The following is a 57,671-nucleotide window of genomic DNA, read 5'->3' on the forward strand; positions in this document are numbered from 1 at the left end:
GCATACAGGAAGACGGGCATTACAAAGGCAGCGAAAAGGGCACCCCGCAAGGCGGCGTCATTTCACCCTTGCTGGCGAATATCTATCTACACTATGTACTGGATCTTTGGTTTGAGAAGCGTGTTAAGCGAAACTGCCGAGGCTATGCCCGACTGATTCGTTATGCGGATGATTATGTTGCCTGCTTCCAAAACGAGGTAGAAGCAAAATGCTTTATGCAAGAGATGGAAGATCGTTTAAGTAAATTTCATTTAGAAGTTGCGCCAGAAAAGACCAAGCAGCTCGAATTTGGAATATTTGCGCAATCAAAAGCAAAAGCCAGAGGAGAAAGAGCCGCTACGTTTGATTTTTTGGGTTTTACCCATTATTGCTCAAGCAGTCGAAATGGAAGGTACTTTCGGATGAAACGGAAAACGATAAGCCAGCGTTTTACGGCAAAGTTGAAGGGGTATAAAGAGTGGTTGAAGGCGAATAGAGTACGCTCGACCGCAGACATCCTGAAACAAACAGCCGCAAAATTGCGAGGCCATTTTGCCTACTATGGTGTAACGGATAACTACAAAAGCATCAAAAACTTTGCTTATCAGGTATTACTCACCTTGTTGAAATGGCTAAATCGCCGAGGAAAACGAGGCTGTTATATCTGGGAGAAGTTCAATAAATTGCTTAAGTTGTTTCCATTACCCAAACCTCGAATTATGGTAAATCTATTGTCCTTTTGAAGTGAAGTGTGTTGTCGAGGAGCCGTGTGCGTAAATAGCGCAAGCACGGTTCTGAGAGGGGTGTGGTAACAATGGTAGAAGCAGGAAATCGGCCGTGTGATGGCCATCATGATCCTGATAAAGCTAGAGGAACCCATCTACTCGACCAAGTCTGTACATAATGAGTTAATGGTTTGTTGTTTAGACCCCTTCTGCTTCTTTAACAGCGAAGAGAAGTGTTGCGAATGCCCCGCAGGCAAAGTCATGTGGTTAAAGAATGAAAAAAAGACAAACAGGGTAACGACAAAATCTTTTTTGAAGGCCGCATAAGCGACTGTCGACACTGCGAATTAAAAGAGCAGTGCATGAGAAAACCGGACTCGATTCATAACATGATAATACGCACGCTGATCGCCATGGAGAGTGAAGGCGATCAGCGTAAGTCATACAATAAAAGGCAATATTGTATTTGCCCCCTTTTGGGGAAATTGTGGAATTTGATGGGCAGCAGGTTGTGGTAGAGTAGGCGACCTTATATTTAATTCGACTATTTAACCTTATTTTCTACAGGGAGAACGTGGTGAAACTTTTAAAAACAGCGGTGATTTGTATGGCGGCATTAATCTCATTTAATGCGTTGGCAAGTGATAAAACACCGTCGGCAGAAGGTGCTGTGGTTTACATCGTTTCACCAGCGAATGGTGAAGTGGTCACCTCGCCAGTGAAGGTGGTATTTGGCCTGAGCGGCATGGGTGTTGCTCCTGCGGGCACCGAAAAAAAGAATACGGGTCATCATCATCTGCTGGTTGATGGTAAAAAACTGCCGGCGATGGACAAGCGCATGGGCAAAGAGGTAAAACATTTTGGTGGTGGACAGACAGAAACCACACTGGAACTCGCCGCTGGAAAGCATACCTTGCAGCTGATTCTCGGTGACAAAGACCATGCGCCACACCAGCCGCCCGTAGTCTCCGCAGTGGTGACGATTGTAGTAAAATAACGTTTAACCGTTGTGGTGGCCGGGCAGCCTAATCGGTTGCCCGGCCTTTTTTTGAGAGTGGGAAAGCCGATGAGTGAAAATGAATAGAAGGGGCAAGTATCATATTGCCCCCTAATCCCCAGATAGAAACAGGTATGCTGCACAAGTGCTTGACTCCACAGCAAAATAAAAAATAGCCGCCGAACTTGCGGGTGCGACTAATGTGTTTATTGCTTACATGGATTGCTCGCTGTCGGTCTTGGGTCAACCGGCTCTATCTCGCCAGCGGCGACATCATAAGCTAACCAAAGGTCAGCCAACATACGTGCTTCGCTATCGGGTATTTGCGTTTGTAGTGCTTCAAGTTGATGCGTCGCATTGGCGGTCAGTGGCGACTGCGCGATAATATCCGCCGCAGGTGAGCCTAGGAGGCTGTCGGACTGAGGGTGAATCGACTGCGGAAAAGTCATCTCGGCCCATTTATCCGATCATTTTCGTTGAATATGCCCAATATTCGCCTCAAACGATCAAAAAAATGGACTCAAAATGGCTTTCCCTCGCTACGATCACCTAAGTCCGACAGCCTCCTAGGTTCAGGTTGTATGTGGCGAGGGGCAGTTGAGTTATTTTCCGGATGTTATTTTATTCAGAACCCGCATGAGCCAGCAGTTGCTGAAAAGGTACCTCTGCCAGCGCACCAAATAGTGGGTGTTTTGTGAGTTTGGCGCGGCTCAATTTGGGTGAGGTGATGCCGCATAGAAAGCGGGCTAACGTATGTGGGTCATGCAGTAGCGGTGTTTCAGTCTGTAGATTCAAGGCTTGTTGCCAGGTGTTTTTATCAATGGCGATGGCGGAATGCGGTATCTCTTCGGCGGTTTTTCCTTTTAAGCACCAGGAGCAGTGGCCACAGGGCTGGTTTCGCGGGTCACCAAAATAAGTGGCCAGGAAGTTGACCTGACACTCTTGATAGTGGGCCAGTTCAAGCACTTGCTGCAAGCGTTTGATTTCACTGTTTTCGCGTTGTAGGGCGCGTTGATGCAGCTCTATTGCCAGTGCCTCAGTGCTCTCGGGGTCTTTGATTTTTTGATAGCGATTGCGCAGGCCGGATACTTTGACTTCCAGTAGATTTTGTTCGCTCAAATAGTCTAGTGCGCGAATGATGCGGTCTCGGGTTGTGTTGATGGTAGCGGCTGTTTGTTCAAGGTCAATGTTGAACCATATTTTTGCCTTTTTTGCCTGCCTAAAAATATTGGCAATAAACGTTCGGCGTTCGCCTTCGAAGCGGTTGAGAATGTTATGAGAGTTCTGTAAGGGTTTAAATTGGTACGTGGCGTAGAAGGGTGTTCCGCCTTTTAGGTAGCCATCCAGCTCTAGGTAAGTTAGCAGGGTACGCAGCACTAATGGGCGAATGTCATGTGTTGATGAGAGGCTGTATTGGCTGACGCTGAATTCACTTTCATATGAAAATAGTTCAGCGGTCAGGCTTTTTAGTGACCCTAAAGAGGGTGTGTCGCCATAAATGAAGTTTTCGAGAACATTCAAATCATCTGCACAAACCAAGGTTTCACAAATGGAAGTGTCGCCATCACGGCCGGCGCGACCCATTTCCTGGGCAAAGTTTTCGAGGCTTTTAGGCAGGTTATAGTGGTAGACATAGCGAATATTTGATTTATCTACACCCATACCAAAAGCGATGGTGGCGACGACGATGCCGTTATCAGAGTTCATAAACCAATCTTGTGTATTGCTACGCTGTTCGCTCTTCATACCCGCGTGATAGGCCCGAGCGGGTAAACCTGCATCTGCCAGCTGCGCGGCGACCTCTTCTGCGGTGTGTTGCAAGGTGACGTATATAATGGTGGGGCCGCTGGGCTGGTTTTGCAGGCGAGTTAAAAGTTGTTGGTCTCGTTTTTCATGGGTGACTGCGGTGGTGAGTACGGTTAAATTAGGGCGATAAAAGCCGGTGCAGATGGCATGGTTTGAGGTGATATCAAAAGCACGGCAGATATCTTCTTTCACTTTTGGTGTGGCGGTTGCGGTTAATGTGAGTACGCGCTCAGCACCGCAGCGCTTGGAGAATTCAGGTAGTTTTAGGTAGTCAGGCCGGAAGTTGTGCCCCCATTCGGAGATGCAGTGTGCTTCATCAATCGCTAGCAGCGAAATAGGCAGCTGTTCAATGGTGGCCCGAAAACGCTCGTTATTGAAGCGTTCGGGTGCGACATAAAGCAGGCGCAGCTTCCCTGAGCGTGCCTGATTGAGCACCTCGTGATATTCGTCGGTGCTTAAGCTGGAGTCGAGGCGGGCGGCTACAATGTTTCGTTTTAATAAAGCATCAATCTGATCTTTCATTAATGCAATTAATGGGGAGACCACGAGTGTCAGCCCCGGTAGTAGTAGTGCGGGCAGTTGATAGCAGAGTGATTTCCCTCCACCGGTTGGAAACAGCGCCAGCGCGGAGTGGCCCTCTAATAAAGATTCGATGACTTCACGCTGGCCTTCATTAAAGTGGTCGAAGCCAAAGTGTTGTTGTAATGACTCCTCAATGGATGAATTACGCTGCATTTTATTGGCTCCTGATGCGTGTAATATTGGCGAAGCGTGGTAGCTCTTGCTGGGTTTTACCATAACGAGAGCGCTGCTTTGTTCATTTGCCGCCACAATTCCGCCAGGTTTTAGCTCTTTTTTATCTTGCACCCTACTTGCGCAGAGTGCTCATGATACGGGTAAGTGACGAACGAGCCAATGGGGGGTGGCTCTTTGTGAGCTTTTCAGCAAGCGACTAAGCGGTTCTATGTGCGATACTGGCTCTGAAAAATTATTTATTGGGGGGATAATGAATAGGTTTTTATGTGTAGCTGCGCTAGCTATTTTGTTGTTGGGGTGTTCTGAGCCACCGGCTACATCGCCAGAGTCATCTACTTTGGCGGCCGCTGACGATGTAACGACGGAGCCTGCTGCGGTGGTGGAGGCTGCTACTGAGAAAGCCGTGGTTGTGGCTGCGGAGGTTAAGCCGACTCCACGCTCTGCTGCTGTTTTGGCACTGCCCGCGCAGGTGAGCTCGAAGCAGGTGTTGCAGCAGGTGGTTGAGCAGAAAGAGCGAGCGGTTCAAGTTGTGAGTGAACCAGCGGCCCCGGTACAGGTGGCGATGGTTGCTCCTGTGGCGGTGATTGAAGTGATTCCGAAAAGAGTCACGGTGGTTGAAGATGTGACGACGCAGCGGATTTTAAGTGCGGCAGAGGCGAGGGATGTTGCTCAGCTACCGGAGACTGATCGCTACGTTAAGGTGGGCCAGAAGGGTGACTGGCAGTTGCCACAAGAGAGTCGTTGGAGTTGTATTCTGGATCGGGAAACGGGCTTGTTGTGGGAGACAAAGAGTCAGGGAAAGCTGCGTAATGCCGAATATGAGTATGTACAGTTGGGTGAGGGTGGTCGCTGTGATGGCGAGGATTGCCGTGTTGAGGCTTACCTAGAGAGGGTTAATCAGGCTAAGCTGTGTGGGCGCGATGATTGGCGTGTACCCAAGCGGCTAGAGCTGTTGCAGCTGGTGGATCATGCCTATCTGGACTCGATTCCCAGTATTGATATACGCTATTTTTCTAATACTCGGAAAGGGCGTTACTGGAGTTCAGATCACTTTGAGTATAGTGAAAAACATGCTTGGGCAGTGAGCTTTGAAGATGGGTTTGATCGTATTCACGCTATCGATAAAACGGCTCATCTACGACTGGTGAGCGGTCAATAACTGGAAAATAAACGCGATGTGGAAGCTGCTTTGGTTATCTCTTTTTTTGCCCGTTATGGGTTGGGCTTCGGCTCCTGAGGTGCAGGCTATTTTGGGCAGTAAGGTTGTGGTGCAATATGAGGGGAGTCGTTTGACTCTGGCCCAGGGTGAGCTGCATAACGGTATAAAGCTGATCTCCATCAAGGGTGAGCGGGTGACGCTAGAGGTGGCTGGTGAACAGGGGCACTATCTTCTTGGGGAGCGTCGCTCCATAAGCAGCCGCTTCTCCTCCCCAGAGCCTAAGGCGTTGCGTTTATATGCGGATAGCCTGGGCATGTATCGCACAAAGGGGAGTGTTAATGGCATCCCGATTGATTTTATGGTGGATACCGGTGCGACATCCATTGCCTTGAACTCCCGCGATGCCCGCCGTTTGGGAATTGATTACCGACGCTTGGGCACCAAGGTGATGTTGAGTACGGCCTCTAAGAGGGAGTGGGGTTACCGTGTGAGGTTGAACAAGGTTCAGGTCGGTAGCCTTGTTGTTTATGATGTGGTGGCGGTTGTGCTGGATAATAAACGATTCCCAGAGAAGGCCCTTTTGGGGATGAGCTTTTTAAATAAGGTTGATATGACCCGCAGTGGTAATTCACTGCTGCTGGAGGCGCGCTGGTAACCGGTAGCAATTCAGTAAGCAGGTCTCCCGTAGGGTTAACGCGGTTGGCCTGATAACAGCATTTCACGAGCGTGAACCCGAGTCTGTTCGGTAATGGTGATGCCACCGAGCATTCTGGCCAGTTCATCGATGCGGGCATGCTGATCTAGCTCCACAAGGGTGGTAGTGGTGCTGCTTTTACCCGCTTTTTTGCACACTTGCAGGTGTTGGTTCCCTTGCGCGGCCACTTGTGGTTGGTGGGTGATGCAGAGCACTTGTCGTGACTCCCCCAATGCCCGCAACATCTGCCCGACAATTTCCGCTGTACCGCCGCCGATCCCCACATCCACCTCATCAAATATTACGGTGGTGATGCCATGTGCGCGACTGGCCACCACTTGAATGGCGAGGCTGATGCGTGAGAGTTCGCCGCCGGAGGCTATTTTATTCATGGGCTGTGCGGGTTGGCCCGGGTTGGTGCAGATTAGAAATTCAACGCGCTCTTGACCCTGTGGGGATGGCTCGTGGTGCGGGGTCATGGCGATTTCAAAGCGGCTGCCGTTCATTGAGAGGCGTTGTAGGTTTTTGGTGACCGCTTTTTCCAGTTTTTTGGCGGCTTTTTGGCGCACCAGGGTGAGCTGCTCTGCTAGAGTGCGGTAGTGTGCGGTGGCGGTGGCTATCTCCTCTTCGAGTGAACCATACTTTACCTCTGCCGTTTCGATGTCACTCAGTTGCTGTTGTAATTGGTGTAGCCGTTCAGCAAGCTGTTGTGGTTGGCAGTTGTGTTTGCGTGCCATCTCATGAAGTTCGCCCAGTCTGGCTTCTAGCTGTTGCAGTTGTTGTGGATCTATTTCGATGCGCTCTTGATAGTGGCGCAGCTCGGTTGCGGCTTCGTCCATTTGAATGGTGGCGCTGTCAAGCATTTCACAGATGGGTTGGAGCCTATGGTCGATGGTTTGCAGCTCGTTCAACTCATGGGTGATGCGTTGGAGTTGCGTGGTGAGCGCAGCTTGCTCATCACCCTGTAGCTGGTGCAATGCCTGCTGACTCGACTCTAATAGACGATGGGCGTGGGCGAGGCGCTGGTGCTCTTTGTCCAGCTGTTCAAGCTCATCTGGCTGGGGGTTGAGGTTTTCGAGTTCGCGGGCCTGATAGCGCAGTAGTTCGAGTTTTGCATCGCGCTCCTGTTTGTCGTTACGCAACCTCTCCAGTTCTTGAGTGAGTTGTGACCAGTGACGATAAGCGTGGTCGATCTTTTTGAGTAGCGTGTTGTTACCCGCATATTGATCCAGTGTGTCGCGTTGCTGCTCGCGGCGCAGCAGTGCTTGGTGTGCATGTTGCCCATGAATGTCCACCAGCATCTCACCTAGCTCTCGCAAGGTGGCCAAGGGTTGTGGGCGACCATTAATGTAGCCTTTTGAACGACCCTCTTTGGTCAGGGTGCGGCGGATAATGCACTCGCCCTCCATCTCCAACTCGTGGTCGAGTAGCCACTGTTGGGCTGCGGGTTCGTTGCGAAGATCAAAGTTGGCACTGATTTCGGCACGGTCACAGCCGTGGCGAACCACGCCGCTTTCGGCGCGATCTCCCAACGCAAGGCTCAGGGCATCCAATATGATGGACTTGCCTGCTCCCGTCTCGCCGGTAAGGCAGCTCATGCCGGGGGCGAGATCGAGCTCTAGAAGATCAACGATGGCGAAGTTTCGGATCTGAATATGGCTTAACATTAAGGCTCTGTATAAGGAAGTTGATTGGAGGGTATCTCTATTAATTTTGAGGTGCCCTAGGCGGCTGCTGGACTTAGGGTGAATCTACTGCGGAAAAGCCATTCAGGCCCATTTTTACGATCTTTTTCGTTGAATATGCCCAATATTCGCCTCAAACGATCAAAAAAATGGACTCAAAATGGCTTTCCCTCGCTACGATCACCTTAGTCCGGCAGCCTCCTAGAATTAACTGGGGCGCTCGCCCCAGTGTAGCTTGGCACGAAGTATATCAAAAAAATCGTACAGTTCGGGGTGTATCAGGCGAACGGGGTGCTCAGTTTTTTTGATCCGCAGCACATCGCCTATCTGTAAGCTGAGGCTGATCTGTCCGTCACAGGTGATTAACACCTCAGATTTTTCGTGATCGCATACCCTAACCATAATAAGGCTGTCGCCAGAGACCACCAGCGGGCGGTTGCTCAGTGTGTGCGGGCAAATAGGCACCAGCGCCATGGCGTTTAATGAGGGGTGCAATATGGGGCCGCCGCTCGAAAGCGCATAAGCGGTTGAGCCGGTTGGTGTTGCAATCACCAGCCCATCTGCACGCATGATGGAGAGGAATTTTTGATCAACGGAGCACTCCAGTTCAATCATTCGTGCAACATGTGATTTGTGAATAACCACGTCATTGAAGGCGTTGTTTTCGGAGAGTATTTCCCCCCCGCGCTCAATGGTGGTGTGCAGTAGAAAGCGGCTCTCTTCAACAAATTGACCACTCAAAACTTCATCAAGGGTCTCATCAATGTGCTCTTTGGATACATCGACCAGAAAGCCAAGACGACCGAGATTAACCCCCAAAATGGGCACGTCAGCTGCGTTGAGCGAGCGTGCGGCATTGAGTAGCGTGCCATCACCGCCCACAACAATAACCAGGTCACACTCACTTCCGATGGTGGCGCGATCAACAGTCTCAAATTCAGTGCCGCTGATATCAGGGGCCGAGCCTTGGTCTACCAGTACGCGGCAGCCACGGCTTAGCAGGTAGTTGCCAACGGCAATGAGCGTGTCGCCACCGTGCTGGTCATTGTATTTGCCGATCAGGCCGATGGTGTTGAAGGTGTTTTCCACAGCCGCCGCCTCCATTAATTTGAACTGCTTTTGATGTTAAGGATGCCCAATGACTCCTTAAATGAGTAGTGAAGGTTAGCACCATTGTGAGTTGGGTTAAATGGTTTCTGACGTTTCCTATTTTGAATGCTCTTGAGGGGTTGAGGCGGGAAGCGTTGATTGAATTATTCATAAAAAGTGCAGAAAAAATGTGCGGAAGTGTTGAATTTGTAAAATTTGCCCTTATATTTTCTGCAGCATAGTTCGTCAGATGATACCGCTATGGTGTCGCGCAAACACAATTGTCGGAGTCAAACATGTCAAATAAGAAGAAACATACAGATGAACAGCCGGAGAGTATTGAGGGTGTGATTGAGCCGTCGATGGATTCAGATCCTTCTGAGGCCGAAACGAATGACCTCGATGTTGCCGGTTTACAGCAGGCGTTATTGGCAGCTGAAGAGAAGGCCAATAATCATTATGAGCTGGCATTGCGCACTAAAGCAGAGGCAGAAAACCTTAAACGCCGCGCCGACCAAGATGTTGCAAAGGCACGCAAGTTTGCCCTGGACAAGTTTGTCGACTCACTGATTCCGGTGCTGGATAGCCTAGATATGAGCCTGCAAGCCGCAACGGGTAGCGATGAAAGTGTTGTCAAATTGCGTGAAGGCAATGAGATGACTTTGAAAATGTTTCTGGATGCATTACAGAAAAATGGTGTGCAACAGATTAATCCGGAAGGTGAACTCTTTAACCCTCAGCTGCATGAAGCGATGAGTATGCAAGAGAGTACAGAGCATGCGCCTAATAGCGTGATGGTGGTTTTTCAAAAGGGTTATGCGCTGAATGATCGCTTGATTCGCCCCGCTCGTGTTGTGGTTGCTAAGGCTGCCGTGGCAGCTGAAGATCCGGTGGGCGGAAAAATAGATGAGCAAGCATAAATATACCTTGAAATTTAATTTCACTACCCCCATCAAGGGTATCAGGTAACGAATTAATACAATCGATATCAGTCGGTTGGTAACAAGCATTAAAGAATTGGAGAGAGACAATGGGAAAAATTATCGGTATAGATTTGGGTACCACAAATTCATGTGTATCTGTAATGGAGGATGGCAAGCCTCGTGTAATTGAGAATGCTGAGGGTGATCGCACCACGCCTTCCGTTGTGGCGTATGCTGATGATGGCGAGGTGCTGGTGGGTCAGTCAGCAAAACGCCAAGCGGTAACCAATCCAAAAAATACACTGTTTGCTATCAAGCGTCTGATTGGCCGTCGCTTTAAAGACAAAGAAGTACAAAAAGATATCAAAATGGTTCCTTACTCCATCATTGAAGCCGACAACGGCGATGCATGGGTTGATGTGAATGGCAAGAAGATGTCTGCACCCGAAGTTTCTGCTCGTATCTTGATGAAGATGAAGAAGACCGCAGAAGATTATTTGGGTGAGGAGGTTAAAGAAGCTGTTATTACTGTTCCGGCCTATTTTAACGACTCACAACGCCAGGCAACCAAGGATGCGGGTAAAATCGCCGGTTTGGAAGTTAAGCGTATTATTAACGAGCCAACGGCTGCGGCACTGGCTTATGGCATGGATAAGAAAGGTGGCGATCGCAAGATTGCAGTATATGACCTGGGTGGCGGTACCTTCGATGTGTCAATTATCGAGATTGCAGAGATTGAAGGTGAGCACCAGATTGAAGTGCTCTCCACCAATGGTGATACTTTCTTGGGCGGTGAGGATTTTGACTCACGCCTGATTGAGTTCCTGGCTGAGGAGTTCAAAAAAGAGAGTGGTATCGATCTGCACAATGACCCCTTGGCGTTGCAGCGTCTGAAAGAGGCGGCTGAGAAGGCGAAAATTGAGCTTTCATCCGCACAGCAGACTGATGTTAATCTGCCTTATATTACCGCAGATGCAACGGGTCCCAAACATCTGAATGTGAAAGTCAGTCGCGCTAAGTATGAAGGGCTGGTAGAGGAGCTGATTACACGTACTATCGAGCCTTGTAAGACAGCCTTGAAAGATGCGGGCCTCTCGGCTTCTGATGTGGATGAGGTTATCTTGGTGGGTGGTCAAACCCGTATGCCTAAGGTTCAGGAAGCGGTGCAAAACTTCTTCGGCAAAGAGCCGCGTAAAGATGTGAATGCTGATGAAGCGGTGGCAGTGGGCGCCTCTATCCAAGGCGGAGTGCTGGGTGGTGAAGTTAAAGATGTATTGCTGCTGGATGTTACGCCGCTCTCTCTGGGTATTGAGACCATGGGTGGTGTTATGACCAAGCTTATCGAGAAGAATACAACTATTCCTACCAAGGCATCGCAGACCTTCTCTACCGCAGAAGATAACCAGACAGCGGTTACCGTACATGTGCTACAAGGTGAGCGTGAAATGGCATCTGCCAACAAGTCGCTGGGTCGTTTTGATTTGGGTGATATCGCGCCTGCACCACGGGGTGTACCGCAGGTTGAAGTCTCTCTTGATATCGATGCCAATGGTATCTTGAATGTCTCTGCTAAGGATAAGGCGACCGGAAAAGAGACCTCTATCGTCATTAAAGCCTCTTCAGGCCTTTCGGATGAAGAAGTTGAAAAGATGGTGCGTGATGCAGAAACTCATGCAGAAGAGGATAAAAAGTTTCATGAGTTGGTAATGGTGCGTAACACCGCAGATCAGATGCTCCATGCCTGCAAAAAGTCCATGGGTGAGCTGGGCGAAGATAAGATGGAAGCGGGTGAAAAAGAGAAGATCGACGCGGCCATTGCTGAGCTGGAAGAGGCGATGAAGGGCAATGAAAAAGAGACTATTGAGGCCAAAACCACTGCGCTTACCGAAGCCTCGGGTGAAATGATGCAGCGTGTTTATGCGCAACAAACGGGCGCAGAAGGCGGCGATCAACCTGCAGCGGGCGATGATAGCTCAAATACAAAAGCCAAGGACGACAATGTGGTTGATGCTGAGTTTGAAGAAGTTAAAGACGATAAAAAGTAATTAACAGGTAACAGGGTGTTGCGGGCGGGCGCGGGCGTGAAAACGTTTGCGCCTGTTACCGTATATGGATACCTGAATGTGGATGTTTAACGCCCTCTCTGAGTGAAACGAGGGCTGAACTCACAAGGCAGGTGAATAGTGAAATTTTTGCTGGTTTGAAATATGTCAAAACGTGATTATTACGAAGTGCTCGCTGTCTCCAAGACGGTGAGCGGGCCTGAGTTGAAAAAAGCTTTTCGCCGCGCCGCGCACAAATACCACCCCGATCGGAACCCGGACAATGAAGAGGCATTAGAAAAATTCAAAGAGGCCAAAGAGGCCTACGAGATACTTGCCGATGCCCAAAAGCGTTCCGCTTACGATCAATTTGGTCATGCGGGTGTTGATCCGTCAATGGGCGCTGGTGGGGCGGGTGCCTCTAATTTTAGTGATGTATTTGGCGATGTATTTGGCGATATTTTTGGTGGCGGTGGTCGAGGCCAGCAGGTACGTCGTGGTGCGGATTTGCGCTACAATCTTGAGCTCACACTTGAAGAAGCAGTGCACGGCACCAGTATCAATATCGAGGTGGCAACCCATGTGAAGTGCGGTACCTGCAACGGTAGTGGCGCAAAAAAAGGCACCTCACCTGTGACCTGTACCACCTGTGGCGGTCATGGTCAGGTGCGGATGCAGCAGGGGTTTTTCTCGTTGCAGCAAACTTGCCCACACTGTAACGGCTCTGGGCAGAGCATCAAGGATCCTTGCGGCAGTTGCCATGGCAAAGGGCATGTGCGTAAAAACAAAAAACTCTCGGTTAAGGTGCCTGCTGGTGTTGATAATGGCGACCGGATTCGTCTTTCAGGTGAGGGTGAGATAGGTGATCATGGCGCGCCGCCGGGTGATCTATATGTACAGGTTAGCGTTAAAGAGCACGCGATTTTTGTGCGTGATGGCAATGATATCTTCTGCGAGGTGCCCATCAGCTTTGTGAGCGCCACTTTGGGGGGTGAGCTTGAAGTGCCGACCCTTGATGGGCGTGTGAAACTGAAAATTCCCGCAGAGACTCAAAGTGGTCGCATGTTTAGAATGCGCGGCAAAGGGGTGAAGTCCGTTCGTGGTGGCGGAGTCGGTGACTTGCTCTGTCGGGTCGAAGTAGAGACACCGGTTAATTTGAGCGCTCGACAGAAAGAGCTGCTGCGGGAGTTTGAATCTGAAACCGATAGCAGCCATAGCAAACACAGCCCCAAGGCGAGCTCTTGGTTGGGGCAGGTGAAGCGCTTTTTTGAAGAGATGAAGCCCTAAAGCGGGTTCTCAGGCGTTTTACAGTTAACAGCAGAATATTCGGATGAAAAGATGATGATAAGAGTTGCAGTTGCAGGGTGCTCCGGGCGCATGGGGCGCACGTTAATTGAAGCGTGCCAAGCGAGCGAGCAGCTTGTTTTAGGTGCAGCAACAGAGCGCTCCGGGAGTTCATTGCTGGCGCTTGATGCGGGTGAAATGGCGGGCGTTGGTTGTTTGAGTGTGGCCATTGTAGAAGACCTTGCCAAGGTGGTTGATGATTTTGACGTGTTGATCGATTTTACAACAATTGATGCGACACTGAATCATCTAGAGATCTGTGCGGCCGCTGGCAAGCGTATTGTTATTGGCACTACTGGGTTTTCTGAGCAACAGAAGCAGAGAATCGCTTCGGCTGCTGAGTCCATTGGTGTTGTTTTTGCTCCCAACATGAGTGTTGGCGTTAATCTCTGTTTTAAGCTGCTGGATATTGCTGCAAAAGTGATGGGTAACGAGGTGGATATTGAGGTCATTGAGGCGCACCACCGGCATAAGGTAGACGCACCCTCAGGCACCGCTTTGCGTATGGGTGAAGTGGTCGCCGATGCGCTGGGGCGCGACCTCTCTCAGTGCGCTGTTTATGGGCGTGAAGGAAAAACCGGAGCGCGGGATCGTGGTGAAATTGGTTTTGAAACCATTCGCGCCGGCGATATTGTTGGTGAGCATACGGTAATGTTTGCCGATATTGGAGAGCGCGTCGAGATCACCCACAAGGCATCCAGCCGAATGACGTTTGCCAAAGGTGCCCTGCGAGCCGCTGGCTGGTTAATGAAAAAAGAGCAAGGCCTGTTTGATATGCAGGATGTGCTCAATTTGCGCTAATCACATTGATGGCCCGGTTGGTGGTGTGGACTCGCCAATCGGTTGATTACGTTTTGGCGCTTGCCTCGGCTGCATCATCATTTTGCAGCGTGATCTCACCTAATGCTGCGCAGTCACCTTTGCATGCACGCACGATAAGATCTTTGTTTTTGGCGAGAAGAATGCCAAAAGCTTCCGCTTGTTTCGGCTCAATCCCTGAAATCTGTTTTTCCATTAAGGCAGTAAACTGCTCACCCAATTCAAGCATTTTGTCGTGTGCTTCGGCTTCTTTTTTACTATTGAACATACTATTGTCCCTGTCACAAAGCCACATTGCGATAACGGCCATGGTTTTTCTCACTCTATTTATATGAATGGATACTGTATATGTATACAGTGTTTGTTTCAACCCCAATCTCAGGCCCTAATCCCCCGATAGAAACCCGTATGCTGCACAAACGATTGGTTTTACATCATCTCGTGCTTCTATCGGGGGATTAGGGTCTGCTGAGTGGCGTAAAATAATGTGCACGATATTGGTTTGCAGTGGAGTAAAAAACAGTAAGCCGTACCCACAGGCTCAGCGGTTGCTTTTTATTTTGCTGCTTTCCAACTAATTTGGGCTATTTGAGGCTCATTTCATATTGGACAAGGCGGGTGATGGACAAGAAGGGGGACTCTGTCGTAGAATATCGCACACTTACGATCTATATAAAAAAGCAATATACAAGGAGCGGATGAGCCTGTTAGGTATCATCCGCTTTTTGTGCATCTAGCGGAGGTTATCTTGAGAAAACCGGCCCTTTTAGCATTAGAAGATGGCTCCCTGTTTTGGGGTGAGATGATTGGCTTTGAAGGACAAAGTGTTGGTGAGGTGGTGTTTAATACCTCGTTAACCGGCTATCAAGAGATCTTGACTGATCCGTCCTATGCAAAGCAGATCATTACCCTAACTTATCCACATATTGGAAGTGTGGGTGTTAATAGCGAAGATGAGGAGAGCGGTGGCGTTGCCGCCAGTGGCCTGGTTATTCGTGATTTGCCAGCACTTGCAAGCAACTGGCGCAGTGAGATGTCGCTCGACGAATATCTGCGTCAACATCAGGTGGTTGCGATTGCTGGCATTGATACGCGCCGTTTGACGCGCATTTTGCGTGATAAAGGGGCGCAAGGTGGCTGCATTGTTGTGGGTGATCAGATTGATGAAAAAAAGGCTGTTGCGGCAGCCAGTGCATTCCCTGGTTTGAAGGGGATGGATTTAGCAAAAGAGGTGACGTGCGACGCGGCCAGTGAGTGGCGCGAAGGCGAGTGGACGTTGAGCGACGGCTTTGTTACGCCAGACATTCATGCCTATCACGTTGTTGCGTATGACTTTGGTGTTAAACGTAATATTTTGCGGATGCTGGCCTCCCGAGGCTGTCGATTGACGGTGGTGCCTGCTAAAACCACCGCTGCGGAAGTTTTGGCGCTTAATCCGGACGGTGTTTTTCTCTCAAATGGTCCGGGTGATCCTGAACCCTGTGGCTATGCCATTGAGTCGGTCAAAGCTATTCTCGATAAAGGCATTCCAACCTTTGGGATCTGTTTGGGGTATCAGTTATTGGCGCTTGCCAGTGGTGCAAAAAGCGTAAAAATGAAGTTTGGTCACCACGGGGGTAACCACCCGGTGCAAGATGACAGCAGCAAGCGGGTGATGATTACGGCACAAAATCATGGTTTTGCTGTGGATGAAGAGACGCTTCCCGCTAATCTGAAGGCAACTCATCGCTCACTCTTTGATGGCTCGTTGCAGGGAATACACCGTACCGATTGTCCGGCATTCGGTTTTCAGGGTCATCCTGAGGCAAGTCCGGGGCCCCATGATGTGGCCCCTCTTTTTGACCACTTTATTGATCTGATTGAACAGCACAGCAAATAAGAGCCAAGCCATGCCAAAACGTAGCGATTTAAACACTATTATGATCCTTGGAGCAGGGCCGATTGTTATCGGTCAGGCCTGTGAATTTGACTATTCGGGTGTGCAAGCGTGTAAGGCGTTGCGTGAAGAGGGTTACCGTGTGGTGCTGGTGAACTCCAACCCAGCGACCATCATGACAGACCCCGACACGGCTGATGCGACTTACATCGAGCCAATTCATTGGGAAACGGTTGCTAAAATCATCGAAAAAGAGCGCCCGGATGCGTTGCTGCCCACTATGGGCGGCCAAACTTCACTGAATTGTGCGCTGGATCTTGATCGTGAAGGGGTGCTGGCTAAGTTTGATGTGGAGCTGATCGGCGCTAAAAAAGAGGCGATCGATAAGGCGGAAGACCGTGATAAGTTTCGCAAAGCGATGGTCAAAATCGGTCTGGATATGCCCAAGTCGGATGTTGCGCATAACCTGGAAGAGGCGCTTAAGGTTCAGGCCACTGTTGGTTTTCCGACCATCATCCGGCCATCGTTTACCTTGGGCGGCAGCGGCGGCGGTATTGCCTATAATAAACAAGAGTTTTTACAAATTTGTGAGCATGGGCTGGACCTATCACCGACCAATGAGCTGCTCATTGAAGAGTCCATTATCGGCTGGAAAGAGTTCGAGATGGAGGTGGTGCGTGATCACAAAGATAACTGCATCATCATCTGCTCCATCGAAAACCTGGATCCGATGGGTGTGCATACAGGCGACTCGATTACCGTAGCACCGGCGCAGACGCTGACCGATAAAGAGTATCAGATTATGCGTAACGCCTCTTTGGCAGTACTGCGTGAAATTGGTGTGGATACGGGGGGCTCTAATGTGCAGTTTGCGATCCATCCAGAGACGGGCCGCATGATCATTATTGAGATGAATCCCCGAGTGTCGCGCTCTTCAGCACTTGCCTCTAAGGCGACTGGTTTTCCGATTGCTAAAATAGCCGCTAAGCTGGCAGTGGGCTATACCCTGGATGAGTTGAGTAATGATATTACCGCAGGTGCTATGCCGGCTTCATTTGAGCCCAGTATTGATTATGTCGTCACCAAAGTACCCCGCTTTACCTTCGAAAAATTTCCGACTGCGGATGATCGTTTAAATACACAGATGAAGTCTGTGGGTGAAGTGATGGCTATTGGGCGTACATTCCAAGAGTCGCTACAAAAAGCACTGCGTGGCTTGGAGACGGGCAAGGATGGGCTTAATAGTATTGCTGATTTGCAGGCTGATGATCTTGAGTCGACCCTACAGCACGAGCTTAGCCTGCCAGGGCCAGAGCGCCTCTGGTATGTGGGCGATGCTTTTCGTGCGGGCTATACGCTGGATGCGGTGCATGAAACTTCGCACATTGATCGCTGGTTTTTGGTGCAGATTAAAGAGCTTATCGATATTGAAGCCGAGTTGAAAAGTAAGTCACTCTCGGATTTGGATAAAAATCGGCTCTACCGGCTCAAACAAAAAGGTTTTTCAGACAGTCGCTTGGCGACACTGCTGGCGAGCACCCAAAAAGAGGTACGCAACCGTCGTAAGGAGCTGGGTGTTAAGCCGGTTTATAAGCGGGTGGACACGTGTGCTGCTGAGTTTGTTTCAGACACCGCCTATCTGTATTCAACCTATGAGGAGGAGTGCGAAGCGGTCCCCACAAACCGTGATAAAATAATGGTGCTGGGTGGTGGTCCGAATCGCATTGGCCAGGGAATTGAGTTTGATTATTGCTGCGTGCACGCGGCTTTTGCCATGCGTGACGATGGCTATGAAACCATAATGGTTAACTGCAATCCTGAAACAGTTTCCACTGACTACGACACCTCTGACCGGCTCTATTTTGAGCCATTGACCCTAGAGGATGTGCTTGAGATTATCGAGGTCGAACAGCCCAAAGGAGTCATTGTCCAATACGGTGGACAGACACCGTTGAAGCTGGCTCGTGACCTTGATGCAGCGGGTGCGCCGATTGTGGGCACATCTCCTGACTGTATTGATCTGGCAGAAGACCGCGAACGGTTCCAACAGTTGATTGAAAAACTGGGTCTGTTACAGCCACCTAATCGTACCGCCCGTGATCCCGAGGTCGCGGTTAAATTGGCGGAGGAGATCGGTTATCCGCTGGTGGTTCGTCCATCCTATGTGCTCGGTGGTCGGGCGATGGAGATCGTATATAAAGAAGATGAGCTGAGACGCTATATGCGTGAGGCTGTCTCTGTTTCAAACAACTCTCCGGTACTGCTTGATCGCTTCCTGGATGATGCTATTGAGGTCGATGTGGATGCGATCTGTGATGGTGATGATGTGCTGATTGGTGGCATTATGCAGCATATTGAGCAGGCGGGTGTGCACTCCGGTGATTCGGCCTGTTCGTTGCCACCGTATGATTTGCCCGCCGAGATTCAGGATCAGCTACGTCTGCAGGTTGCTAAAATGGCTAAAGCGTTAAACGTAGTCGGCTTAATGAATACGCAATTTGCGGTGCAGGGTGGAAAAATATTTGTACTCGAAGTCAATCCACGCGCTTCACGGACTGTTCCGTTCGTCTCCAAGGCGATCAATCGTCCACTGGCCAAGATTGCAGCCCGCTGCATGGTCGGTCAGAAGTTGTCTGATCAAGGGATGTTGGATGAGGTTGTTCCGCCTTACTACTCGGTTAAAGAGGCTGTTTTCCCCTTCATTAAGTTTCGGGGTGTTGATCCTATTTTGAGCCCTGAGATGAAGTCAACGGGTGAAGTGATGGGGGTGGCAAAAAGCTTTGGTGAAGCCTTTGCAAAGGCGCAGTTGGGCGCGGGTGAAGTGCTGCCACACGACGGTGGACGCGCCTTTTTGAGTGTGCGAAATATTGATAAGCAGCATGTAGCTGAAGTGGCGCGCTCTTTAATTGAAGAGGGTTTTACACTTTTTGCTACCAGAGGCACCAAGGCGGTATTGGATGAGGCAGAGGTGGCTTGTGAGCGTGTTAAAAAAGTGACGGAAGGTCGTCCGAATATTGTTGATATGATCAAAAATGATGAAATTAATTATATTGTGAATACCGTAGAGGGCAAAAAAGCGACCGCTGACTCATTTGAGATACGTCGGGAAGCCTTGCAACATAAGGTGAGTTACACTACTACGATTGCGGGTGCTAAGGCGACCTGCGCGGCATTAAAAGAGTTAGACAACTGGAGCGTTAATCGCTTGCAAGATCTGCATGAGGAATTGAAGTAATGGTAAGTTATCCAATGACATTGCAGGGCGCTGAAAAATTGCGCCTTGAGTTGAGTGAATTAAAATCGGTGGCACGGCCAGAGGTTATTCAGGCGATTGCAGATGCGCGTGAGCACGGCGACCTGAAAGAGAATGCTGAATACCATGCGGCCCGTGAGCAGCAGGGTTTTATTGAAGCACGTATTGCGGATATTGAAGGCAAGCTTTCAAATGCACAGGTGATCGATATTTTGGAGTTAACGCCAAATGGGAAAGTTGTTTTTGGCGCGACGGTTGGTCTGGTAAATGAAGAGACCGGCGAAGAGGTGACTTATCAGATCGTGGGTGATGATGAGGCGGATATTAAAGAGGGTAAGATCTCAGTTAACTCGCCCGTTGCCAGGGCATTGATCGGCAAAGTGGAAGAGGATATCGCTTCCGTTAATGCCCCGGGCGGTCTTATTGAGTATGAAGTTATCTCTGTTAAATATATTTAGAGACCTCTGCACGAATAATGAATAAACATTGATTGCTCAGGAGATATATCCTCTATTGTCCATTATTACGGACACAGAGTTCTTTCGTAAATATCCCTGCGAAACCAATACCCTGAGCAATCTTTGCGCAAATTAATGGAATCCCCAGATTTAATGAACACGGCCTCCCAATATTTAGAACGCCTTCTGTTGACGGTATGGGTAGGTGCTACCTGGACGGTGGGGTACCTGGTTGCCCCACTGCTATTTCGGTTGCTTGATGACCGTATGGTGGCAGGACAGCTGATGGGTGAGATGTTTGGCTTGGTACATATTATAGGTGCGGTGTGCGGTGGCTTGTTGCTGTTGATGGCATGGGCACATTTTGGCCGCCGCACTCTTTACGCTTGGCAGATGTGGGTGTTGGTGGTGATGTTGCTGTTAATCGCCATCATAGAACTCTCTATTCGCCCGCAGATGGTGGAGATGAAAGCTCAGGGTCTGTACTCTAGCGCACAGTTTGCCGCCGAGTTTGGGCGGCTCCATGGTATCTCTTCAGTCTGCTACCTGGTGAACAGCCTGCTGGGGCTGCTGCTGATAATGACCGGTGTTCGAGGGGTTAAGCCGGTAGCTTGATGGTGGGCTCTTTTGCTGGCTTGTAAAAAACAGCAATATGTCCGATGCGCTGAACCAGTAGCGCATTGCCCTGTAGGCAAACCTCATCAATCATGGCTTTGCGCTCATCACGCGCTTCTGCGTTCACTCTAACTTTGATAAGCTCGTGGTGTTCGAGCTGATCGATGATTTCATTGAGTACATTTTCAGTGAGCCCATTGTTGCCAATGATGACGACAGGTTTTAGTTTATGGGCCAGATTACGCAGCTGGCTGATTTGGTTTCGATTAAGTTTCATAATAGTATCAACATATGGCAATGGAAAAGTGACGGATAGTGTACCTCATAAGAGCAAAGGCGTAGTAGTAGAACCGAGTCCACTTAACCATATTAAGCTGGAGTTGGGGCTGGTGCTCTGTGTCGCCGTATTGGTTTTGCTGCTCTCATCATCGTTTAGCGAGTCGTTGATTGTACAGTTGATGATTCTCCTTGGTTATGGTGTGGTTGCGAGTGGCTGGCTGATATGGCGTATTCGCAGGACAGTGCAGGGGCTGACGGAAAAGAGTAATGGTAAAGATCACAACCAATAAGAAAATGGCCGCCAGTAGCCGCCGCTGGTTAGAGGAGCACCTGAATGATGAGTTTGTGCTGCGAGCCAAAAGAGAGGGTTACCGTTCAAGGGCGGTTTACAAGCTGCTTGAGATTGATGATAAAGATAAATTGCTGCGCCCAGGTATGACGGTGGTTGACCTGGGTGCTGCCCCCGGCGGCTGGTCACAGGTTGCGTGTCGCCGTCTTGGTAAGCGTGGCCGGGTGCTGGCGCTTGATATTCTGGAGATGGATTCGCTGGCGGGGGTTGAGTTCATACAGGGCGACTTTCGCGAGGATGAGGCGATTAATGGCTTGATGGAAATGCTGGGGGATTCGGCCGTAGACCTTGTAATGTCGGATATGGCCCCCAATATGTCTGGGGTGCGTGATATGGATAAGACACGCGCCATGTATCTGGTCGAGCTGGCGTTTGAGCTTGCGCGGCAGATTTTGCGTCCAGGTGGTGATCTGCTCATGAAGGTGTTTCAAGGGCCAGGGTACGATCAATTGATAAAAGAGTTGCGTCACAGCTTTGGCAAAGTGGTCACCCGAAAGCCGAAGGCTTCTAGGGATAGATCGTCAGAGGTCTATTTATTGGCTCGTGGCTTTAGGTTATAGTCAGGCTGACACCGTTGCACTTTAACTTATGCAACGGTTTCAAATTACAGAATTTTAGTGAATTAGCAGGGTTTACCGTTATAGGTAACAAGAGGTTAGTGTCTTGAACGATTTTGGTAAGAATTTGATGTTGTGGGTTGTGATCGCAGTTGTGCTGATTTCAGTCTTCAATAGTTTTAGTGCCCAAAAAACGGGTTCGCCACGTCATTTGCAATACTCACAGTTTATCAGTGATGTGCATCAGGGTAAGGTCACTTCGGTGCTTGTTGAAGGGCGTACTATTAAAGGCATGATGACAAGTGGTGAAAACTTTACGACCTATAGCCCAGGAGATAGTGGCCTTATAGGGGATTTGCTGAATAATGGCGTCGCTATTGATGCCAAACCACCCGAGCAGCAGGGTATTCTGATGCAAATTTTCATCTCATGGTTTCCAATGCTGCTATTGATTGGTGTCTGGGTCTTCTTTATGCGTCAGATGCAAGGTGGTGGTGCGGGTGGCCGTGGTGCGATGTCATTTGGCAAAAGCAAGGCGCGCATGCTGGGCGAAGATCAGGTGAAAATTACTTTTAATGATGTGGCCGGCTGTGACGAAGCGAAAGAAGATGTGGAAGAGCTGGTTGAGTTTCTGCGTGATCCGGGTAAATTCCAGAAGCTGGGCGGAAAAATTCCACGTGGTGTATTGATGGTTGGCCCGCCAGGTACCGGTAAGACTTTGCTGGCAAAGGCGATTGCAGGTGAAGCGAAGGTGCCTTTCTTTACCATTTCGGGCTCTGATTTTGTCGAAATGTTTGTCGGTGTCGGCGCATCACGGGTGCGTGATATGTTTGAGCAAGCGAAAAAAACCTCGCCTTGCATTATCTTTATTGATGAGATTGATGCGGTGGGTCGCCATCGTGGCGCAGGGCTGGGCGGTGGACATGATGAGCGTGAACAGACACTGAACCAGTTGCTGGTAGAGATGGATGGTTTTGAAGGGAATGATGGGGTGATCGTTATCGCTGCAACCAATCGCCCTGATGTACTTGATCCGGCATTATTACGCCCTGGGCGTTTTGATCGTCAAGTGATGGTTGGCTTGCCAGATGTACGTGGCCGTGAACAGATTTTGAAGGTTCATATGCGCAAGGTGCCGCTAGACGAAGATGTAAAGCCCAGTATTATTGCCCGGGGTACACCGGGGTTCTCGGGTGCGGACCTGGCAAACCTAGTAAACGAGTCTGCACTGTTTGCTGCTCGTAAGGGCAAGCGTCTGGTGAATATGGATGATATTGAGCGAGCCAAAGATAAAATAATGATGGGCGCTGAGCGTAAGTCGATGGTAATGAGTGACGCAGAGAAAAAGCTCACCGCCTACCATGAGGCGGGACACGCGATTATTGGGCGATTGGTTCCTGAACATGATCCTGTACACAAAGTCTCCATTATTCCCCGGGGTCGCGCATTAGGTGTGACACTGTTTTTGCCAGAAGATGATCGTTACAGTTACAACAAAACTCGCTTGGAGAGCCAGCTCTCCACACTCTATGGTGGCCGAGTTGCCGAAGAGTTGGTTTTTGGTGCAGACCAGGTGACCACGGGCGCTTCGAATGATATTCAGCGTGCTACCGAGATATCTCGAAATATGGTAACGAAGTGGGGGCTCTCTGAGCGCTTAGGGCCACTCACTTATAGTGAAGATGATGGCGAAGTGTTTTTGGGCCACTCTGTCGGTAAGCAGAAGACGGTTTCTGATGAGACGGCTCATATTATCGATGAAGAAGTTCGAAGTATCATTGATCGTAATTACCTTCGTGCGGAGAAGCTTTTGTCAGACAACATGGATAAGCTGCATGTGATGGCTGAAACACTGATTAAATATGAGACAATCGATCGGCCACAAATTGACGATATCATGGAAGGAAAAACACCACGGCCACCGCAAGCCTGGAGTAAGGACGCCAAGTCAGATGATGAGGGTGGTGATAAAAAGGCTGATGATGAGTCGGAGGGTGCTGATAAGCCAGCCGCTTCAAGTGATACAAAAATTGGTGGCGAAGCAGGTGAGCATTAAGAGAAGGTAGTATGTTGCTCAAATTGGATTGTGCAGGTCGAGTCCTCGACCTGCGACACCCTCGTGTGATGGGTATTCTTAATATCACCCCCGACTCTTTTTCAGACGGGGGTGATTTTTTAGGTTATGAGTCCGCATTGCAACACGCAAGAAAAATGGTTGCTGACGGCGCTGATATGATTGATGTCGGTGGTGAGTCTACGCGTCCCGGGGCAGTAGCGGTTTCAGAGCAGCAAGAGCTTGATCGTGTTTTACCACTGATTGAAGCGTTGGTGGCTGAAGTGGCAGTACCTATTTCGATTGATACCAGCAAGGCGCAGGTGATGCGTGAGGCGGTCTCTGCCGGTGCTGGATTTATTAACGATGTTAATGCGCTTCGCTCTGAAGGCGCGTTAGCAACGGCTGCGGCACTTGCTGTGCCTGTCTGTCTGATGCATAGGCAAGGACCCCCTTCGATAATGCAGAAGTCTCCCTCATATGATAATGTTTTTCTTGAGGTGCAGACGTTCTTGCGCGAGCGTGTCATGGTTTGCGAGGAAGCTGGAATTCCCGCTCAGCGGCTCGTTATTGATCCGGGTTTTGGTTTTGGCAAAACCCTCAAACATAACCTTACGCTGTTTAATGGGTTGCAGCGGTTTGTTGATACGGGTATTCCCGTTATGGTCGGTGTGTCCAGGAAGAGCATGATCGGCGAGCTGCTTAATGCGCCAGTAGCTGAACGACTGCAGGGCGGTCTAACACTAGCGACATTGGCCGCATGGTGGGGTGCCGCCATTATTCGAACCCATGATGTAAAAGAAACCATAGATACATTGAAGATTTGCAGAGTCCTAAAGGGTGTGTAAGGGAAATGATGAATAAACAATATTTTGGTACAGATGGGATTCGTGGTCGAGTGGGTGATGATCTGTTTACACCCGAGTTTGTAATGAAGCTGGGCTGGGCTGCCGGACGAGTGCTGTCGAAGAGTGGTGTCGGTACGGTTTTGATTGGTAAAGATACTCGAATATCCGGGTATATGTTTGAATCTGCTCTCGAAGCGGGGCTCTCCGCATCAGGTGTCGATATCGAGCTGCTGGGGCCGATGCCCACCCCCGCAGTTGCCTACCTGACGCGCACGCTCAATGCGGTGGCAGGTGTGGTGATAAGTGCGTCCCATAATCCATATTATGATAATGGTATTAAGTTCTTTTCATCCGAAGGTACCAAGCTCTCTGATGAAATCGAACTGAAGATAGAAGCTGAAATAAATAAAACGATGGTAACGGTGCCATCCGCTAAGCTGGGTAAGGCACGGCGTATCACCGATGCTTGTGGTCGTTATATTGAGCTGTGTAAGTCGACGGTGCCATCACGATTACGTTTGGCGGGACTGAAAATTGTCGTTGATTGTGCAAATGGCGCCACTTATCACATTGCCCCCAACGTTTTTAGAGAGCTGGGTGCCGATGTTGTCGAAGTGGCGGCTGAGCCCAATGGTCTGAATATTAATGATGGCTGCGGCTCCACCCATATTGAGCACCTTCAAGGGGCTGTGTTGGCCCATGAGGCAGACTTGGGTATCGCATTGGATGGCGATGGCGACCGGGTGATTATGGTTGACCATACGGGCGATGTGATCGATGGCGACGAAATCATCTATATTATTGCCAGATCGCGCCAGCGCACCGGGCAGCTGACAGGTGCTGTTGTCGGCACCTTGATGAGCAATTTGGGGCTTGAGATAGCACTGAATGAACTCGGCTTAGACTTTGAGCGTGTTGCGGTGGGTGATCGATACGTGATGCAGCGCTTGCAAGAGAGAGAGTGGGTGATCGGTGGCGAATCCTCTGGCCATATTCTGTGTCTGGATCGCTGTACTACCGGTGATGGTATTGTCGCCGCGTTACAGGTGGTCGCGGAGGTGGTTGATACCAATACCACACTCCACACATTGAAATCTGCAATGAACAAATGTCCGCAAAAGATGATTAATGTTCGCATCTCCTCACGGGTGAATATCTCTTCAAATAAAGTTATCCAGGCGGCCGTGGCCAGTGCTGAGCAGCGTTTAGCTGCCTCTGGCCGCGTGTTGCTACGTACTTCAGGTACTGAACCGCTGGTGCGGGTGATGGTTGAGGGGCAAAACCTTGATCAGGTTCTATCTGAGGTAGAAAAGCTGGCTGATGTGGTTGAAAAAGAGCTCGACGGGGAAATAGTATAATCTGCAAGCATTATTCTTGAGATACCGCGTGGTATCCGTTGAAAAATAAGGAAACTGTGCGGTGATCGTGAGAATTGGTGCGCTTAAGTTGATAAACGCATTGATTTTATTTGTAGCTACCGTTAAGCTGCGAACCGCTTCAGTAAATAGTGTCAACAGCGAGGGCTTTACATGCGTCAACCATTGGTAGCTGGAAATTGGAAACTGAACGGCACACTTGCCAGTATCAAGGATCTGGTTGAGGGGCTGAAGTCGGGTGTTGATAGTATTGGAAATGTTGAGATGGCTGTCTGCCCTCCATTTGTGTATATTCCAGAAGTCAGCTCGCTACTTGCGGGTAGTAAAATAGCCATCGGTGCGCAAAATATGAGCCGCCACGCAGCGGGTGCTTATACCGGGGAGGTCTCCGGAATCATGTTGAATGATTTTGGTGTGAAGTATGCCCTGGTCGGTCATTCTGAGCGGCGTGCCAGCTACGGTGAAACAGATGAAAAAGCGGCGCGAAAGTTCGTTGCTGTAAAAGAGAATGGCTTGGTGCCGATTCTCTGTGTGGGTGAAACACTGGTTGAATATGAGCGTGGTAATACCTTTGGTGTTGTAAAACGTCAAATTGACGCGGTTCTGGATTTTTTTGGTGTTGAGGCCTTCTCTGGCGCCGTGATTGCGTACGAGCCAGTGTGGGCGATTGGTACCGGCAAAACAGCTACACCCGAACAAGCACAATCAGTGCACGAGTATATTCGGGGCCGTATCGCACGTTGTGATGAAGAGATTGCATCACGCATACAGATTCTTTATGGTGGCAGTGTTAAGGCTGCCAATGCAAAAGACCTCTTTTCTCAGCCCGATATCGATGGTGGTCTGGTGGGAGGGGCATCACTTGATGCCGATGAGTTTGTTGCAATTTGTGCCGCAGCAAATAGATAAAATATTCCTTGAGTTAGGTTGATCGTAAATGTTTACAACAGTCGTACTAAGTGTTCATGTGCTGGTTGCAATTGCAGTGGTTGGGTTTGTTCTGCTACAACAGGGTAAAGGCGCTGATGCGGGCGCTGGCTTTGGTGCAGGCGCATCAGGCACTGTGTTTGGTAGCAGTGGCTCTTCAAACTTCCTCTCCCGTACAACAGCGGCACTTGCGACACTTTTTTTTGCTACAAGCCTGACACTGGCCTATTTTTCGGGTACAACTACTGTCTCCGAAAGTGTGCTGGATCAGGTGGAAATACAGCCTGTTAGGGAGAGTGACGTACCGAGTATGGGTGGAACGATGAATGATGCTGTGCCATTCGATGTTCCTGCTAAGGATGGCATTCCCGCAGTACAGTAAAGCCCCTGATGGCAGGGCAGAAGTTTGAATTGTTTTAAATAGCCGATGTGGTGAAATTGGTAGACACGCTACCTTGAGGGGGTAGTGGCGAGAGCTGTGCCGGTTCGACTCCGGCCATCGGCACCAAACAATTAAATGTATTTAAAAGCTTACACCCGTGTCTTAAAGGGTACAGCTTAGGTGACATGCTGATAACAAAACAAAGGGGAAAACCTGGCCAATGTTGACAGAATATCTACCCATTCTTATTTTTCTAATATTTGGCGTTATCTTTGGCGTGGTGCCCATTGCTCTTGGGTATTATGCAGGGCCAAATAATCCTGATGATGCAAAGCTATCCCCCTACGAGTGCGGCTTTGAGGCATTTGAAGATTCTCGCACAAAGTTTGATGTGCGATTTTATCTTGTTGCAATCCTATTTATTATTTTTGATTTGGAAATCGCCTTCTTGTTTCCATGGGCCGTTGTTCTAGAAGAGATAGGTATGTTTGGCTATCTGGCAATGACGATGTTTCTTGGGATTTTGGTGATTGGATTTATTTACGAGTGGAAGAAAGGGGCCTTGGAGTGGGAATAGAAGGTATCCTAAAAAAAGGCATCGTGACCACCAGTGCTGATAAATTAATCAACTGGGCGCGTACCGGTTCGCTTTGGCCAATGACATTTGGTTTGGCTTGCTGCGCTGTCGAGATGATGCACGCCGGAGCGTCGCGTTACGATCTGGATCGTTTTGGCATTATTTTTCGCCCGAGCCCGCGCCAATCAGATGTGATGATTGTTGCCGGAACCCTGGTGAATAAAATGGCACCCGCACTGCGCAAAGTTTATGATCAAATGGCTGAGCCGCGCTGGGTGATCTCAATGGGTTCATGTGCAAACGGTGGCGGTTACTACCACTACTCATACGCGGTCGTTCGTGGCTGCGATCGCATCGTACCAGTCGATATCTATATTCCAGGCTGCCCACCAACGGCTGAAGCACTGCTGTATGGGATTATCCAGTTGCAGAATAAGATTAAAAGAACGAATACAATTGCTCGTTTGTAAAAAGAACACATAGAGACTTTAACTATGGGTAACGAAAATACAAAGTTGGCGTCGCAATTAAGCGAGCAATTTGATGGTTTGATAGAATCCTCAGTTGTCGCTTTAGGTGAAACCACCATTGAAATATCAAGTAGCAATATGTTGCAGATATTTCAAACGCTGCGTGATGAGTCTGCATTTAATTTCGATCAATTGATCGACCTTTGTGGTGTGGACTACTCAGCATACGGCTGTGCCGAGTGGGAGACTGTTGCGGCGACTGCCGAGGGGTTTAGTCGCGGCGTTGAACGTGACCAAACCGGTGTTCCAGCGTTCGAGAAATCGGCTTGGACTAAACCACGATTTGCGGTGGTTTATCACCTTCTTTCCGTTGCTAACAATCAACGCCTGCGGGTTAGGGTGTTTGCTGATGATACGGTGCCGCAAGTTGAATCAGTCACCTCTATCTGGAGTTGTGCAGATTGGTTTGAGCGTGAGGCATTTGACCTCTATGGCATCCTGTTTGCGGGTCATCCTGATCTGCGTCGCCTATTGACCGATTATGGGTTTATTGGCCACCCCTTCCGCAAAGATTTCCCACTGCTTGGTACCGTAGAGATGCGTTACGATGACGAGAAAAAACGTGTCGTTTATGAGCCGTTACAGACAGAGCTTCGTGTGCTTGTTCCTCGTGTGATTCGCGATGATCGCTATAACGAAACTGCCGAGGAAAAATAGCATGTCGGAGATTCGCAACTACACTCTTAATTTCGGCCCTCAGCATCCCTCAGCTCATGGTGTATTACGTCTGGTGCTGGAGATGAATGGTGAGACCATTGAGCGGGCTGATCCCCATATTGGCCTACTGCATCGCGGTACTGAGAAGCTGGCGGAAACAAAACCATTTAACTCCAATTTGCCTTATATGGATCGTCTAGATTACGTCTCGATGATGTGTAATGAGCACGCCTATGTGATGTGCTTGGAAAAAATGCTTGGCTTGGAAGTGCCCGAGCGGGCACAGTACATCCGTGTAATGTTTGATGAAATTACGCGCATTTTGAATCACCTGCTGTGGTTAGGTGCGCATGCACTGGATATTGGGGCCATGACTGTGTTCCTCTACGCATTTCGTGAACGCGAAGACCTGATGGATTGCTATGAAGCGGTCTCGGGTGCGCGACTTCATGCCGCCTATTACCGTGTGGGCGGCGTTTATCGGGACCTCCCCGGTAACATGCCGCACTACGAACCTTCCAAGTGGCACAATGCCAAGGAAGTGGCAAAGATGAATGAAAATCGCCAGGGATCTTTGCTCGATTTTATCGAAGATTTTACGGCGCGCTTCCCGACTTATGTTGATGAATATGAAACGCTACTGACCGATAATCGAATCTGGAAGCAACGTACCGTGGGTATCGGTGTGGTGACACCTGAGCGTGCATTACAACTAGGCTTTACCGGGCCGATGATTCGAGGCTCAGGTATCGAGTGGGATCTGCGCAAAAAACAACCTTACGAAGTATATGACAAGCTGGATTTTGATATTCCAGTGGGTAAAGAGGGTGACTGCTACGATCGCTATCTGGTACGCGTTGAAGAGATGCGCCAGTCAAACCACATTATCAAACAATGTGTTACGTGGCTTCGCAACAATCCGGGGCCGGTTATATTGCAGGATCACCGCTTTGCAGCTCCTGCCCGTGAGGAGATGAAGGGTGATATGGAGTCGTTGATTCACCACTTTAAGCTCTTTACCGAGGGTTACTGCGTGCCTGCGGGCGAGGCGTATGCGGCTGTTGAACACCCCAAGGGTGAGTTTGGTATCTATATGGTTTCAGACGGCGCCAATAAACCTTATCGGATAAAAATAAGAGCACCCGGTTTTGCTCATATTGCTGCAACAGATGAGATGTCACGTGGCCACATGCTGGCTGATGTGGTTGCTGTGATCGGGACGCAAGATATTGTATTTGGGGAGGTTGACCGTTGAGCTCACAGACTACTACCACTCTTTCTGACGCTGTCATCGCTGAGATCGATAAGTGTGTTGCTAAGTACCCGGCAGAGCAGAAACAGTCTGCTGTGATGGGTGCTCTTCATTTGGTTCAGGATGCAAGTGATGGCTCGCTGACAACAGAACTAATGGATGCGGTGGCTGATTATCTTGAAATGCCTGCCATTGCTGTCTATGAGGTGGCGACGTTCTACTCAATGTATGAACTCAAGCCTGTTGGTAAGCACAAAATTTCTATTTGTACCAATATCTCTTGCCTTCTCTGTGGCTCAGACAAAATTGTTGATCATCTCAATGATAAGTTGGGTATTAAATTTGGTCAGACGACCGGTGATGGGCAATTTACTCTGAAAGAGGTTGAGTGCCTTGGTGCATGCGGTGGGGCGCCAATGTTTCAGATTGGCAAGACATATTACGAGAATCTGACCGCTGAAAAAGTAGATCAGATTCTGGATAGCTTGGATTAATATTATGGCAAATGAAGTCTGCTTCCGGCTCAATCACCTTGATAAGTCATGGACGCTCGATGTCTATCAGGCAAACGGTGGTTATGATGTGTGGAAAAAAATCCTGAAGGAAAAAACCTCTCCGGATGAAATTATTGATGAGTTGAAAATATCCGCTCTTCGTGGTCGAGGTGGTGCAGGCTTCCCAACGGGCTTGAAGTGGAGCTTTATGCCACGTAACACGCCGGGACAAAAATATATTGTTTGTAACTCGGATGAGGGTGAGCCAGGAACATTCAAAGACCGTGATATTCTCCGTTACAACCCGCACCAGCTGATTGAGGGTATGGCAATTGCTGGCTATACAATCGGTGCTACCCAAGGATATAACTATATTCGTGGTGAGTTTTATGAGCCAATTGAGCGTTTCCAGTCAGCGATTGAAGAGGCGCGTTCAGCCGGGCTTCTCGGTAAAAATATTATGGGTTCAGGTATCGATTTTGACCTTGAATTTCATGCAGGCGGCGGTGCTTATGTTTGTGGTGAAGAGACGGCACTGATAGAGTCGATAGAGGGTAAAAAAGGTCAGCCGCGCTTCAAGCCACCCTTTCCGGCAAGCTTCGGCCTCTATGGCTGCCCAACGACGATTAACAACACCGAAACACTGGCTTCTGTGCCAATGATTCTTAAAAATGGTGGCAAGTGGTTCCTTGAGCTGGGCAAGCCAAATAATGGCGGCAGTAAGATTTTTGCAGTATCTGGCCATGTTAACAAACCTGGCAATTATGAAGTGCCAATGGGCACGCCATTTTCTGCGCTGCTTGAAATGGCCGGTGGTGTGCGTGACGGCCATAAGCTTAAGGCTGTCATTCCTGGTGGCTCATCGACGCCTATTCTGCCAGGTGATGTGATGATGGATGCCACTATGGATTATGATGGTATATCCAAAGCAGGCTCTATGCTGGGTGCTGGATCTGTCATCGTGATTGATGACTCGACCTGCATGGTCAAGGCGCTGGCGCGCATATCTTATTTCTACTACGAAGAGTCATGTGGGCAGTGCACCCCGTGCCGTGAAGGTACGGGTTGGTTGTCACGCATTGTCAACCGGATAGAGAATGGTCAAGGTCGTCCAGAAGATCTGGACCTCCTTTGCAATGTCTCTAGGGCGATAGAGGGGCATACTATATGTGCCTTGGGCGAAGCTGCTGCGGCTCCGGTTACTAGTTTTGTTAAGCAGTTCCGTGAAGAGTTTGAATACCACATCGAACACAAAAAGTGTATGGTCGGTGGAGCCGGTTAATCGTCGGTAATGAATAATGAGGCATCGCCTCCCTAACGGTAGATTTTGATTGGATATGACTACAGTAAATATCGAAATCGATGGTAAAAAAGTAGAAGCCCGTAACGGCTTGATGCTTATTGAGGCTGCTGATGAGGCTGGAATCGATATTCCTCGCTTCTGCTACCACAAAAAACTCTCGATTGCAGCAAATTGCCGCATGTGTTTAGTTGAGGTTGAGAAAGCTGCAAAGCCCCTTCCAGCATGTGCTACGCCGGTGACGGATGGAATGAGAATCTTCACTCGTTCACCTCGAGCGATCAATGCGCAAAAAGGTGTGATGGAGTTTTTACTCATAAATCACCCTCTTGATTGCCCTATCTGCGACCAAGGTGGTGAGTGTGAGTTGCAGGATATTGCAGTCAACTATGGCAATAGCGAGTCAAAATTCCGAGAAAATAAGCGAATTGTTACTGATAAGGATATCGGCCCGCTGATCGCAACCGATATGACGCGCTGTATTCACTGTACTCGCTGTGTTCGTTTCGGCGATGAAATTGCAGGTGTCCGCGAAATAGGCTCTACGGGGCGTGGCGAGCATATGGAAATTGGCACCTACATTGCGGGAAGTGTCACCTCGGAGGTTTCCGGTAATGTTATCGATCTCTGTCCGGTAGGCGCGCTGACCTCAAAACCTTACCGTTATAGTGCCCGAGCGTGGGAGTTGACGGTTGCTCCAGCGATAGCTGCTCACGACTGCCTAGGCTCTAATGTTTTGGTTCATAGCCTAAACAATGAAGTGCTCCGCGTAGTACCCCGCGATAATGAAGCCATAAATGAGTCATGGATATCAGATCGTGACCGGTTCTCATATGAGGGAGCCAGTAGTGATGAGCGCTTAACCACACCGATGATCAAGGTCGACGGTGAGTGGCAAGAGACGGATTGGAATACCGCACTTGAAAATGCTTCGAGAGGAATTCAGTCGGTTGTCGATGCTGCGGGTGCTGAAGAGTTGGGTTGCCTTACATCGCCTAATTCAACAGTTGAAGAGCTCTACCTTGCACAAAAATTGATGCGCGGGCTCGGTAGCCACAATATTGATCACCGTCTACGCCAAAATGATTTTGCTGATCAGGACGGCGCCCCCCCTTTCCCATACCTTGGTATGTCGCTCGAGGAGTTGGAACTGTTAGATGGCGGGTTGTTGATAGGTACTAACCTTCGTAAAGACCAGCCGATTGCAGCACTCAAGCTGCGAGCCGCATCATTGAATGGCTCGCAATTTTGTACGCTAAATCCGGTTGACTATGATTTCAATTTTACGGTGGCAACATCTGTTGTTGTTATACCCTCTAAAATGGTTGCACGGCTGGCCTCGGTTGCAAAATCGTTACTTGAAATTACAGGTAATGCAGCTTCTGGCATTGCGGCAGAAATTATTCTTGATGCCAGTGTTGATGATGCCTCAAAGGCAATAGCAGACAACTTACACTCATCAAATAACTCGGCAGTTATTCTCGGCAGCTATGCCTCACACCATCCCCAGGCATCTACCTTGCGTGCACTCGCCAGTGTGATTGCTGGAGAGAGTGGTAGTTCGGTTGGCTCGCTAAGTGACGGTTGCAATGGGTCGGGTGCTTGGATGGCGGGTGCTGTACCTCACCGGTTGGCAGCGGGTAAGAGATCTCCATCGATCGGCTTGAACGCAAAAACGATGCTGGAAAAGCCACGTAAAGGCTATCTTCTGCTAGGTGTCGAGCCGTCTCTGGATTGTGCTGGTGGTATTACAGTAGAGAAAGCTGTTGCAACGGCTGATTACACAGTGGCATTAACAGCCTATCGGAGTGCATCACTTGATGCGTGTGCTGATGTGCTACTGCCGATCGTACCGCTGACAGAGACATCTGGCTCTTTAGTTAATATAGAAGGGCGTATGCAGTCTTTTTCTGCTGCGGTGATGCCAAAGGGCGATTCACGCCCTGCATGGAAAGTGCTTCGCGTACTGGGTAATATTTTTGATCTCGAAGGGTTTGAGTATCTCTCCAGTAGTGACGTGAGCCAAGAGTTGCAAGCGTTGATATCGAACTTGAAGCCAACGAGCAAAGGGGTATCGACACTCTCTGATGATGTCGCTGTGGTTGAAGGCTTGCAGAGAGTAACCGAGTGTGCGAGCTACTCTGGGGACGCGCAGCTTCGTCGTTCTCCCAGCTTGCAACAGACCAGCGATGCCTTATCTTGCTTAGCGGTGCAGCTTAGTCGCGCTACAGCAGAGAAGAGTGGTGTGCTGGATTGTACGCGTCTGCTGCTTAAGCAGGGTGAGTTGGAAATAGATATACCAATGGTTATAAATGATCGTGTTGCTGATGGCGCACTCTTGGTATACAGTGGCCTGCCGCAGACATCGGGTCTTGCCGCAGATTTTTCACCAATAACAATTAAAAAAGCTTAATTAAGCTGTGTTTCAGGGGTGAGAGGGTTTAATGATTGAGACATTGCAAAATTTGTTGAGTTTCCTGCCTGAGGTGGCTCAGAGTTTAGTCATCATTTCGGTGAAGATTCTTGCGATTGTGCTGCCTATAATGGGAGCCGTGGCCTATTTGACTTTGGCAGAGCGAAAAGTTATCAGCTATATACAGGTTCGAATTGGCCCAAATAGGGTCGGGCCTCGTGGTTTGCTGCAGCCGATCGCTGATGCGCTTAAGTTGATTATGAAAGAAGTGATTGTGCCTGCTCAGGCAAACAAAAAGCTGTTCATGATCGCGCCGGTTTTAGCCTTTGCGCCCGCAATAGCAGCATGGGCTGTTGTGCCATTTGATGAAGGCATGGTTCTGTCGAATATTGATGCATCGCTACTCTATATACTGGCAATTACTTCAATGGCTGTTTATGGCGTTATTCTCGCCGGCTGGGCATCCAATTCAAAATATGCATTCCTAGGCGCAATGCGGTCTGCAGCGCAGATAGTGTCGTATGAAATAGCAATGGGCTTTGCACTGGTGACGGTGCTTATGGCCGCAGGCAGCCTGAATCTAACCGAAATTGTAAACGCCCAGCAGGGCGGTGTATGGATGTGGTTCTTCATTCCGCTATGGCCAATGTTCCTTGTCTATTACATTTCGGGATTAGCCGAAACTAACCGCGCTCCTTTTGACGTTGCTGAGGGTGAATCTGAAATTGTCGCTGGCTTCCATGTGGAATATTCCGGTATGACATTTTCAATATTCTTCCTTGCTGAATATGCAAATATGATATTGATCGCGCTGTTAACCGCGCTGATGTTTTGCGGAGGCTGGTTATCACCTTTCCAAGGCATTCCAGTATTGGAAGATATGTTTAGCTGGGTACCGGGGATTATCTGGTTGCTGCTTAAGACAAGCTTCTTCCTGTTCTTATTCCTTTGGTTCCGTGCAACCTTCCCACGTTACCGTTATGACCAAATCATGCGATTGGGTTGGAAAGTGTTAATCCCGATCACTATTTTCTGGGTGTTGCTGCTTGGTTTGGCTATTGTTGAAGGCTGGGGCCCCTGGTTCGGCTAGGGGTTGGAGAAGAGATCTATGACTGCTATTAAACACTTTTTTAAGACTTTTTTCCTTTGGGAACTTGTGCTTGGTCTTAAGCTGACGGGTAAATACCTGTTTGCTCGTAAGATCACGGTTCAGTACCCAGAAGAGAAAACACCCCAGTCTAATCGTTTTCGTGGTTTGCATGCGCAACGTCGCTACGCAAATGGTGAGGAGCGCTGTATTGCGTGTAAGCTTTGTGAGGCGGTCTGTCCAGCGCTGGCCATCACTATTGATATGGAGGAGCGCGAAGATGGCTCCCGCCGTACTACCCGTTATGATATTGACCTCTCTAAATGTATTTTTTGCGGCTTTTGTGAAGAGTCGTGCCCAGTTGATGCGATTGTTGAAACGCGTCATTTCGAGTACTGTGGCGATGTCCGCGAAGATCTGCTCATGACAAAAGAGAAGCTTTTGGCTGTTGGTGACCGCTTTGAAACAGAAATTGCAAATGATCGCGCTTCAGATGCGCAGTATCGCTAATTAACCTAATGGCGCAATATTATGGCTTTTGAACTGATCATATTTTATATCTTTTCCACGATACTTGTGGGTTCTGCGCTTGCGGTTATTACCGTACGAAACCCCATATATGCCGCGCTCTTTTTAGTGCTCGCTTTCTTCACTTGTGCGGGCGTTTGGTTGTTGCTTGAAGCGGAGTTCCTTGCCATAACGCTGGTACTTGTCTATGTCGGTGCGGTAATGGTGCTGTTCCTTTTTGTCGTAATGATGCTCGATATAAATTTGGCGCCACTGAAAGAGGGGTTTATAAGATTCCTTCCGGTTGGTATTGCGGTGGGTGTCATTATCCTTATCCAGATGGCAATGATTCTTGGTCCAGAAAACTTTGGCCTGGAGAAGTTCGCAACGCCAATGGGGCAGGGTGAGGATTACAGTAATACAAAGGCTCTTGGGCGTATCTTATATACTACATATGTCTACCCCTTTGAGATTGCTGCCGTTATTCTGTTAGTCGCTATTATTGCTGCCATCACACTAACGTTGCGAAAACGTCCTGATTCTAAATCGCAAAATGTTGCTGATCAGGTGAAAGTACGCCGTGAAGACCGTGTTCGATTGGTTAAGATGTCCGCAACAAAAAAAGATGAGGTACAGTCATGATTACGTTGTCCCATTTCCTCATTTTGAGTGCAATACTATTTTGCATCAGCATGGCGGGTATTTTTATAAACCGTAAAAATATTATTATTTTATTGATGGCCATCGAGCTGATGTTGCTCGCGGTTAATATCAATTTTGTTGCCTTTTCATACTATCTCAATGACTTGGCGGGTCAGGTTTTTGTCTTTTTCATATTGACCGTTGCCGCGGCTGAGGCCGCTATCGGACTCGCCATTCTTGTAGTGCTATTCCGTAATAAGCGCACTATCAATGTTGACAGCCTTGATTCTCTGAAGGGATAACGATGACAGACTCTATGCATAACGTTTATCTCGCTATTGTGTTGGCACCACTGATTGGTGCGATCATCGCAGGTCTGTTTGGTAAGCAGATCGGTCGATCAGGCGCGCACTGGGTGACTAATATCGGTGTGGCGGTCTCTTTTCTTCTCTCTGTTGTTGTTTTTAAGCACATTATAATTGACGGTGCGGAGAGCTATAATGCATCCGTTTATACTTGGTTGATCAGTGATGGTATAAAGTTTGAAATCGGTTTTTTGGTTGATGAGCTGACAGCGATGATGATGATTGTCGTGACTTTCATATCTTTGATGGTACATATTTACACCATCGGCTATATGAAAGATGACCCCGGTTACCAACGTTTTTTCAGTTACATATCACTATTTACTTTCTCCATGCTGACCCTGGTGATGGCTAATAACTTCATGCAGCTTTTCTTTGGCTGGGAAGCCGTGGGGTTGGTCTCGTATCTACTGATTGGGTTCTGGTATAAAAAAGAGACCGCAATCTATGCAAACTTAAAAGCATTTTTGGTTAACCGAGTGGGTGATTTTGGCTTCCTGCTGGGTATCGCCGCTGTGCTTATGTACTTCAATACCCTCGACTATGCCGAGGTGTTTGATGTGGCACCGATGATGGCTGACTTAACAATACAGGTGATACCAGGCTTGGACTGGTCACTGATGACCGTCATTTGTATCCTACTGTTTATTGGCGCGATGGGTAAATCTGCGCAGGTACCACTTCACGTTTGGCTTCCTGATTCCATGGAAGGCCCTACACCGATTTCTGCACTGATACACGCCGCCACCATGGTAACGGCGGGTATCTACATGGTTGCACGGATGTCACCACTTTATGAGCAATCAACCACTGCGTTGAGCTTTATTCTGGTGATTGGTGCAATAACGGCACTCTCGATGGGCTTTCTCGGTATTATCCAAAACGACATCAAGCGAGTTATAGCTTATTCAACGCTTTCTCAGCTGGGCTATATGACGGTGGCGCTGGGTGCATCTGCTTACGCCGCAGGCGTGTTCCATCTAATGACGCATGCGTTTTTCAAAGCACTGCTGTTTCTTGCTGCAGGGTCGGTGATTATCGCGATGCATCATGAACAAGATATTCGCAAGATGGGAGGGTTGAAAAAGTACCTGCCAATTACCTATGGGGCAATGTTGGTCGGCTCCCTTGCGTTGATCGGCTTTCCATTTTTCTCAGGTTTTTTCTCTAAAGATGCCATTATTGAGGCGGTACGCCACTCAGAAATAGCCGGAGCGGGTTTTGCTTATGTGTGTATCTTGTTGGGCGTATTTGTTACCGCGTTCTACAGTTTTCGCATGTTCTTTTTGGTGTTCCATGGTAAAGAGCGTATGGATGAACACACCAAACAACACCTACATGAGTCACCCAAGGTCGTTACTTGGCCGCTGATAGCTCTTGCGATACCATCCGTTCTCGCCGGTGGTTATTTTATTGGCCCCATGCTATTTGGTGATTTTTTCGGCAACTCAATCTATGTTTCTCCGGAACGCGATACGTTGGCAATTGTAGGCGGTTATTACACAGGTGTAGTCGGCTTTGTAGCGCATGCGTTCGCAGGCCCTGCTATTTATCTTGCCGCGGGAGGGGTTGGCTTGGCCTGGTTCCTCTATATAAAGCGTCGCGATTTACCCGGAAAAATCCAGAAAACATTTAAGCCCATTAATACGATCCTCGAAAATAATTACGGCTTTGATCGCTTTAATGAAGTGTTTTTTGCCAATGGATCACGGATGCTGGGTCGCTTCTTCTGGAAGGTGGGTGATGTGATGATTATTGACGGCATAATGGTCAATGGAACCGCAAATGCTGTAGGTTGGATTGCCGCGAAGGCTCGCCGCATTCAGACCGGTTACCTCTATCACTATGCATTCTCAATGATTATTGGTCTGTTGTTGTTGCTGAGCTGGATTTTGCTCAAGTAATCAAATAATAAAAAAGGTTATGATTTAAATGTCAGATTTGCCACTACTCAGTCTGGTTATTTGGGTGCCGATTATCGGAGCCCTGTTTGTACTTGCCTGTCATTCAGAGGAGAAAGCACCGCTTGCGCGAATTCTGGCGCTGACTGTTGCGGTTGTGACCTTTTTCTTATCTATATTGCTCTATACAGGTTTTGATCTGACCACGCACGAGATGCAGTTTGTTGAGCATGTTTCGTGGATTCCCGCATTCAATGTCTTTTACCACCTCGGTGTCGATGGTATCTCAATGCCGTTGATTATTTTGACAACCTTTTCCACGGTTTTAGTGGTATTGGCAGGATGGGAAGTTATCAAGCACAAGCCCGCACTCTACATGGGCTCATTCTTGATTATGATGGGTTTCATGAACGGTGTTTTTGCAGCACTTGATGCGGTCTTGTTCTATGTGTTTTGGGAAGCGCTGCTGATTCCAATGTTTCTTGTTATTGGTATCTGGGGCGGCCCTCGCCGGGTTTATGCGACGATCAAGTTTTTCTTATATACCTTTTTTGGCTCAGTGTTCATGCTGATTGCACTGATCTACATGTATATGGAGTCAGGTAGCTTCTCTATTCTTGGTATGCAGGATATGTCGCTGGGCATGACGGCGCAGATATGGATATTCCTGGCATTCCTGATTGCATTTGCAGTCAAGGTTCCTATGTGGCCGGTGCATACTTGGTTGCCTGATGCGCACGTGGAAGCGCCGACAGGTGGGTCGGTTATTCTGGCCGCTATTATGCTTAAACTAGGTGCTTATGGCTTCTTGAGGTTCAGTTTGCCGATAACCCCGGATGCGAGTGCTGATCTGGCATGGCTGGTGATTGCCCTCTCATTGATCGGAATCGTCTATATCGGTTTTGTTGCGCTGGCACAATCCGATATGAAAAAACTAGTAGCATACTCATCTATCGCCCATATGGGCTTTGTAACACTAGGCCTCTTTGTGCCATTCTTGATTTTTTCCAATACTGGCTCGATGTCAGGTGCAGCGTTGGGACTGGAAGGCGCGATGGTTCAGATGATCTCCCATGGTTTTGTCTCGGGTGCCATGTTCCTCTGTATAGGGGTTCTATACGATCGTATGCATAGCCGAGAAATCAGCTCTTATGGGGGAGTGGCCGAGAAAATGCCATGGTTTGCAGCCTTTGCAGTTTTATTCGCCATGGCCAATGCCGGGTTACCTGGAACATCCGGATTTGTTGGGGAGTTTATGGTTATCCTTAGCGCATTTAAAGCCAACTTCTGGATTGCCTTTTTGGCAGGAACAACGCTGATTATCGGTGCGGCATATACACTATGGATGATTAAGCGAGTCTTCTTTGGTGAGGTCAGCAATGAAAATGTAGAAAAACTTGAAGATTTGAACAAGCGAGAGTTTTTCATATTAGCCACCCTGGCCATTGCGGTACTTGTGCTGGGTATATGGCCAGCACCGTTACTTGAAGTGATGCACCCAACTGTAGATAATCTGATTTACCAAATCAGCAGCTCTAAACTATAACAAGGTCGAGTAATAGAGTATGAATTTTGAAGTGCCGAATTTTACGCCTGCGATACCTGAGATGTTTGTGCTCGGTATGGCGTGTGTCATCCTGTTATTAGATTTGTTCGTTACGGATAAAGGGCGTGTACTGACCTATATTCTGTCGCTGGCAACGCTCGCCATAGCGGCGGTCTTAACCATAACGCTACACAGTCCTGAGCCAGTTTACACCTTCAGTGGTAGCTATGTTGCAGATCCTATGTCAGCACTGCTAAAGGTGTTCATCTATCTGACAACTGCATGTGTTCTGATCTATTCACGGGATTATCTACTTCAGCGTGACCTGCTCAAGGGCGAGTTTTACGTTCTCTCACTGTTTGCTGTGCTGGGTATGATGATTATGGTCTCAGCCCACAGCTTTATTACTATTTACCTTGGTCTAGAGCTACTTTCGCTCTGCCTATACGCCATGGTTGCGTTGAATCGTGACTCAGAAGCTTCGACGGAAGCCGCCATGAAGTACTTTATTTTGGGTGCCCTGGCATCCGGCCTTCTGCTCTATGGTATGTCGATACTCTATGGTATGACCGGATCATTGGATATTGCGGTTGTCGGCGAGAGAGTGATGGCCGCTGACCACAATAATATTGTACTGATCTTTGGTCTGGTATTTGTGATTATTGGTCTTGCATTTAAGTTAGGTGCGGTTCCTTTCCACATGTGGATTCCTGATGTTTATCACGGTGCTCCCACGCCCGTAACACTGTTTATTGGTACTGCTCCGAAATTAGCAGCATTTGCAATGGTGATGCGTATGCTTGTTGAGGGAATGCAAGGGCTGCATGTTCACTGGCAAGAGATGTTGATTATATTGGCTATTTTGTCTATGGGTGTCGGTAATATAATCGCAATCGCGCAGGGCAATATTAAGCGGATGCTGGCTTACTCAACCATCGCACATGTTGGTTTTATACTGCTTGGTGTGATGACAGGTACTACCTTCGGTTACTCAGCTGCGATGTTCTATGTTATCTCCTATGTCATTATGGGGCTAGGTGGCTTCGGTATGATTATTTTACTGAGTCGCCAAGGTTTCGAAGCTGACAAGATTGATGACTTCAAAGGCTTGAACGACAGAAGCCCATGGTTTGCTCTTATGATGATGATTCTCATGCTCTCTATGGCAGGTGTTCCACCCGCTCTGGGATTCTACGCAAAGCTGGCCGTGCTTGAGTCAGTGGTTAGTGCGGGCTTTGTCTGGTTGGCTGTGCTTGCGGTTATCTTCTCTATTGTCGGTGCCTTTTATTACCTTCGAGTCATTAAAGTGATGTATTTCGATAAGGCGGAGGACACTAACCCTATTGTTGCTGGGAGCGATATGAAGATTGTATTGAGTCTCAACTCATTGGCTGTATTGGCGCTTGGGATATTTCCGGCGGGGCTGATGACGCTCTGTATGACAGCATTATAGATATAAAACCACATGGCAGGATGAGTGTCAGACGCTTGGCGAAAGCAGAGGGGCTATGATTTACTTTGAATGATCTTGCTTAGTGGGTGTGGATGTGGTCTACTGCACCACCTGTTTTAGAGGTCGTGCTAGGTTTGGCCTTCGTGTTACAATAAATACAACTATCTTAACACCTGCTAAATGACAGCCTCTTGTGATGGCAAGGAGTGTTTGTAAGCGGTGTGGAACAAGTTTAAAAAGCGAAAGTGGCGGAATTGGTAGACGCGCTGGATTTAGGTTCCAGTGGGGCAACCTGTGAGAGTTCGAGTCTCTCCTTTCGCACCATATTATCGAAAGAGCTCTTTATGAGCTCTTTTTTTTACGTTAATGTAATGAGTTTTTCTTAAGGAGTATCTTATGCAGGTTTCAGTAGAAACAACATCCGTTCTAGAGCGCCGCATGAAGGTCGAGGTCCCTGAGGAGCGTATCAAGTCTGAAGTTGACAGCCGCTTGAAATCAATTGCGCGAACAGCACGTATCGATGGTTTTCGTGCGGGTAAAGTACCCATGAACGTCATTAGAAAGCGTCACCATGGCCAAGTGTTGCAAGAGGTTATTGGTGAGGTTATTCAAAGTACATTCTATGAGGCGATTACAAACGAAAAGTTACAGCCTGTCGGTTCACCCTCAATCGACCCACAGCCATTGGCAGAAGATGGTGGGCTTTTATATATTGCAACCTTCGAGGTGTACCCTGATGTGACCCTCGCGGCAATGGAGTCACTGACGGTCGAGAAGCCAGTGGTTGAAATCTCAGCGCCTGATATTGATGCCATGATTGACAAGGTGCGCAAGCAGCGCTCTGCCTGGCAGGTGGTTGAGCGTGCGGCTACCGATAAAGATCGTGTTAATATCGACTTTAAAGGCTCTATAGATGGTGAGGAGTTTGCGGGTGGTGCAGCGGAAAAGATGCCAGTAGAGCTTGGGGCTGGGCGTATGATTGCTGGGTTTGAAGATCAACTGGTTGGAGCTGTAGCCGGTGAAGAGCGCACCTTGGATCTCAGTTTTCCAGAAGCGTACCATGCCAAAGAGATGGCTGGAAAACCCGTCCAGTTTGCAGTTACTGTAAACACAGTCGAAGAGCCTGCTATTGCGGCACTTGATGAGGAGTTTGTTAAATCACTTGGTATAGAAAGCGGCAGTGTTGATGAGCTGCGTGCGCAAATAGCAAAAAGTATGCAGCTTGAACTTGATAATGCATTGCGTGCAGCGCTTAAGAGGCAAGTGACAGAGAAGTTGTTTGAAATTAATGAGGTAGCGGTGCCCAATGCGCTAATTGAGCAAGATGTACAAGCATCTGCCGAGCGTTCAAATACTCCGCTCGAAAACGTGAGTGATGAGCAGCGCGCAGAAATGGCTGAAGCATCAAAGAAACGCGTTGCCATCGGCCTGATATTCTCTAAAATTATCAAAGAAAATAACCTAAGCGTAACGCCTGAGCGGTTACGGGCTGAAGTTGAAAAAATGGCGTCGACTTATGATGATCCACAGCAGGTTATTGATTGGTACTTCAATGATGCAGGTAGACGCTCAGATGTAGAGGCAGTTGTTTTGGAAGATATGATTGTTGACTTCGTTCTCGATGCGGTTAAAGTGACTGAAGTGCCGTCGACTTTTGATGAGATGGTTAAATCTTAAGGGAACTCTGATTAAGTCTGGTTAGATTTCAGCTAGGAGGCTGTCGGGCTTAGGTGATCGTAGCGAGGGAAAGCCATTTTGAGTCCGTTTTTTTGATTGTTTGAGGCGAATATTGAGCATATTCAACGAAAATGATCGGAGAAATGGGCCTGAATGGCTTTTCCGCAGTAGATTCACTCTAAGTCCGACAGTCTCCTGATATGTATTAACTCGCAACTCATTATTCCAGAAGTCTTTTTTTATGGAATAATGATTGTCTAATACCATCGGACTTTATGTATTTACTCGTCAACAATCCATATTATGGATAATTAAGCTGGTGGCGAGTTAATACATAAAGTCTAGCACAAAATAATCATGAATTATTCGGGCTAATTAGCCTAGAAAAGAAAAGGTGTTATGAAGGATATTCAAAGTGGCCTAGTGCCGATGGTGGTCGAGCAAACTGCTCGAGGTGAGCGATCGTATGATATTTACTCTCGCTTGCTAAAAGAGCGGGTTATATTTCTGGTTGGCCCGGTGGAAGATTATATGGCCAACCTGATTGTGGCACAGCTACTTTTTCTGGAGTCTGAAAATCCAGAAAAAGATATTCACCTCTATATCAACTCTCCAGGTGGCTCCGTGACGGCAGGTATGTCGATCTACGACACGATGCAGTTTATCAAATGCGATGTGAGCAGTATGTGTATCGGCCAAGCGGCAAGTATGGGTGCGCTCCTCCTTGCGGGTGGTGCTGAGGGAAAACGTTTTGCGTTACCTCACTCACGAGTCATGATTCACCAGCCACTTGGTGGTTTCCAAGGGCAGGCCTCAGATATTGAAATCCATGCCAGGGAGATCCTGCAAATCCGCGATCGCCTCAATAATGTCCTTTCTAGCCACACAGGACAACCTTTGGATGTTATCGCAAAAGATACCGACCGGGATAATTTCATGAGTGCGGCAGAAGCTAAAGAGTATGGCTTAATCGACGAAGTACTTGATAAGCGAGCAGTAACGGCTGAGTAGAATGCCCCTGTGCGTGAATCATTTGTGCTTGTTAGAGAGTGATGAGATTAACCTGTATACCAGTAAGGCCTAAGAGATGAGTGACGATAAACAGAATTCAGGCGATGATGATAAGCTGCTCTACTGTTCATTTTGTGGGAAAAGCCAGCATGAAGTTCGTAAGCTGATTGCTGGCCCTTCCGTCTATGTATGTGATGAGTGTGTTGAACTCTGTAACGAAATTATTCGTGAAGAGATTGATGAGCAGGCACCGGATGATGACAGTGAGAGGCTGCCAACTCCACATGAAATAAGTCAGCGCCTTAATGAGTATGTTATCGGCCAAGAACGAGCCAAAAAAGTGCTCTCTGTAGCGGTCTATAACCACTACAAGAGACTAAAAAGCTTGATTAAGGGCGATGAGGTTGAGTTGTCCAAGAGCAATATCTTGTTGATCGGGCCTACTGGCAGCGGAAAAACTCTATTGGCTGAGACCCTTGCACGCCTGCTTAATGTTCCTTTTACAATTGCCGATGCTACCTCGTTAACGGAAGCGGGTTATGTTGGTGAAGATGTAGAAAATATCATCCAGAAGCTTCTTCAAAAGTGTGATTATGATGTCGAGCGAGCCCAGACGGGCATTGTCTACCTAGATGAAATTGATAAAATTTCCCGCAAATCAGATAACCCCTCAATTACCCGTGATGTCTCCGGTGAAGGCGTTCAGCAGGCCCTGTTAAAGCTGATCGAAGGCACGGTGGCGTCTGTTCCCCCTCAAGGGGGGCGTAAACATCCTCAGCAAGAGTTTTTGCAGGTGAATACATCTAATATTCTCTTTATCTGTGGCGGTGCATTTGATGGTCTAGAGAAAGTGATTCGGGATCGAACTGAAAAATCTGGTATTGGTTTTTCCGCGCAAGTGAAGGGCGATAGTGAACATGAAGCTCCTGGCGTAGCGCTTGCCGATGTTGAGCCTGATGACCTGGTTCGTTTTGGGCTGATTCCGGAGTTTGTTGGACGACTGCCTGTTATTGCTACCCTGGAACAGCTGGACGAAGAGGCGTTTATTCAGATCCTGACGGAGCCTAAAAATGCACTGATCAAACAGTATGCACGTCTATTTGAGATGGAGGGGTGTGACTTAGAGTTTCGTGATGATGCGTTGCATGCAGTAGCGAAAAAAGGAATGAAACGTAAAACGGGTGCGCGAGGACTTCGTTCAATCATGGAGAATATACTGCTAGATACAATGTATGATATTCCATCAATGCAAGATGTTTCCAAGGTCGTCATTGATGCCGATGTTGTCTCTGGCGATTCAAAGCCACTGTTGGTTCATGATGGTGGTGAGCAAGCACCCCGGGTGGCGGCTAAGAACTAAATTTTCAGCTAAGGGTTGATTTGCAAAGAATCTATCGCCATTCTAGGGCAATGTAGTTTTAAGTAGTCTCCATTGAACTGGAGAGACCAGAGAGGATTCTTTGCAATGCCCCAAAAAGATAAATCATCAGAAATAATCGAAGACCAGCTGCTTGCAGTACCTGTTCTTCCGCTGCGTGATGTTGTTGTCTACCCCTACATGGTGATTCCTCTCTTTGTCGGCAGAGAAAAGTCGATCAAGTCATTAGAAGCCGCAATGAAAGATGATAAGCAGGTGCTGCTTGTTGCCCAGCAAAATGCCTCAGATGATGACCCCACCCCTGACGATGTCTACCGCATCGGTACACTGGCAAATATTCTTCAGCTCTTGAAACTGCCTGATGGCACGATCAAGGTATTGGTCGAGGGCGGTGAGCGTGCCAAAATCATCCACTTTTTGGCTTCAGATGATTACTTTAAAGCACAGGTGACCACCTTTTCTGCTCATGATCTAGATGAGCGTGAAGTGGAAGTTTTGACCCGCTCTGTGCTGGCTCAATTCGATCAATATGTGAAGCTCAACAAAAAAATCCCGCCCGAAATACTCTCATCGCTATCCGGTATTGATGATCCTGCGCGTTTGGCAGATACCATCGCAGCTCATATGTCACTGAAGATTGCTGAAAAGCAAAAACTACTTGAAACAGAAGATGTGCGTGAACGGCTGGAACTAACGATTGGCTTCATGGAAAATGAGATTGACCTTCTCGAAGTCGAGAGGCGCATTCGTGGCCGAGTTAAGCGGCAAATGGAGAAGAACCAACGCGAATACTATTTGAATGAGCAGATGAAGGCTATTCAGAAAGAGCTAGGTGAGATGGATGAAGCGCAGAGTGAAATCGACGAGTTATCATCTAAAATTAAAGCGGCAGGCATGAGTAAAGTGGCCACCGAGAAGGCCAATGCTGAGCTGAACAAGCTGAAAATGATGTCACCCATGTCGGCTGAGGCGACCGTGGTTCGAAATTATATTGAGTGGTTGACAGGGGTTCCTTGGAAAAAACGGACAAAAGTCAGAAATGACCTGGTTCGTGCGCAAAAAGTACTCGACGAAGATCACTATGGCCTGAGTGAAGTAAAAGAGCGCATACTGGAGTACCTTGCAGTCCAGCAGCGTGTTGGCAAAGTTAAAGGTGCCATATTGTGCTTGGTGGGGCCACCTGGTGTGGGAAAGACTTCGTTGGGTCAATCCATAGCTCGAGCAACTAATAGAAAGTTTGTACGCATGGCTCTCGGCGGCGTTCGTGATGAAGCTGAGATTCGTGGGCACCGACGTACCTATATTGGCTCAATGCCAGGAAAAATTGTACAAAGCTTATCCAAAATAAAGGTCAAAAACCCGCTTTTCTTATTGGATGAAATTGACAAAATGTCCGCTGACTCCCGTGGTGACCCATCATCAGCGATGCTCGAAGTGCTCGATCCGGAACAAAATAATAGCTTTGCAGACCACTATTTGGAAGTTGATTACGACCTCTCTGATGTGATGTTCATTGCGACCTCCAACTCAATGAACATACCCGGCCCCCTCCTAGATCGTATGGAAGTTATTCGAATTCCGGGTTACACCGAAGATGAAAAGTTTAATATCGCATCGCGCTATTTATTGCCAAAACAGATGAAAAGTAATGGGCTCAAGGAGTCGGAGATAACCATTGCTGAGGATGCCATTCGCGATGTTATTCGCTACTACACACGAGAGGCTGGGGTGCGTAACCTAGAGCGTGAACTTGCTAAAATCTGCCGCCGTGTGGTTAAAAAGGCGTTGCTTTCAGCTGACAAGGCGACAACTGTTGAGGTCAGTGCTGCTAATCTTGAGGATTACCTGGGCGTACAGCGCTTTCGCTACGGAGAGGCAGAGGAGGATGACCGTATCGGTCAGGTGAATGGGCTGGCGTGGACTGAGGCAGGTGGAGACCTGCTGACGATTGAAACAGCCGTTGTTGCAGGTAAAGGTAAACAGTTTCTTACCGGCAAGCTGGGTGACGTGATGAAGGAGTCGATTCAGGCGGCTTTGACCGTGGTACGCAGTCGAACCACCGCATTAGGTATTGCTGCGGATTTTGCCGATCAAAATGATATACACATTCATGTTCCTGAAGGGGCAATTCCCAAAGATGGACCTAGCGCGGGCGTTGGCATGTGTACCGCGCTGGTTTCGGCTCTGACAAATATCCCTGTAAAGGCGGATGTAGCAATGACGGGTGAAATTACTCTGAGAGGCGAGGTGCTGCCAATTGGTGGGCTCAAAGAGAAACTGCTGGCGGCTCATCGCGGTGGTATAAAAACAGTCATTATCCCGGATGAAAACCGGCGTGACCTAAAAGAGATACCCGATAATATTCTCAAGTATGTGGATGTGCACCCTGTTAAGTGGATTGATGAGGTGTTTGCGTTGGCACTCAAGGTTATGCCCGTGCCCAGTGCGGACTTGAAAAAAACAGAGAGCAGTGCGAAAACAAGTGTACAAAGCAGGCAAGCCCACTGAGCGCCGTGTAGTCTGGTTTTGTGAGTAATTGCGTGATATTTGAGCAAATAACATGAAATATCAGCCACTATTGGGTATACCTGTTGACGCAAGCGGCTTGTAGTTGATATAAACGCAACACTGAAGCTGTATATGAATTGTTAACACCATAAAAACGGGCGTAGAAATTGCGCCTATCAAGCAATAAAAAAGGGGATTGAAAATGAATAAAACTGAACTAGTTGATGCAGTAGCTGAAAGTGCAGATTTGTCAAAAGCTTCTGCTGCTCGTGCAGTAGATGCCACTCTGGCAGCGATCAGTGGAACACTTGCGCAAGGTGATCAAGTTGCGTTGATTGGCTTTGGTACATTCTTGGTTCGTGATCGTGCAGCTCGCACTGGTCGAAACCCCCGTACCGGTGATAGCATCGATATACCTGCAGCTAAAATTCCAGCATTTAAGCCGGGTAAAGCGTTAAAAGATGCGGTTAATAAGTAGACGTAAGCTTTGGGTGTTCTGCCTGGCTGTTCGAGTATTACCCCTCTAGTTTAGGGTTGCCGTCCCAGCTCAGCTTACACCCGATCGAACACCTGGAGTGGTAGTTCAGTTGGTTAGAATACCGGCCTGTCACGCCGGGGGTCGCGGGTTCGAGTCCCGTCCACTCCGCCAATATTAAAGAGAAAGGGTGCTTCGTTCGACGGGTGCCCTTTTTTCATATCTAAATTCAGACAACATGAGTTGTACTAACAATGCTTGATTTTATTCGTAGTCGCGCCCAAACGTGGGTTGCATGGGTGATCGTTGGACTGATCATTGTTCCTTTTGCGCTGTGGGGGATTGGTGATTATGCCACGGGCGGTGCGGAAGATAATGTGGCAACAATTAATGATGTGAATATCTCGCAACGAGAGTTTCAGCGTGCCTACTATCAACAAGAGCAGCGTTTAAAGCAGATGCTGGGTGAAAATTACGATGCCAGCCTGTTTGAGGATCAGATGCGAAGAAGTGTTCTTGAGGGGATGATTTCTCAAGAGTTGATGGTTCAGACTGCGCGGGATGAAGGCCTGCAAGTTGGCGCAGCCCAGTTGGCAGCAGTTATCCAGAGTGTTTCATCATTTCAAGAAGGTGGCGCATTCAATCGTGCAACATATGAATCCACGCTGAAAATGCAGGGCCAATCAGCGGCTTATTTTGAGTCACGTGTCGCTAGGGATCTGTTGTCACAGCAGCTTTATGCCGCGTTACACGACTCTGCAATTGTTACTGACTATGATGTCGACATGCTGCTTAAGCTAGAGCGTCAACAACGTGAGGTCAGTTATGTCCAAATACCCGCAGCACGTTTCCTTGCCGATGCTGTTATCAGTAATGATGATATTGAATCACAGTATAGTGCGAGTATCGATCGCTATAAAATGCCCGAGAAGGTGGATGTCGAATACCTTGAGCTTTCGATTGAATCGCTTCAGAGCAGTGTCGATATAAGTGAGCGTGCTCTTGAGGAAGCCTACCAGAATCAAAAAGAGGCACTGGCCACTCCTGAACAGCGCCGTGCGAGCCATATATTGATTGAAATACCCTTTGAAGCAAGTGCTGAAGAGAAACGGCTGGCTGAGGAGAAGGCGAATGATTTGCTGGCTAGACTGAATGGAGGTGACTCGTTTGAAGCCTTAGCTAGAGAGTTTTCTGATGACCTTGGTTCATCTGAGCTGGGTGGAGATCTGGGGTTTTTTCGTCGTGGCGATATGGTGCCTGAATTTGATACAAAAGTTTTTTCTATGAATGTGGGGGAGGTAAGCGAGCTGGTTGCGACTGAATTTGGTTACCACATTATCCGTCTCGATGAAGTTGAAAAAGGTGAGACGCCCGCCTTCGCAGAAGTTAAAGATGTGCTGCTCGCCGAACTGAAACAGAGCGAAGCTGAGCGTCTGTACTATGATATGGCCGATCAGCTGACCAATATGGTATTTGAGTATCCGGATAATCTGGAAATCGCCGCGGATGAGTTGGGCCTTAAAATCAGTAAAGCAGAAGGTATTACACGCAACGGTGCCCAGGGCATATTGGCAAACCCTTTGATCGTAAGGGCACTATTTTCTGATGAGGTTTTGAAAGAGAGATTAAACAGTGAGCCGATAGATATTGGGAATGATCACTTGATTGTGGTTCGTGTCAGTGATTACACACCCGCGCAGGCTAAACCACTGAATGCCGTGCGGGATGAAATTATCGAATGGTTGACCCGCCAATACGCGGAGTCCAAGGCACAGACGCTGGGTGAGGAGCTGCTTGCAAAGGTTGAGTCTAATGCTGGTTTTTCGGCGCTTGCTGAAGCGTTTGCTGTGGAATGGGTTGAGCTGGGTTTGATCGAGCGAGGTACTGCCTCGGTTAATCGGCTGATCTCAAAGCGTGCCTTTGAATTGCCCCGTGTCTCTGCCGGTGAGATAAGCGCAGGAACCGTTTCGCTGGGTGGTGACTATGCGGTGGTGGTGGTCAAGTCGATTAAGCCCTATGAAGCGGATCAAATCAGTGCTGCTGATCGTGCGGCAATGCGCCAACAGCTCATGAGTATTCGTGGCAATGCTGATTATGAAGCCTTTTCACAAGGACTAAGAGAGGCCTCTTCCGTTGTTATACGCCTGGAGGAGTAGCCCACTAGGAAGCTGAAGGCGGCTGGAGTGCAGACCGCTATGATCAGACAACCCGTGCCATTCCTATAGCACTTGTTGTATATGCCTCACTGTTTACTGCTAAGCGCACTATAATTTAAGTGGAATTGAGTGTTGTTTGCGCCAGCAATCTACACTTAGATAGGTTTATGTGCGTACGCTGGGGGTTAGGGGTATGTTGGTGAAGTGGTTTTATTTATCACTGGGGCTTCTTTTTTTGGCGCTTGCCTTGGTGGGGGTGCTACTGCCTGGTTTGCCCACAACCCCCTTTATTTTGCTGGCTGCGGGTTGTTTTGCAAAGTCATCCTCGCGGCTCTATAACGGGTTATTGGGTAACCGCCTGTTTGGGCCGATGATTCGCGACTGGGAAGCTCACCGCGCCATCAGCCGTCGGGTGCGAAATATCGCGATGGCCTCCATGCTGTTTATGGGGGGGGTCTCTATATTTTTTATACTGGACCAACTCTTTATCCAGTTACTGGTCGCTGCCATGGTTTTCATTGGAAGCTATGTAGTAATGCGTATTCGACTGACAGAATTGAGAGCAGATTAGGCTTGTCTGCTCTTCGTTATGTGAGCTAAACCCTGTTATTTTTGGAGTTAAAATTGAAAAAATTTGAACACTTTCTAGAGATGGTCATCTTTAACAGCCGTTGGCTGTTGGTGCCTTATTATCTTGGTTTGGTTTTTGCAATCGCACTACTCTTGGTGAAGTTTGTTAAAGAGTTTATTGGCTTTGCAACGATGGTTTTTACCGGTACCGGCACAGATGTCATTATTGGTATTCTTACGCTGGTAGATGTGGTATTGCTTTCAAACCTGCTGCTGATTATTGTTTTTGCCGGTTATGAAAATTTTGTATCTAAAATTGATACCGGTGATAGTGAAGATCGTCCATCTTGGATGGGTTCTGTTAGCTTCTCAGATCTGAAAATGAAATTGATTGGCTCGATCGTTGCGATCTCAGGTATTGAACTACTGAAGGCATTTGTTGCCGTTGGCGATGGCAGTCTTACCAATGAAGATCTCGCCTGGAAGGTCGGAATTCACTTGGTCTTTGTGGTGACCGGATTGCTGTTTGCGCTGTCGGATTGGTTAACCAGTAATAAGAAAAAATAAGTAGTCGCTGCTCGCTTTAGTTAGCGAGCGCAAGGGGATCTGATGAAATTACTGTTACTTGTTTTCTCTTTAGTTTTAATCCAGGGGTGTACCAGTACACCCGATCGGCTTCATAATCTGGATATGTCGCTTATTGGTTATGAAAAAGCGCTACGCTGGGGACATGAAGATACACTGACTGGCTTCATGGCTTCTGGGCAGTCGATTAATACTGATTTGATTAAGCGCTTCAATCAGATCGATATCGCGGGTTATAACACCCTGGGGCGTACTCTTTCTGAGGATCTTAACCGGGCAGAGTTAACCGTGACGATTGATTACATTGATAAAGAGTCGATGAGTGTGCGCGATGTGATTGACAAGCAGGTTTGGGTTTACGACGAAGAGGTGGGGCGTTGGTTATTAGTGAGCACACTACCCTATTTCAAATAAAATAGGGGTGCTTAGTGTATCCACCTTTTTTTCACTTCTCTCTTTCCTTTCCAGCCCCGCCTGTGCAGAGACCTCACTAAGTTACACATAGGGCTTATCAGTCTCGTTAACTGAAATAAAGGATGCGGCTGTTCTTATGACACGGCTATCGGCACCTGACCGGTGAGCATTTTCACTTAGATGGCGACGCCAGGCACGTGCTCCAGGCATTCCCTGAAAGAGCCCCAGTATATGGCGAGTGATCTGATTTAACCGAACCCCACTCTTTAACTTCTGCTCTACATAGGGGTAAAAAAGCGCTAAAATTTCCATTCGACTGAGTGGTGTAGTGGTGTTTTGGTAAAGGCGTTGATCTACCTGTGAAAGGATATAGGGGTTGTGGTAGGCTTCTCGGCCAATCATGACACCATCAACTTGCTCAAGGTGGGCAGCGGCTTCGTCGACTGTCTTAATGCCTCCATTGATACTGATCTGTAGCTGCGGGAAGTCACTTTTTAGTTGATAAACCCGTGGGTAGTTTAGTGGTGGGATTTCCCTGTTTTCTTTTGGGCTGAGACCACTTAGCCAGGCTTTGCGGGCATGGATAATGAAATGTTGGCATTGAGTTTGCGCAACCGTATCAATAAATTGATGTAAAAAGGGGTAGTCATCCTGTTGGTCTATGCCGGTACGGGTTTTTATTGTCACCGGTATCTGCACGGCGTGGCTTATTGCATCAACACACTCAGCGACCAACGTGGCATCAGCCATCAGGCAGGCACCAAATCGCCCCTCTTGTACCCGGTCACTTGGGCAGCCCACATTAAGGTTGATCTCATCATACCCATACTGCTCCACGATACGGGCGCACTCCGCTAGGTGACGGGGGTTGCTGCCGCCTAGCTGAATGGAGAGTGGGTGCTCACGTTCATCAAACGCTAATAGGTAGTCACGGTCACCTTTTAGAATGGCCCCGCAGGTGATCATTTCTGTGTGGAGTTGGGTCTGCTGGGTGATTAGACGCATGAAGTAGCGGTAATGTCGATCACTCCAGTCGAGCATAGGTGCGATCGAGATGCGATGATGGGGTATTGGAGGCATTTGAGTGTTGAGTGCAGTCAGTTTAAGGTGCTCAGTATACGGTGAGTTGAGTTGTTTTGCAGGTCAGTTTTGTGGTTCGTCATGCAGCGCTCGCTTAGTGTGGATGTTTCATAGCGTTAGGTGTGGGTGCAAGAGGGAAGAATAGATGAGTCGTTTGGGCTAATATTTTGTCATGAGGTTGGTTGATAGTCACTGTCACTTGGATTTTACGGTTTTTGAAAATGACCGTGAAGCGCTGCTGGCCAGATGTCGCCGACAAAAGATAACCGGCTTTGTTGTGCCGGGCGTTAATGCCGAGGGCTGGCCCGCATTGATCGATTTAGTGGATAAAACCGAGGGCATGTATGGTGCGTTGGGACTGCATCCGTTATTTATGTCACAGCATCGCACAGAGGACCTGGTACGACTGAGGTCATTGCTTGGCTGTTGGCGTGCGGTGGCGGTCGGTGAGATCGGGCTTGATTTTTATCATGGTAAGGGCAAAGCGGTAGAGCAGACCATGCTTTTTGAGTCGCAATTATTGATGGCTAAAGCGTTTCGCTTGCCGGTAATGCTTCATGTGCGAAAGGCTCATGATCAAGTTTTGGCGCTGTTGCGGCGCATTCGTCCAGACGGTGGTATTGTGCACGCATTTTCGGGTAGCGAGCAGCAGGCTCAGCAGTATATTGCGTTGGGTTTCTCTCTGGGCGTGGGCGGTGCGGCTACTTATGAGCGGGCGAAACGTTTACGGCGTACATTGTCTCAACTGCCTTTGACCTCTTTGGTATTGGAGAGCGATTCACCCGATATGCTGCCCGCAGGTACGGCGCGAGGGGGGCGTAATACCCCGCTCTGTTTACTGCCGGTTGTGAAGGTACTGTCTGAGTTGCACCAGTGTTCGGTTGCTCATATTGCCTATCAAACCACAAATAATGTGGCTTCGCTCCTTAAATTGCCATTGGGTAGCAAGAGTCCATAGCTCTATGGACAGGAAACATGTCATAATTCAGTTAGTTTGTAATGACAACAGCAGGGTGTTAGGAATTCAATGACAGGGGATTTTATAAAGCTATGGCAGCGTGCGTCACAGTCGTCATTGCCAACGCTGATTTTTGTGGCTCTTATCCTGTTGTTAGCCTATCAGCTTGCCTGTTCGACGTGGTATTGGCTCTCCCCCCCCTGGCAAAATAGAGGCTATGTGGCTGTCGAAAAAAATGAGCATACGTACAGTGATCTGGCTGTTTTAGATATCAACGCAATCTCCCGTTATCAGCTTTTTGGAAAACGGCTTCAGCATGTCGCTGAGGCGACTGAGCCGGTTGTTGCGCCTGAGACAAAACTTAAGCTTGAACTGCGTGGTGTTATTGCCACTGGTGACTCTTTTGGTGCGGCCATTATTGCGGACGATAGGCGGCGTGAAGGGTACTACCGTATTGGTGATGAGCTGCCTGGCGGGGTAGGGCTGCATGAGGTTTTTGCTGATAGAGTTATTCTGGATCGCGATGGTGTATATGAAACATTAACGCTACCCAGCAAGCGTATGTCGTTTACGGATACAAAAGAGCGCGGTCGCTCAACACGGGCCAGTACGGCCATCAGCGAGGAGGCTACACAGCTTCTGCACAATTATCGAGAGCTGCTACTGAATGACCCTCAGCAGTTAATAGGGGCTGTGCGCACCTTCCCGGTGAGACGGAATGGGCAGCTGGTGGGATACCGCATTGCGCCGGGGCGAGATAGAAGCTTATTGAACAAGTTTGGTTTGCGCCCGGGGGATATCGTGACCACAGTGAATGGTATTTCACTTAATAGTCCCGCTAACGGTTTGGCGGTGATGCAAAAACTTAATAGTGCTCAATCTCTTTCACTGGAAGTGGAGAGAAATGGTCGAAATCAATCTTTCCAGTTCTCACTGGAGTAACAAGTCAGCATGTCAGGAAATTCTATGGGACAGACCGGTAAAAACAGAGCGATACACTCTCGGTTTTGGAAAAAAACAGCCATCATCGTTGCACTCTGTCTGCTTTCGGGTGGGGTTCAGGCGGCCATTACCTTGAACCTCAAGGATGCCGAAATTGGTGCGGTGGTTGAGATGGTCTCAAAAGAGACCGGTAAAAACTTTGTGGTAGACCCTCGGGTCAAGGGCAAGGTGACAGTGATCTCATCCCACCCCATGGAGAAAGAGCAGCTGTATGAGGTGTTTCTTTCACTTCTGGATGTGCATGGCTTTGCCGCAGTGGAGAGTGGTGACATTATTAAAATAGTCCCGGCAGCCAATGCAAAACACATTGGTGGCGATGTGCGCTCGAAGGTGACAACCGGTGATGCCCACGTTACCCGTGTGGTGCAAATTCAGAACGTCTCAGGCGCTCAGTTGGTGCCGATTTTGCGCCCACTTGTGCCCCCCCAGGGGCACTTGGCTGCCCATGCACAGAGTAATAGCCTGATTATCTCCAGCCGAGCCTCTACGGTTGAGCGCTTGCTGTCGATTATCAAACGCATTGACCTCCCCTCCAGTGGGGCCATTGAAATTGTACCGTTGCAACACGCGTCTGCCACGGAAGTGGTGCGGGTGTTAACGAGCCTGCAACAGCAAGGGCGCAAGGCGGACCCGCAAGCCACCGCATCCACCCTGGTGGCTGATGAGCGAACCAACAGCATATTACTGGGTGGTGACCCTACTGAGCGATTACGTCTGCGAGCATTAATTACCCATCTGGATTCACCCACAGAAAATATTGGTAACACTCATGTTATCTATCTGAAATTTGCAAAAGCGAAAGAGTTGTTGACGGTGCTGACGGGGGTTGCTGAAGGACAGGTCAAGGGGAACAGTGGCAGTAAAACACCCACTGCTACGGCAAAAAATAATTTTCAAATTCAGGCGGATGAAAACACCAATGCACTGGTGATTACCGCTTCACCTGAGATGTTTCGCTCGCTGCGCTCAGTGATTCAAAAGTTGGATATACGACGTGCCCAGGTCTTGATTGAGGCGGTGATTGCTGAGGTGCAGATGGACAAAACTGCAGAGCTGGGTGTGCAGTGGCTGGTTGGCAGCAAGGGAAGCGGTGTTGCGCCTGTCGGGGTGGTGAACTTTGGTGGCTCCGGATCCAGTATTGTCGGCTTGGCAGCGGCAGCCGCTTCAGGTGGGGCGGTAGTGCCTAGCATACAAGGGGCACTGTTTGGCGCAGGTCGTATGAGTGACAATGGCGTGAGCTTTGCCGCACTGATTCGTGCGCTGGACGGTAGTGGTGCTTCCAATGTGCTCTCTACACCCAATATTGTGACCTTGGATAATCAGGAGGCCGAAATTGTTGTCGGTCAAACGGTTCCCTTTTTGACGGGTTCTTACACGAGTACGGGAGCCAGCTCCTCAGCCACCAACCCTTTTCAAACCATCAAACGTGAAAATGTCGGTTTGACGCTAAAGGTGCTACCGCAAATTAATGCGGGTAACTCGGTAAAGCTCGATATAGAACAGAAGGTGGATAGCCTGGCCGCCAGCGCAGTCAATGCGGCTGATATTATTACCAACACCCGCTCCTTTAAAACCAGTGTTATTGTGGATGACGGTAAAATGATTGTTCTGGGTGGCCTGATCAAGGATGAGTTGATTGAGAGCGAGCAAAAGGTACCACTGTTGGGTGATATTCCACTGTTGGGGGCGCTGTTTCGACACAAACAAACCACTAAGCTTAAGACAAATCTTATGGTTTTCCTCAAACCCACGGTGTTGCGTACCAGTAATGACAGTGTGAGAGCAACCAACGAAAAGTATAACGCTATCCGCCAGTACCAAATGCAACACGGTAGTCGTGGTGTGGGGTTAATGCCTGAAGAGACCGCACCTCTGCTGATAGAAGACGAGCCTGGATTGCGTTATCAAACGACCCCAGCCCCCTCTGGCAAGGTGGAGAAGGTAGATGACTTCCTAGAGAGTGATATTTTTGTCGATGGATGAGCAGCAGCCTAAAGCGGTAGACCACAGTATCAGCTTCCTGCCGAGAGTCCCCTTTGCATTTGCCAAGCGCCACGGTGTGCTGCTGAATGGATATGATGGTGCGGCTGCATCGGTGGTTTGTCGCGAGGGTGTGGCGAGTCAGGCCATTACAGAGTTACA

53 protein-coding genes and 3 tRNA genes (1 of these 56 running past the window's edge) are annotated in these 57,671 nt (G+C 48.5%); 49 read left to right on the forward strand and 7 right to left on the reverse strand.

Features of this window, described 5'->3' with window-relative positions:
* Both L3J94_03160 and L3J94_03165 read left to right on the forward strand, forming a co-directional pair.
* On the forward strand, positions 1–722 hold a 722-nt coding region (locus L3J94_03160; GenBank protein MCF6217755.1), incomplete at its 5' end, for a group II intron reverse transcriptase/maturase.
* A gap of 589 nt (positions 723–1,311) precedes the next feature.
* A complete protein-coding gene (locus L3J94_03165; GenBank protein ID MCF6217756.1) occupies positions 1,312–1,701 on the forward strand; it encodes a DUF4399 domain-containing protein in 390 nt (129 codons plus the stop codon).
* 206 nt (positions 1,702–1,907) lie between these two features.
* Here the strand turns inward: L3J94_03165 and L3J94_03170 are convergent, their stop codons facing one another.
* On the reverse strand, positions 1,908–2,150 hold the full coding sequence (locus tag L3J94_03170; protein ID MCF6217757.1) for a hypothetical protein: 243 nt from the start codon (positions 2,148–2,150) through the stop codon (positions 1,908–1,910).
* Between the two features lie 172 nt (positions 2,151–2,322).
* Positions 2,323–4,242, reverse strand: a complete 1,920-nt coding sequence (locus tag L3J94_03175) for a RecQ family ATP-dependent DNA helicase (protein MCF6217758.1) — start codon at positions 4,240–4,242, stop codon at positions 2,323–2,325.
* A gap of 271 nt (positions 4,243–4,513) precedes the next feature.
* Between L3J94_03175 and L3J94_03180 the strand changes: the two genes are divergently transcribed.
* A complete protein-coding gene (locus L3J94_03180) occupies positions 4,514–5,422 on the forward strand; it encodes a DUF1566 domain-containing protein (protein ID MCF6217759.1) in 909 nt (302 codons plus the stop codon).
* Between the two features lie 16 nt (positions 5,423–5,438).
* Positions 5,439–6,077 (forward strand): TIGR02281 family clan AA aspartic protease, encoded by a 639-nt coding sequence (locus tag L3J94_03185; GenBank protein ID MCF6217760.1) that lies wholly within the window; start codon positions 5,439–5,441, stop codon positions 6,075–6,077.
* A 35-nt stretch (positions 6,078–6,112) separates the two neighbouring features.
* On the opposite strand, the gene recN is transcribed toward L3J94_03185, so the two are convergent.
* Together recN and L3J94_03195 are read right to left on the reverse strand one after the other, a co-directional pair.
* On the reverse strand, positions 6,113–7,783 hold the full coding sequence (recN, locus tag L3J94_03190) for a DNA repair protein RecN (GenBank protein ID MCF6217761.1): 1,671 nt from the start codon (positions 7,781–7,783) through the stop codon (positions 6,113–6,115).
* Positions 7,784–8,008: 225 nt separating this feature from the next.
* The gene (locus L3J94_03195; GenBank protein ID MCF6217762.1) at positions 8,009–8,905 is read right to left on the reverse strand and encodes an NAD(+) kinase; all 897 of its coding nucleotides are present in this window, start codon (positions 8,903–8,905) and stop codon (positions 8,009–8,011) included.
* A 281-nt stretch (positions 8,906–9,186) separates the two neighbouring features.
* On the opposite strand from L3J94_03195, the gene grpE reads away from it, so the two are divergent.
* The 4 genes from grpE (at position 9,187) to dapB (ending at position 14,000) form a co-directional block, all read left to right on the forward strand.
* Positions 9,187–9,810 carry a nucleotide exchange factor GrpE gene (grpE, locus tag L3J94_03200; GenBank protein ID MCF6217763.1) on the forward strand — a complete coding sequence of 208 codons (624 nt, stop codon included), beginning with the start codon at positions 9,187–9,189 and terminating at the stop codon, positions 9,808–9,810.
* 110 nt (positions 9,811–9,920) lie between these two features.
* A complete protein-coding gene (gene dnaK, locus L3J94_03205; GenBank protein ID MCF6217764.1) occupies positions 9,921–11,858 on the forward strand; it encodes a molecular chaperone DnaK in 1,938 nt (645 codons plus the stop codon).
* Between the two features lie 162 nt (positions 11,859–12,020).
* Positions 12,021–13,142 carry a molecular chaperone DnaJ gene (gene dnaJ, locus L3J94_03210; GenBank protein ID MCF6217765.1) on the forward strand — a complete coding sequence of 374 codons (1,122 nt, stop codon included), beginning with the start codon at positions 12,021–12,023 and terminating at the stop codon, positions 13,140–13,142.
* 54 nt (positions 13,143–13,196) lie between these two features.
* A complete protein-coding gene (gene dapB / locus L3J94_03215; GenBank protein MCF6217766.1) occupies positions 13,197–14,000 on the forward strand; it encodes a 4-hydroxy-tetrahydrodipicolinate reductase in 804 nt (267 codons plus the stop codon).
* 46 nt (positions 14,001–14,046) lie between these two features.
* Here dapB and L3J94_03220 read toward each other — a convergent pair whose 3' ends face one another.
* Positions 14,047–14,286, reverse strand: a complete 240-nt coding sequence (locus L3J94_03220) for a YebG family protein (protein MCF6217767.1) — start codon at positions 14,284–14,286, stop codon at positions 14,047–14,049.
* A gap of 480 nt (positions 14,287–14,766) precedes the next feature.
* Here L3J94_03220 and carA point away from each other — a divergent pair, with 480 nt between their 5' ends.
* The 4 genes from carA to L3J94_03240 all read left to right on the forward strand — a co-directional run bounded on the left by carA (position 14,767) and on the right by L3J94_03240 (position 20,220).
* A complete protein-coding gene (carA, locus tag L3J94_03225) occupies positions 14,767–15,897 on the forward strand; it encodes a glutamine-hydrolyzing carbamoyl-phosphate synthase small subunit (GenBank protein MCF6217768.1) in 1,131 nt (376 codons plus the stop codon).
* A gap of 10 nt (positions 15,898–15,907) precedes the next feature.
* The gene (carB, locus tag L3J94_03230; GenBank protein MCF6217769.1) at positions 15,908–19,129 is read left to right on the forward strand and encodes a carbamoyl-phosphate synthase large subunit; all 3,222 of its coding nucleotides are present in this window, start codon (positions 15,908–15,910) and stop codon (positions 19,127–19,129) included.
* A complete protein-coding gene (gene greA / locus L3J94_03235; protein MCF6217770.1) occupies positions 19,129–19,605 on the forward strand; it encodes a transcription elongation factor GreA in 477 nt (158 codons plus the stop codon). Before carB ends, greA begins: the two co-directional genes overlap by 1 nt.
* 153 nt (positions 19,606–19,758) lie before the next feature.
* On the forward strand, positions 19,759–20,220 hold the full coding sequence (locus tag L3J94_03240; protein ID MCF6217771.1) for a DUF4149 domain-containing protein: 462 nt from the start codon (positions 19,759–19,761) through the stop codon (positions 20,218–20,220).
* Here the strand turns inward: L3J94_03240 and yhbY are convergent.
* The gene (gene yhbY, locus L3J94_03245; GenBank protein ID MCF6217772.1) at positions 20,204–20,497 is read right to left on the reverse strand and encodes a ribosome assembly RNA-binding protein YhbY; all 294 of its coding nucleotides are present in this window, start codon (positions 20,495–20,497) and stop codon (positions 20,204–20,206) included. The genes L3J94_03240 and yhbY overlap by 17 nt on opposite strands.
* Positions 20,498–20,525: 28 nt before the next feature.
* On the opposite strand from yhbY, the gene L3J94_03250 reads away from it, so the two are divergent.
* The 33 genes from L3J94_03250 to L3J94_03410 all read left to right on the forward strand — a co-directional run bounded on the left by L3J94_03250 (position 20,526) and on the right by L3J94_03410 (position 52,489).
* On the forward strand, positions 20,526–20,789 hold the full coding sequence (locus tag L3J94_03250; protein MCF6217773.1) for a hypothetical protein: 264 nt from the start codon (positions 20,526–20,528) through the stop codon (positions 20,787–20,789).
* Between the two features lie 4 nt (positions 20,790–20,793).
* Positions 20,794–21,408 carry a 23S rRNA (uridine(2552)-2'-O)-methyltransferase RlmE gene (rlmE, locus tag L3J94_03255; protein MCF6217774.1) on the forward strand — a complete coding sequence of 205 codons (615 nt, stop codon included), beginning with the start codon at positions 20,794–20,796 and terminating at the stop codon, positions 21,406–21,408.
* A 127-nt stretch (positions 21,409–21,535) separates the two neighbouring features.
* Positions 21,536–23,461, forward strand: coding sequence for an ATP-dependent zinc metalloprotease FtsH (gene ftsH / locus L3J94_03260; protein ID MCF6217775.1), 1,926 nt, complete (start codon positions 21,536–21,538; stop codon positions 23,459–23,461).
* Positions 23,462–23,472: 11 nt separating this feature from the next.
* Entirely contained in the window at positions 23,473–24,306 is an 834-nt protein-coding gene (gene folP, locus L3J94_03265; GenBank protein ID MCF6217776.1) for a dihydropteroate synthase, read from the forward strand.
* Between the two features lie 8 nt (positions 24,307–24,314).
* Complete coding sequence (glmM, locus tag L3J94_03270) at positions 24,315–25,664, forward strand: phosphoglucosamine mutase (protein ID MCF6217777.1); 1,350 nt, start codon at positions 24,315–24,317, stop codon at positions 25,662–25,664.
* Between the two features lie 171 nt (positions 25,665–25,835).
* Positions 25,836–26,591: a triose-phosphate isomerase gene (tpiA, locus tag L3J94_03275; GenBank protein ID MCF6217778.1), complete on the forward strand. Its 756-nt coding sequence runs from the start codon at positions 25,836–25,838 to the stop codon at positions 26,589–26,591.
* A gap of 28 nt (positions 26,592–26,619) precedes the next feature.
* A complete protein-coding gene (gene secG, locus L3J94_03280; protein ID MCF6217779.1) occupies positions 26,620–26,991 on the forward strand; it encodes a preprotein translocase subunit SecG in 372 nt (123 codons plus the stop codon).
* A gap of 41 nt (positions 26,992–27,032) precedes the next feature.
* A tRNA-Leu gene (locus tag L3J94_03285) sits at positions 27,033–27,117 on the forward strand.
* Positions 27,118–27,211: 94 nt separating this feature from the next.
* Complete coding sequence (locus tag L3J94_03290; protein MCF6217780.1) at positions 27,212–27,568, forward strand: NADH-quinone oxidoreductase subunit A; 357 nt, start codon at positions 27,212–27,214, stop codon at positions 27,566–27,568.
* Complete coding sequence (locus L3J94_03295; protein MCF6217781.1) at positions 27,559–28,038, forward strand: NADH-quinone oxidoreductase subunit B; 480 nt, start codon at positions 27,559–27,561, stop codon at positions 28,036–28,038. The genes L3J94_03290 and L3J94_03295 overlap by 10 nt, the downstream gene beginning before the upstream one ends.
* A gap of 24 nt (positions 28,039–28,062) precedes the next feature.
* Complete coding sequence (locus L3J94_03300) at positions 28,063–28,755, forward strand: NADH-quinone oxidoreductase subunit C (GenBank protein ID MCF6217782.1); 693 nt, start codon at positions 28,063–28,065, stop codon at positions 28,753–28,755.
* A 1-nt stretch (position 28,756) separates the two neighbouring features.
* Positions 28,757–30,010 carry an NADH-quinone oxidoreductase subunit D gene (locus L3J94_03305; protein ID MCF6217783.1) on the forward strand — a complete coding sequence of 418 codons (1,254 nt, stop codon included), beginning with the start codon at positions 28,757–28,759 and terminating at the stop codon, positions 30,008–30,010.
* Positions 30,007–30,501, forward strand: coding sequence for an NADH-quinone oxidoreductase subunit NuoE (nuoE, locus tag L3J94_03310; GenBank protein ID MCF6217784.1), 495 nt, complete (start codon positions 30,007–30,009; stop codon positions 30,499–30,501). Before L3J94_03305 ends, nuoE begins: the two co-directional genes overlap by 4 nt.
* 4 nt (positions 30,502–30,505) lie before the next feature.
* Positions 30,506–31,783: an NADH-quinone oxidoreductase subunit NuoF gene (nuoF, locus tag L3J94_03315; GenBank protein ID MCF6217785.1), complete on the forward strand. Its 1,278-nt coding sequence runs from the start codon at positions 30,506–30,508 to the stop codon at positions 31,781–31,783.
* A 55-nt stretch (positions 31,784–31,838) separates the two neighbouring features.
* The gene (nuoG, locus tag L3J94_03320; protein ID MCF6217786.1) at positions 31,839–34,214 is read left to right on the forward strand and encodes an NADH-quinone oxidoreductase subunit NuoG; all 2,376 of its coding nucleotides are present in this window, start codon (positions 31,839–31,841) and stop codon (positions 34,212–34,214) included.
* Positions 34,215–34,245: 31 nt separating this feature from the next.
* Positions 34,246–35,304 carry an NADH-quinone oxidoreductase subunit NuoH gene (nuoH, locus tag L3J94_03325; protein MCF6217787.1) on the forward strand — a complete coding sequence of 353 codons (1,059 nt, stop codon included), beginning with the start codon at positions 34,246–34,248 and terminating at the stop codon, positions 35,302–35,304.
* An 18-nt stretch (positions 35,305–35,322) separates the two neighbouring features.
* Positions 35,323–35,811, forward strand: a complete 489-nt coding sequence (gene nuoI, locus L3J94_03330; GenBank protein MCF6217788.1) for an NADH-quinone oxidoreductase subunit NuoI — start codon at positions 35,323–35,325, stop codon at positions 35,809–35,811.
* Between the two features lie 21 nt (positions 35,812–35,832).
* Positions 35,833–36,450: an NADH-quinone oxidoreductase subunit J gene (locus tag L3J94_03335; GenBank protein MCF6217789.1), complete on the forward strand. Its 618-nt coding sequence runs from the start codon at positions 35,833–35,835 to the stop codon at positions 36,448–36,450.
* The gene (gene nuoK / locus L3J94_03340; protein MCF6217790.1) at positions 36,447–36,752 is read left to right on the forward strand and encodes an NADH-quinone oxidoreductase subunit NuoK; all 306 of its coding nucleotides are present in this window, start codon (positions 36,447–36,449) and stop codon (positions 36,750–36,752) included. Before L3J94_03335 ends, nuoK begins: the two co-directional genes overlap by 4 nt.
* Positions 36,753–36,766: 14 nt before the next feature.
* Positions 36,767–38,719: an NADH-quinone oxidoreductase subunit L gene (nuoL, locus tag L3J94_03345; GenBank protein ID MCF6217791.1), complete on the forward strand. Its 1,953-nt coding sequence runs from the start codon at positions 36,767–36,769 to the stop codon at positions 38,717–38,719.
* 28 nt (positions 38,720–38,747) lie between these two features.
* Positions 38,748–40,262 carry an NADH-quinone oxidoreductase subunit M gene (locus L3J94_03350; protein ID MCF6217792.1) on the forward strand — a complete coding sequence of 505 codons (1,515 nt, stop codon included), beginning with the start codon at positions 38,748–38,750 and terminating at the stop codon, positions 40,260–40,262.
* Between the two features lie 19 nt (positions 40,263–40,281).
* Positions 40,282–41,715, forward strand: a complete 1,434-nt coding sequence (gene nuoN / locus L3J94_03355; GenBank protein MCF6217793.1) for an NADH-quinone oxidoreductase subunit NuoN — start codon at positions 40,282–40,284, stop codon at positions 41,713–41,715.
* A 239-nt stretch (positions 41,716–41,954) separates the two neighbouring features.
* A tRNA-Leu gene (locus L3J94_03360) sits at positions 41,955–42,039 on the forward strand.
* Positions 42,040–42,111: 72 nt separating this feature from the next.
* Positions 42,112–43,392, forward strand: coding sequence for a trigger factor (tig, locus tag L3J94_03365; protein ID MCF6217794.1), 1,281 nt, complete (start codon positions 42,112–42,114; stop codon positions 43,390–43,392).
* A 399-nt stretch (positions 43,393–43,791) separates the two neighbouring features.
* Positions 43,792–44,403 (forward strand): ATP-dependent Clp endopeptidase proteolytic subunit ClpP, encoded by a 612-nt coding sequence (gene clpP / locus L3J94_03370; GenBank protein MCF6217795.1) that lies wholly within the window; start codon positions 43,792–43,794, stop codon positions 44,401–44,403.
* A 76-nt stretch (positions 44,404–44,479) separates the two neighbouring features.
* On the forward strand, positions 44,480–45,763 hold the full coding sequence (gene clpX, locus L3J94_03375; GenBank protein ID MCF6217796.1) for an ATP-dependent Clp protease ATP-binding subunit ClpX: 1,284 nt from the start codon (positions 44,480–44,482) through the stop codon (positions 45,761–45,763).
* Between the two features lie 105 nt (positions 45,764–45,868).
* Positions 45,869–48,289 carry an endopeptidase La gene (gene lon, locus L3J94_03380; GenBank protein ID MCF6217797.1) on the forward strand — a complete coding sequence of 807 codons (2,421 nt, stop codon included), beginning with the start codon at positions 45,869–45,871 and terminating at the stop codon, positions 48,287–48,289.
* A gap of 202 nt (positions 48,290–48,491) precedes the next feature.
* Positions 48,492–48,767 carry an HU family DNA-binding protein gene (locus L3J94_03385; GenBank protein MCF6217798.1) on the forward strand — a complete coding sequence of 92 codons (276 nt, stop codon included), beginning with the start codon at positions 48,492–48,494 and terminating at the stop codon, positions 48,765–48,767.
* Between the two features lie 94 nt (positions 48,768–48,861).
* A tRNA-Asp gene (locus L3J94_03390) sits at positions 48,862–48,938 on the forward strand.
* Positions 48,939–49,018: 80 nt separating this feature from the next.
* Positions 49,019–50,920, forward strand: coding sequence for a SurA N-terminal domain-containing protein (locus L3J94_03395; protein MCF6217799.1), 1,902 nt, complete (start codon positions 49,019–49,021; stop codon positions 50,918–50,920).
* Between the two features lie 199 nt (positions 50,921–51,119).
* Positions 51,120–51,491: a YbaN family protein gene (locus L3J94_03400; protein MCF6217800.1), complete on the forward strand. Its 372-nt coding sequence runs from the start codon at positions 51,120–51,122 to the stop codon at positions 51,489–51,491.
* A 53-nt stretch (positions 51,492–51,544) separates the two neighbouring features.
* Entirely contained in the window at positions 51,545–52,057 is a 513-nt protein-coding gene (locus tag L3J94_03405; protein ID MCF6217801.1) for a TIGR00645 family protein, read from the forward strand.
* A gap of 42 nt (positions 52,058–52,099) precedes the next feature.
* Complete coding sequence (locus L3J94_03410; protein ID MCF6217802.1) at positions 52,100–52,489, forward strand: hypothetical protein; 390 nt, start codon at positions 52,100–52,102, stop codon at positions 52,487–52,489.
* A gap of 81 nt (positions 52,490–52,570) precedes the next feature.
* Here L3J94_03410 and dusA read toward each other — a convergent pair whose 3' ends face one another.
* Positions 52,571–53,569, reverse strand: a complete 999-nt coding sequence (gene dusA, locus L3J94_03415) for a tRNA dihydrouridine(20/20a) synthase DusA (GenBank protein ID MCF6217803.1) — start codon at positions 53,567–53,569, stop codon at positions 52,571–52,573.
* A gap of 172 nt (positions 53,570–53,741) precedes the next feature.
* Here dusA and L3J94_03420 point away from each other — a divergent pair, with 172 nt between their 5' ends.
* From L3J94_03420 to gspE, 4 genes are all read left to right on the forward strand, one after another.
* Complete coding sequence (locus L3J94_03420; protein ID MCF6217804.1) at positions 53,742–54,527, forward strand: TatD family hydrolase; 786 nt, start codon at positions 53,742–53,744, stop codon at positions 54,525–54,527.
* A gap of 69 nt (positions 54,528–54,596) precedes the next feature.
* Positions 54,597–55,469 carry a type II secretion system protein GspC gene (gene gspC / locus L3J94_03425; GenBank protein ID MCF6217805.1) on the forward strand — a complete coding sequence of 291 codons (873 nt, stop codon included), beginning with the start codon at positions 54,597–54,599 and terminating at the stop codon, positions 55,467–55,469.
* Between the two features lie 24 nt (positions 55,470–55,493).
* Positions 55,494–57,512, forward strand: coding sequence for a type II secretion system secretin GspD (gene gspD / locus L3J94_03430; GenBank protein ID MCF6217806.1), 2,019 nt, complete (start codon positions 55,494–55,496; stop codon positions 57,510–57,512).
* Positions 57,505–57,671 carry the 5' portion of a type II secretion system ATPase GspE gene (gene gspE, locus L3J94_03435; protein MCF6217807.1) on the forward strand. Its footprint extends 1,345 nt past the window's final position, so the window shows 167 of its 1,512 coding nt (coding positions 1–167); it begins with the start codon at positions 57,505–57,507; its stop codon lies beyond the right edge, outside the window. Before gspD ends, gspE begins: the two co-directional genes overlap by 8 nt.

The sequence above is a fragment of the Gammaproteobacteria bacterium genome (genome assembly GCA_021647245.1).
Classification (GTDB): Bacteria; Pseudomonadota; Gammaproteobacteria; order RBG-16-57-12; family RBG-16-57-12; genus JAFLJP01.

Bases quoted from the DNA above. Each gene is read 5' to 3' on its own strand.
- L3J94_03165 (MCF6217756.1), top strand. From the start codon at position 1,312: ATGGCGGCATTAATCTCATTTAATGCGTTGGCAAGTGATAAAACACCG.
- L3J94_03170 (MCF6217757.1), bottom strand. From the start codon at position 2,150: ATGACTTTTCCGCAGTCGATTCACCCTCAGTCCGACAGCCTCCTAGGC.
- L3J94_03175 (MCF6217758.1), bottom strand. From the start codon at position 4,242: ATGCAGCGTAATTCATCCATTGAGGAGTCATTACAACAACACTTTGGC.
- L3J94_03180 (MCF6217759.1), top strand. From the start codon at position 4,514: ATGAATAGGTTTTTATGTGTAGCTGCGCTAGCTATTTTGTTGTTGGGG.
- L3J94_03185 (MCF6217760.1), top strand. From the start codon at position 5,439: ATGTGGAAGCTGCTTTGGTTATCTCTTTTTTTGCCCGTTATGGGTTGG.
- recN (MCF6217761.1), bottom strand. From the start codon at position 7,783: ATGTTAAGCCATATTCAGATCCGAAACTTCGCCATCGTTGATCTTCTA.
- L3J94_03195 (MCF6217762.1), bottom strand. From the start codon at position 8,905: ATGGAGGCGGCGGCTGTGGAAAACACCTTCAACACCATCGGCCTGATC.
- grpE (MCF6217763.1), top strand. From the start codon at position 9,187: ATGTCAAATAAGAAGAAACATACAGATGAACAGCCGGAGAGTATTGAG.
- dnaK (MCF6217764.1), top strand. From the start codon at position 9,921: ATGGGAAAAATTATCGGTATAGATTTGGGTACCACAAATTCATGTGTA.
- dnaJ (MCF6217765.1), top strand. From the start codon at position 12,021: ATGTCAAAACGTGATTATTACGAAGTGCTCGCTGTCTCCAAGACGGTG.
- dapB (MCF6217766.1), top strand. From the start codon at position 13,197: ATGATAAGAGTTGCAGTTGCAGGGTGCTCCGGGCGCATGGGGCGCACG.
- L3J94_03220 (MCF6217767.1), bottom strand. From the start codon at position 14,286: ATGTTCAATAGTAAAAAAGAAGCCGAAGCACACGACAAAATGCTTGAA.
- carB (MCF6217769.1), top strand. From the start codon at position 15,908: ATGCCAAAACGTAGCGATTTAAACACTATTATGATCCTTGGAGCAGGG.
- greA (MCF6217770.1), top strand. From the start codon at position 19,129: ATGGTAAGTTATCCAATGACATTGCAGGGCGCTGAAAAATTGCGCCTT.
- L3J94_03240 (MCF6217771.1), top strand. From the start codon at position 19,759: ATGAACACGGCCTCCCAATATTTAGAACGCCTTCTGTTGACGGTATGG.
- yhbY (MCF6217772.1), bottom strand. From the start codon at position 20,497: ATGAAACTTAATCGAAACCAAATCAGCCAGCTGCGTAATCTGGCCCAT.
- rlmE (MCF6217774.1), top strand. From the start codon at position 20,794: ATGGCCGCCAGTAGCCGCCGCTGGTTAGAGGAGCACCTGAATGATGAG.
- ftsH (MCF6217775.1), top strand. From the start codon at position 21,536: ATGTTGTGGGTTGTGATCGCAGTTGTGCTGATTTCAGTCTTCAATAGT.
- folP (MCF6217776.1), top strand. From the start codon at position 23,473: ATGTTGCTCAAATTGGATTGTGCAGGTCGAGTCCTCGACCTGCGACAC.
- glmM (MCF6217777.1), top strand. From the start codon at position 24,315: ATGAATAAACAATATTTTGGTACAGATGGGATTCGTGGTCGAGTGGGT.
- tpiA (MCF6217778.1), top strand. From the start codon at position 25,836: ATGCGTCAACCATTGGTAGCTGGAAATTGGAAACTGAACGGCACACTT.
- secG (MCF6217779.1), top strand. From the start codon at position 26,620: ATGTTTACAACAGTCGTACTAAGTGTTCATGTGCTGGTTGCAATTGCA.
- L3J94_03290 (MCF6217780.1), top strand. From the start codon at position 27,212: ATGTTGACAGAATATCTACCCATTCTTATTTTTCTAATATTTGGCGTT.
- L3J94_03300 (MCF6217782.1), top strand. From the start codon at position 28,063: ATGGGTAACGAAAATACAAAGTTGGCGTCGCAATTAAGCGAGCAATTT.
- L3J94_03305 (MCF6217783.1), top strand. From the start codon at position 28,757: ATGTCGGAGATTCGCAACTACACTCTTAATTTCGGCCCTCAGCATCCC.
- nuoF (MCF6217785.1), top strand. From the start codon at position 30,506: ATGGCAAATGAAGTCTGCTTCCGGCTCAATCACCTTGATAAGTCATGG.
- nuoG (MCF6217786.1), top strand. From the start codon at position 31,839: ATGACTACAGTAAATATCGAAATCGATGGTAAAAAAGTAGAAGCCCGT.
- nuoH (MCF6217787.1), top strand. From the start codon at position 34,246: ATGATTGAGACATTGCAAAATTTGTTGAGTTTCCTGCCTGAGGTGGCT.
- nuoI (MCF6217788.1), top strand. From the start codon at position 35,323: ATGACTGCTATTAAACACTTTTTTAAGACTTTTTTCCTTTGGGAACTT.
- L3J94_03335 (MCF6217789.1), top strand. From the start codon at position 35,833: ATGGCTTTTGAACTGATCATATTTTATATCTTTTCCACGATACTTGTG.
- nuoK (MCF6217790.1), top strand. From the start codon at position 36,447: ATGATTACGTTGTCCCATTTCCTCATTTTGAGTGCAATACTATTTTGC.
- nuoL (MCF6217791.1), top strand. From the start codon at position 36,767: ATGCATAACGTTTATCTCGCTATTGTGTTGGCACCACTGATTGGTGCG.
- L3J94_03350 (MCF6217792.1), top strand. From the start codon at position 38,748: ATGTCAGATTTGCCACTACTCAGTCTGGTTATTTGGGTGCCGATTATC.
- nuoN (MCF6217793.1), top strand. From the start codon at position 40,282: ATGAATTTTGAAGTGCCGAATTTTACGCCTGCGATACCTGAGATGTTT.
- tig (MCF6217794.1), top strand. From the start codon at position 42,112: ATGCAGGTTTCAGTAGAAACAACATCCGTTCTAGAGCGCCGCATGAAG.
- clpP (MCF6217795.1), top strand. From the start codon at position 43,792: ATGAAGGATATTCAAAGTGGCCTAGTGCCGATGGTGGTCGAGCAAACT.
- clpX (MCF6217796.1), top strand. From the start codon at position 44,480: ATGAGTGACGATAAACAGAATTCAGGCGATGATGATAAGCTGCTCTAC.
- lon (MCF6217797.1), top strand. From the start codon at position 45,869: ATGCCCCAAAAAGATAAATCATCAGAAATAATCGAAGACCAGCTGCTT.
- L3J94_03385 (MCF6217798.1), top strand. From the start codon at position 48,492: ATGAATAAAACTGAACTAGTTGATGCAGTAGCTGAAAGTGCAGATTTG.
- L3J94_03395 (MCF6217799.1), top strand. From the start codon at position 49,019: ATGCTTGATTTTATTCGTAGTCGCGCCCAAACGTGGGTTGCATGGGTG.
- L3J94_03410 (MCF6217802.1), top strand. From the start codon at position 52,100: ATGAAATTACTGTTACTTGTTTTCTCTTTAGTTTTAATCCAGGGGTGT.
- dusA (MCF6217803.1), bottom strand. From the start codon at position 53,569: ATGCCTCCAATACCCCATCATCGCATCTCGATCGCACCTATGCTCGAC.
- L3J94_03420 (MCF6217804.1), top strand. From the start codon at position 53,742: ATGAGGTTGGTTGATAGTCACTGTCACTTGGATTTTACGGTTTTTGAA.
- gspC (MCF6217805.1), top strand. From the start codon at position 54,597: ATGACAGGGGATTTTATAAAGCTATGGCAGCGTGCGTCACAGTCGTCA.
- gspD (MCF6217806.1), top strand. From the start codon at position 55,494: ATGGGACAGACCGGTAAAAACAGAGCGATACACTCTCGGTTTTGGAAA.